Origin of the sequence: Mesorhizobium sp. M0954 (genome assembly GCF_040319155.1) — a bacterium.
Lineage (GTDB): Bacteria > Pseudomonadota > Alphaproteobacteria > Rhizobiales > Rhizobiaceae > Mesorhizobium.
In genome coordinates this window covers 1-54406 of record NZ_JAMYNR010000013.1, presented here as the reverse complement: position 1 = coordinate 54406, position 54406 = coordinate 1, and the positions used below count along the sequence as shown (strand labels likewise).

59 protein-coding genes (1 of these 59 cut by a window edge) are annotated in these 54406 nt (G+C 63.2%); 36 read left to right on the top strand and 23 right to left on the bottom strand.

What is annotated here, in order from left to right; translation table 11 throughout:
• The 4 genes from NKH93_RS18985 to NKH93_RS18970 all read right to left on the bottom strand — a co-directional run.
• Positions 1-361, bottom strand: the start of a protein-coding gene (locus NKH93_RS18985; RefSeq protein ID WP_352922766.1) for a hypothetical protein. The gene continues 674 nt to the left of window position 1, outside the view; 361 of the gene's 1035 nt are visible here — the first part of the coding sequence; its start codon is at positions 359-361; its stop codon lies off the left edge, out of view.
• On the bottom strand, positions 361-1341 hold the full coding sequence (locus NKH93_RS18980; protein ID WP_352971372.1) for a hypothetical protein: 981 nt from the start codon (positions 1339-1341) through the stop codon (positions 361-363). The genes NKH93_RS18985 and NKH93_RS18980 overlap by 1 nt, the downstream gene beginning before the upstream one ends.
• 142 nt (positions 1342-1483) lie before the next feature.
• Complete coding sequence (locus tag NKH93_RS18975; RefSeq protein WP_352474399.1) at positions 1484-1636, bottom strand: hypothetical protein; 153 nt, start codon at positions 1634-1636, stop codon at positions 1484-1486.
• 665 nt (positions 1637-2301) lie between these two features.
• Positions 2302-3684, bottom strand: a complete 1383-nt coding sequence (locus NKH93_RS18970; protein WP_352541563.1) for an FAD-binding oxidoreductase — start codon at positions 3682-3684, stop codon at positions 2302-2304.
• 226 nt (positions 3685-3910) lie between these two features.
• Here NKH93_RS18970 and NKH93_RS18965 point away from each other — a divergent pair, with 226 nt between their 5' ends.
• Positions 3911-4918 carry an AraC family transcriptional regulator gene (locus NKH93_RS18965; protein WP_352922771.1) on the top strand — a complete coding sequence of 336 codons (1008 nt, stop codon included), beginning with the start codon at positions 3911-3913 and terminating at the stop codon, positions 4916-4918.
• A 131-nt stretch (positions 4919-5049) separates the two neighbouring features.
• Here the strand turns inward: NKH93_RS18965 and efp are convergent, their stop codons facing one another.
• Positions 5050-5616, bottom strand: a complete 567-nt coding sequence (gene efp, locus NKH93_RS18960) for an elongation factor P (RefSeq protein ID WP_023674374.1) — start codon at positions 5614-5616, stop codon at positions 5050-5052.
• A 114-nt stretch (positions 5617-5730) separates the two neighbouring features.
• Here efp and epmA point away from each other — a divergent pair, with 114 nt between their 5' ends.
• Entirely contained in the window at positions 5731-6777 is a 1047-nt protein-coding gene (gene epmA / locus NKH93_RS18955) for an EF-P lysine aminoacylase EpmA (RefSeq protein ID WP_352971368.1), read from the top strand.
• A gap of 126 nt (positions 6778-6903) precedes the next feature.
• On the opposite strand, the gene NKH93_RS18950 is transcribed toward epmA, so the two are convergent.
• A complete protein-coding gene (locus NKH93_RS18950; protein ID WP_352474393.1) occupies positions 6904-7038 on the bottom strand; it encodes a hypothetical protein in 135 nt (44 codons plus the stop codon).
• Positions 7039-7127: 89 nt separating this feature from the next.
• On the opposite strand from NKH93_RS18950, the gene NKH93_RS18945 reads away from it, so the two are divergent.
• From NKH93_RS18945 to lpxK, 7 genes are all read left to right on the top strand, one after another.
• The gene (locus NKH93_RS18945) at positions 7128-7817 is read left to right on the top strand and encodes a DUF8692 domain-containing protein (protein ID WP_352685493.1); all 690 of its coding nucleotides are present in this window, start codon (positions 7128-7130) and stop codon (positions 7815-7817) included.
• Positions 7818-8070: 253 nt separating this feature from the next.
• Positions 8071-9414: a TldD/PmbA family protein gene (locus NKH93_RS18940; protein WP_352971365.1), complete on the top strand. Its 1344-nt coding sequence runs from the start codon at positions 8071-8073 to the stop codon at positions 9412-9414.
• On the top strand, positions 9401-10219 hold the full coding sequence (locus tag NKH93_RS18935; protein ID WP_352474389.1) for a 3'(2'),5'-bisphosphate nucleotidase CysQ: 819 nt from the start codon (positions 9401-9403) through the stop codon (positions 10217-10219). The genes NKH93_RS18940 and NKH93_RS18935 overlap by 14 nt, the downstream gene beginning before the upstream one ends.
• A 61-nt stretch (positions 10220-10280) precedes the next feature.
• Positions 10281-10526: a DUF4170 domain-containing protein gene (locus NKH93_RS18930; protein WP_023674378.1), complete on the top strand. Its 246-nt coding sequence runs from the start codon at positions 10281-10283 to the stop codon at positions 10524-10526.
• Between the two features lie 5 nt (positions 10527-10531).
• Positions 10532-11311: a lysophospholipid acyltransferase family protein gene (locus tag NKH93_RS18925; protein WP_352971362.1), complete on the top strand. Its 780-nt coding sequence runs from the start codon at positions 10532-10534 to the stop codon at positions 11309-11311.
• On the top strand, positions 11308-12624 hold the full coding sequence (waaA, locus tag NKH93_RS18920; RefSeq protein WP_352474386.1) for a lipid IV(A) 3-deoxy-D-manno-octulosonic acid transferase: 1317 nt from the start codon (positions 11308-11310) through the stop codon (positions 12622-12624). The genes NKH93_RS18925 and waaA overlap by 4 nt, the downstream gene beginning before the upstream one ends.
• Position 12625: 1 nt before the next feature.
• On the top strand, positions 12626-13654 hold the full coding sequence (gene lpxK, locus NKH93_RS18915) for a tetraacyldisaccharide 4'-kinase (RefSeq protein ID WP_352971359.1): 1029 nt from the start codon (positions 12626-12628) through the stop codon (positions 13652-13654).
• A gap of 249 nt (positions 13655-13903) precedes the next feature.
• Here the strand turns inward: lpxK and NKH93_RS18910 are convergent, their stop codons facing one another.
• A complete protein-coding gene (locus tag NKH93_RS18910) occupies positions 13904-14137 on the bottom strand; it encodes a DUF2093 domain-containing protein (protein ID WP_031211156.1) in 234 nt (77 codons plus the stop codon).
• Positions 14138-14360: 223 nt separating this feature from the next.
• Positions 14361-15287, bottom strand: a complete 927-nt coding sequence (locus NKH93_RS18905) for a LysR family transcriptional regulator (RefSeq protein WP_352771560.1) — start codon at positions 15285-15287, stop codon at positions 14361-14363.
• A gap of 90 nt (positions 15288-15377) precedes the next feature.
• On the opposite strand from NKH93_RS18905, the gene NKH93_RS18900 reads away from it, so the two are divergent.
• Positions 15378-16271 carry a DMT family transporter gene (locus tag NKH93_RS18900; RefSeq protein WP_352771558.1) on the top strand — a complete coding sequence of 298 codons (894 nt, stop codon included), beginning with the start codon at positions 15378-15380 and terminating at the stop codon, positions 16269-16271.
• 204 nt (positions 16272-16475) lie between these two features.
• On the opposite strand, the gene mutL is transcribed toward NKH93_RS18900, so the two are convergent.
• Positions 16476-18326, bottom strand: a complete 1851-nt coding sequence (gene mutL / locus NKH93_RS18895; protein ID WP_352541553.1) for a DNA mismatch repair endonuclease MutL — start codon at positions 18324-18326, stop codon at positions 16476-16478.
• An 88-nt stretch (positions 18327-18414) separates the two neighbouring features.
• A complete protein-coding gene (locus NKH93_RS18890; protein WP_352971355.1) occupies positions 18415-19317 on the bottom strand; it encodes a LysR family transcriptional regulator in 903 nt (300 codons plus the stop codon).
• A gap of 102 nt (positions 19318-19419) precedes the next feature.
• Here NKH93_RS18890 and NKH93_RS18885 point away from each other — a divergent pair, with 102 nt between their 5' ends.
• Entirely contained in the window at positions 19420-20409 is a 990-nt protein-coding gene (locus NKH93_RS18885) for a zinc-dependent alcohol dehydrogenase family protein (protein WP_352971353.1), read from the top strand.
• A gap of 17 nt (positions 20410-20426) precedes the next feature.
• Here the strand turns inward: NKH93_RS18885 and NKH93_RS18880 are convergent, their stop codons facing one another.
• The gene (locus tag NKH93_RS18880; protein WP_352820510.1) at positions 20427-21329 is read right to left on the bottom strand and encodes a LysR substrate-binding domain-containing protein; all 903 of its coding nucleotides are present in this window, start codon (positions 21327-21329) and stop codon (positions 20427-20429) included.
• 92 nt (positions 21330-21421) lie between these two features.
• On the opposite strand from NKH93_RS18880, the gene NKH93_RS18875 reads away from it, so the two are divergent.
• From NKH93_RS18875 to NKH93_RS18850, 6 genes are all read left to right on the top strand, one after another.
• A complete protein-coding gene (locus NKH93_RS18875) occupies positions 21422-22972 on the top strand; it encodes a trimethylamine methyltransferase family protein (protein WP_352971351.1) in 1551 nt (516 codons plus the stop codon).
• Between the two features lie 41 nt (positions 22973-23013).
• The gene (locus NKH93_RS18870) at positions 23014-24663 is read left to right on the top strand and encodes an ABC transporter substrate-binding protein (RefSeq protein ID WP_352971349.1); all 1650 of its coding nucleotides are present in this window, start codon (positions 23014-23016) and stop codon (positions 24661-24663) included.
• Between the two features lie 105 nt (positions 24664-24768).
• Positions 24769-25248, top strand: a complete 480-nt coding sequence (locus NKH93_RS18865) for a DUF3828 domain-containing protein (RefSeq protein ID WP_352820512.1) — start codon at positions 24769-24771, stop codon at positions 25246-25248.
• Positions 25249-25252: 4 nt separating this feature from the next.
• Positions 25253-25810, top strand: a complete 558-nt coding sequence (locus tag NKH93_RS18860) for a hypothetical protein (RefSeq protein WP_352820513.1) — start codon at positions 25253-25255, stop codon at positions 25808-25810.
• Between the two features lie 11 nt (positions 25811-25821).
• Positions 25822-27006 carry a mandelate racemase/muconate lactonizing enzyme family protein gene (locus NKH93_RS18855; protein WP_352820514.1) on the top strand — a complete coding sequence of 395 codons (1185 nt, stop codon included), beginning with the start codon at positions 25822-25824 and terminating at the stop codon, positions 27004-27006.
• A 209-nt stretch (positions 27007-27215) separates the two neighbouring features.
• On the top strand, positions 27216-27902 hold the full coding sequence (locus NKH93_RS18850) for an alpha/beta hydrolase (protein WP_352971347.1): 687 nt from the start codon (positions 27216-27218) through the stop codon (positions 27900-27902).
• Positions 27903-27916: 14 nt separating this feature from the next.
• Here the strand turns inward: NKH93_RS18850 and queF are convergent, their stop codons facing one another.
• Entirely contained in the window at positions 27917-28378 is a 462-nt protein-coding gene (queF, locus tag NKH93_RS18845; RefSeq protein WP_023674394.1) for a preQ(1) synthase, read from the bottom strand.
• A gap of 113 nt (positions 28379-28491) precedes the next feature.
• Here queF and NKH93_RS18840 point away from each other — a divergent pair, with 113 nt between their 5' ends.
• On the top strand, positions 28492-30537 hold the full coding sequence (locus tag NKH93_RS18840) for an oxidoreductase (protein WP_352473628.1): 2046 nt from the start codon (positions 28492-28494) through the stop codon (positions 30535-30537).
• 140 nt (positions 30538-30677) lie between these two features.
• Here the strand turns inward: NKH93_RS18840 and NKH93_RS18835 are convergent, their stop codons facing one another.
• Positions 30678-31085, bottom strand: coding sequence for a hypothetical protein (locus NKH93_RS18835; protein ID WP_023674396.1), 408 nt, complete (start codon positions 31083-31085; stop codon positions 30678-30680).
• 117 nt (positions 31086-31202) lie between these two features.
• Between NKH93_RS18835 and NKH93_RS18830 the strand changes: the two genes are divergently transcribed.
• The 3 genes from NKH93_RS18830 (at position 31203) to NKH93_RS18820 (ending at position 32405) form a co-directional block, all read left to right on the top strand.
• Positions 31203-31628 carry a MarR family winged helix-turn-helix transcriptional regulator gene (locus NKH93_RS18830; RefSeq protein ID WP_352542347.1) on the top strand — a complete coding sequence of 142 codons (426 nt, stop codon included), beginning with the start codon at positions 31203-31205 and terminating at the stop codon, positions 31626-31628.
• 79 nt (positions 31629-31707) lie between these two features.
• Positions 31708-31950, top strand: coding sequence for a type II toxin-antitoxin system Phd/YefM family antitoxin (locus NKH93_RS18825; protein WP_352473667.1), 243 nt, complete (start codon positions 31708-31710; stop codon positions 31948-31950).
• A gap of 17 nt (positions 31951-31967) precedes the next feature.
• Positions 31968-32405 (top strand): type II toxin-antitoxin system VapC family toxin, encoded by a 438-nt coding sequence (locus NKH93_RS18820; protein WP_352473630.1) that lies wholly within the window; start codon positions 31968-31970, stop codon positions 32403-32405.
• 11 nt (positions 32406-32416) lie between these two features.
• Here NKH93_RS18820 and NKH93_RS18815 read toward each other — a convergent pair whose 3' ends face one another.
• Positions 32417-34489: a putative bifunctional diguanylate cyclase/phosphodiesterase gene (locus NKH93_RS18815; protein WP_352971345.1), complete on the bottom strand. Its 2073-nt coding sequence runs from the start codon at positions 34487-34489 to the stop codon at positions 32417-32419.
• Between the two features lie 265 nt (positions 34490-34754).
• On the opposite strand from NKH93_RS18815, the gene NKH93_RS18810 reads away from it, so the two are divergent.
• Genes NKH93_RS18810 through NKH93_RS18800 form a run of 3 tightly spaced genes read left to right on the top strand, consistent with a single transcriptional unit; the run spans position 34755 to position 37667 of the window.
• Complete coding sequence (locus tag NKH93_RS18810) at positions 34755-35942, top strand: glycine C-acetyltransferase (protein WP_352774953.1); 1188 nt, start codon at positions 34755-34757, stop codon at positions 35940-35942.
• A 48-nt stretch (positions 35943-35990) separates the two neighbouring features.
• Positions 35991-37025 carry an L-threonine 3-dehydrogenase gene (tdh, locus tag NKH93_RS18805; protein WP_352452270.1) on the top strand — a complete coding sequence of 345 codons (1035 nt, stop codon included), beginning with the start codon at positions 35991-35993 and terminating at the stop codon, positions 37023-37025.
• Between the two features lie 18 nt (positions 37026-37043).
• Positions 37044-37667 (top strand): DUF4304 domain-containing protein, encoded by a 624-nt coding sequence (locus NKH93_RS18800; RefSeq protein WP_352922641.1) that lies wholly within the window; start codon positions 37044-37046, stop codon positions 37665-37667.
• A 30-nt stretch (positions 37668-37697) separates the two neighbouring features.
• Here NKH93_RS18800 and NKH93_RS18795 read toward each other — a convergent pair whose 3' ends face one another.
• Positions 37698-38135: a MarR family winged helix-turn-helix transcriptional regulator gene (locus tag NKH93_RS18795; protein WP_352971499.1), complete on the bottom strand. Its 438-nt coding sequence runs from the start codon at positions 38133-38135 to the stop codon at positions 37698-37700.
• Between the two features lie 154 nt (positions 38136-38289).
• On the opposite strand from NKH93_RS18795, the gene hmgA reads away from it, so the two are divergent.
• From hmgA to NKH93_RS18755, 8 genes are read left to right on the top strand one after another with little or no spacing between them, the layout of a single operon-like run.
• Positions 38290-39603 carry a homogentisate 1,2-dioxygenase gene (gene hmgA / locus NKH93_RS18790; protein WP_352971342.1) on the top strand — a complete coding sequence of 438 codons (1314 nt, stop codon included), beginning with the start codon at positions 38290-38292 and terminating at the stop codon, positions 39601-39603.
• Between the two features lie 10 nt (positions 39604-39613).
• Positions 39614-40477, top strand: a complete 864-nt coding sequence (locus tag NKH93_RS18785; RefSeq protein ID WP_352971340.1) for an MBL fold metallo-hydrolase — start codon at positions 39614-39616, stop codon at positions 40475-40477.
• Positions 40474-40827 carry a hypothetical protein gene (locus NKH93_RS18780; RefSeq protein WP_352971338.1) on the top strand — a complete coding sequence of 118 codons (354 nt, stop codon included), beginning with the start codon at positions 40474-40476 and terminating at the stop codon, positions 40825-40827. The genes NKH93_RS18785 and NKH93_RS18780 overlap by 4 nt, the downstream gene beginning before the upstream one ends.
• A 17-nt stretch (positions 40828-40844) precedes the next feature.
• Positions 40845-41867: a fumarylacetoacetate hydrolase family protein gene (locus NKH93_RS18775; protein ID WP_352682140.1), complete on the top strand. Its 1023-nt coding sequence runs from the start codon at positions 40845-40847 to the stop codon at positions 41865-41867.
• Complete coding sequence (locus tag NKH93_RS18770) at positions 41864-42157, top strand: hypothetical protein (protein WP_352971336.1); 294 nt, start codon at positions 41864-41866, stop codon at positions 42155-42157. The genes NKH93_RS18775 and NKH93_RS18770 overlap by 4 nt, the downstream gene beginning before the upstream one ends.
• Positions 42158-42161: 4 nt before the next feature.
• Positions 42162-42710, top strand: a complete 549-nt coding sequence (locus NKH93_RS18765) for a DinB family protein (RefSeq protein WP_352971334.1) — start codon at positions 42162-42164, stop codon at positions 42708-42710.
• Between the two features lie 50 nt (positions 42711-42760).
• Positions 42761-43015, top strand: coding sequence for a BrnT family toxin (locus tag NKH93_RS18760; RefSeq protein WP_352820521.1), 255 nt, complete (start codon positions 42761-42763; stop codon positions 43013-43015).
• Positions 43002-43313: a BrnA antitoxin family protein gene (locus NKH93_RS18755; protein ID WP_352457131.1), complete on the top strand. Its 312-nt coding sequence runs from the start codon at positions 43002-43004 to the stop codon at positions 43311-43313. Before NKH93_RS18760 ends, NKH93_RS18755 begins: the two co-directional genes overlap by 14 nt.
• Before the next feature lie 19 nt (positions 43314-43332).
• Here NKH93_RS18755 and NKH93_RS18750 read toward each other — a convergent pair whose 3' ends face one another.
• Complete coding sequence (locus NKH93_RS18750; protein ID WP_352636607.1) at positions 43333-43557, bottom strand: type II toxin-antitoxin system Phd/YefM family antitoxin; 225 nt, start codon at positions 43555-43557, stop codon at positions 43333-43335.
• 51 nt (positions 43558-43608) lie between these two features.
• Positions 43609-44721: a 4-hydroxyphenylpyruvate dioxygenase gene (gene hppD, locus NKH93_RS18745; RefSeq protein WP_352971331.1), complete on the bottom strand. Its 1113-nt coding sequence runs from the start codon at positions 44719-44721 to the stop codon at positions 43609-43611.
• A 141-nt stretch (positions 44722-44862) separates the two neighbouring features.
• Between hppD and NKH93_RS18740 the strand changes: the two genes are divergently transcribed.
• Complete coding sequence (locus NKH93_RS18740) at positions 44863-45330, top strand: Lrp/AsnC family transcriptional regulator (protein ID WP_352682128.1); 468 nt, start codon at positions 44863-44865, stop codon at positions 45328-45330.
• Between the two features lie 262 nt (positions 45331-45592).
• Here the strand turns inward: NKH93_RS18740 and NKH93_RS18735 are convergent, their stop codons facing one another.
• The 4 genes from NKH93_RS18735 to aztA form a co-directional block, all read right to left on the bottom strand.
• Positions 45593-45931, bottom strand: coding sequence for a protein tyrosine phosphatase family protein (locus tag NKH93_RS18735; RefSeq protein WP_352473646.1), 339 nt, complete (start codon positions 45929-45931; stop codon positions 45593-45595).
• Between the two features lie 122 nt (positions 45932-46053).
• Positions 46054-46995 (bottom strand): zinc ABC transporter substrate-binding protein AztC, encoded by a 942-nt coding sequence (gene aztC / locus NKH93_RS18730; RefSeq protein ID WP_352473647.1) that lies wholly within the window; start codon positions 46993-46995, stop codon positions 46054-46056.
• Between the two features lie 22 nt (positions 46996-47017).
• Positions 47018-47893, bottom strand: a complete 876-nt coding sequence (aztB, locus tag NKH93_RS18725; RefSeq protein WP_352457155.1) for a zinc ABC transporter permease AztB — start codon at positions 47891-47893, stop codon at positions 47018-47020.
• On the bottom strand, positions 47893-48705 hold the full coding sequence (gene aztA, locus NKH93_RS18720) for a zinc ABC transporter ATP-binding protein AztA (protein WP_352922669.1): 813 nt from the start codon (positions 48703-48705) through the stop codon (positions 47893-47895). The genes aztB and aztA overlap by 1 nt, the downstream gene beginning before the upstream one ends.
• A 211-nt stretch (positions 48706-48916) precedes the next feature.
• Here aztA and NKH93_RS18715 point away from each other — a divergent pair, with 211 nt between their 5' ends.
• The gene (locus NKH93_RS18715) at positions 48917-49261 is read left to right on the top strand and encodes a RidA family protein (RefSeq protein ID WP_023674415.1); all 345 of its coding nucleotides are present in this window, start codon (positions 48917-48919) and stop codon (positions 49259-49261) included.
• A 117-nt stretch (positions 49262-49378) separates the two neighbouring features.
• Here the strand turns inward: NKH93_RS18715 and hutC are convergent, their stop codons facing one another.
• Both hutC and NKH93_RS18705 read right to left on the bottom strand, forming a co-directional pair.
• Positions 49379-50140 carry a histidine utilization transcriptional repressor HutC gene (hutC, locus tag NKH93_RS18710; protein WP_352682124.1) on the bottom strand — a complete coding sequence of 254 codons (762 nt, stop codon included), beginning with the start codon at positions 50138-50140 and terminating at the stop codon, positions 49379-49381.
• Positions 50137-51489: a formimidoylglutamate deiminase gene (locus NKH93_RS18705; RefSeq protein ID WP_352922672.1), complete on the bottom strand. Its 1353-nt coding sequence runs from the start codon at positions 51487-51489 to the stop codon at positions 50137-50139. Before NKH93_RS18705 ends, hutC begins: the two co-directional genes overlap by 4 nt.
• 98 nt (positions 51490-51587) lie before the next feature.
• On the opposite strand from NKH93_RS18705, the gene hutI reads away from it, so the two are divergent.
• Together hutI and hutH are read left to right on the top strand one after the other, a co-directional pair.
• Positions 51588-52823: an imidazolonepropionase gene (gene hutI / locus NKH93_RS18700; protein WP_352971326.1), complete on the top strand. Its 1236-nt coding sequence runs from the start codon at positions 51588-51590 to the stop codon at positions 52821-52823.
• Complete coding sequence (gene hutH, locus NKH93_RS18695) at positions 52820-54355, top strand: histidine ammonia-lyase (RefSeq protein WP_352473653.1); 1536 nt, start codon at positions 52820-52822, stop codon at positions 54353-54355. Before hutI ends, hutH begins: the two co-directional genes overlap by 4 nt.
• Positions 54356-54406 lie beyond the last annotated feature (51 nt).

Below are 54406 nucleotides of genomic sequence, written 5' to 3'. Positions count from 1 at the left end.
GGGAGACGCCCACCGGGTTGTTCGGCAGCAGCAAATTGAGGCTGTAGTCGGAGTCCAGGCTTCCTGGCCAGGTCTTTTCCGACGGCGGCTCGATGCTGATGACCATGCCGACGATACTCACCGGCTCGCCCAGGCAAACCAGCCGTTTGTTGAGCCACCAGTCGCAATAAGCGAGAATCCACACAATCTCAGTCACCACCAGCGCGATCGGTATGCACCACGGCTCGCCCATCGCGACCACCACCACGACCATCACGGCTGCGAATATGCCGCTGGTAATCGCCGCGCTGATGTACTGGTTGACCGAAATCACCTCGTCGGCGGTCGTGCACTTGGTCCAGGATTTGTCGTCGGTGGCCATCACGGCTCCAAGCTGCTGAGGACGGTCAAGGTGACGCCGCCGCTGGCGCGGTCACCCTCGTCAAACGCATTCAGATTGAGGGCCTGCCGGCCGGTCCAGCCGTCCGGCGGCGTAGCGACCGCCGTGATCGTCACCTGTTCGCCCGGCGACAGCGACGGCAGGTCAGGCGAAATCTCGACCTTCCAGCCGGGCGGCAGGGGATGAGCTGACGGCAAGTGTGCCGCCAACCGGTGCTTTTGCTCCGCCTTGGCGGTCTCTTCCGTTGGCTGCCGGTCGTCGCGACAGGGGCCGAGCGGCGGAATTGTGTAGGCATCGACGGTGAACCGGTACCGATGCGGCCGACGGGTAGCGTTGCGCAACTCGAATTGAAATGTTGCTGGCGACTGGGCCAGTCCGACATCGGTATTTTCTTGCCCGAGATTGTTGGCGAAGTTGGCGTCATCGGCCGGGTCGAGCAAAGCTTGCAGGCAATAGTGACCTGCTTGCCGCGGCGTATGCCAGTCGAAGGAGACGAACCCAGGCTGGCTGGCGGATCCGATCACCCCGACCGAGACCGGCCTGGTGGCTATCGGATTCGACACGGTTCCGATGCCAAACGACAGATAGGACAGATGGACCGGCATCTTGACGACGACGGCATCCGGGGAGGCGTTCCAGACGCGAACCCGCACCTCGTAGTCGGTATCCGCCTGCAACCTGCCGGCGGGAACGGGCACACCACCCTGGCGTAGCTCGATATCGGGATTATCCCAGGTGACCGCGAGACCAAGGCCGATCAGGTAATACTGATCGTAGATCAGCGGGTCAGGCCGGCAGAAAGCAGGGTGATCGATCGGTACGCAATGCGCCCGGGACCCTTTCTGGTCGACCCGGCGGTCGCCCCCTAGCCGCCACCGGCGACAGAAACGGCGAGCCATCTCGATCAGTGCCGGAATCCAGGCGGAGAACAGTGCTCGCAGGATTGCCGCTATTCCTCGCATCGACTTCCCCTCTGAAGCTAACGCAGGGCAACGCTCTGATAACAGCGGGATTCGCGCGGCAACAGTGTATTGGCGTGTCAGACGACTAGTGCCGTTTGTACTCTGGTCAGACGAATAAAGCTGGGCTCGAACGGCACGCGGGCTATTTCCGCGCGAAGAAACCGCGCGCGAACTGCACGATGTGCTTGTGGAATGCGAGCGCCAATATTGCGACGACGGCAAGTATGTAGAGAGCTTCGGTCGATCCGTCGCCGCCGTCAGGGGAAATACCAAACCAACTCTCGATGAAATCCATGAACAGATTCCCTCCGCGCAAACTTGCGACCGATGTTCAGCATAGCTCTTCAGCTTGTCCCGGTGTCAAGTAGGGATGCATTGCCATCCACATAAATCCAGTAAAGACCGTTGTGCCGAATTGTCTGCTGCCGAATTGTCTGCTGTTTGTCGATAAACCTGAGAATTTGCCTAAAGATTGCTAAAAAATTGTCGCGGCTTATTGATGCACAACTGAAGGAAAGCTTTGTATCTCGGTCATTTCCGGGTCATTTTGTCGATCATGTGCGAACGATCCAGTCAATGATGGTGTCGCCAAACAGGTCCGGACTTGTGCATGGACAGTACGCGGCCCACCACGATCAGAAACGCGGGGTAGCCTGAAAAGCAGCCCGGCATGGCTCATTGGACGCCATTCGGCGGTCGTCTGGCCTGGTTTCAAATGTAGTCAGCTCTCGAACGTGCCCCGCGGCGTCGTCACGCTGTCGGCTGTTGACAGGAAAGAGGCGTTTGAAAAATCACCGGCGGTCGAGGCAGCAAAAGTCACCCGTGCCGTATTTCGCCCGGGACACCACGATTCCGGCGCGATGCTGGTCTGGATCAGAGCGTCCTGACCGGCAAGCTATCGTACCGGCCGAGCCTTAGCTGGGCCGGCCGGTACGCTTGCCGGCCTGACAAGAGCCGCCGTCAAGCAGCCGGTCGAATGTTTTGGTTCACCCGGAAGAGGTTGTTAGGGTCGTATTTCTTCTTCAGCGTAGCCAGGCGCTCATAGTTGTCGCCATAAGCCGCCTTGAGCCTTGCATCGCCCTCGTCATCCATCATGAAGTTCAGGTAGGCGCCACCCAGATCGAACGGATGTACGGCCTCCCAGTAGGCCTTGGTCCAGCGCGTCACCGGCCCCGCTTTCTGTGGGTCCGGATCGATCCCGGCGATGACCATCGACCAGGTCGCATCACGGTAATTCCAGGGTGTCTCGTCTTTGCCGACGCGATGGACCGCACCATCGATCGGGTAGAGATGCATGAGCGATAGCTCGCTCGGCGTCTTCGCCGCCTGCTCGAGATGGGCGTCGATCGCCTCGTCGGACAGCGTCTTGACGAAATCGCCCCGCCAGTACCACTGCATTCCCTTCGGGTAGAGCCCATCGAACATGCTCTGCACCGCGGGATAGGGCATCGTTCCCATCCAGTTGAACCAGGGCGCGGGCAGCGCATCGAGCAGCGGGGCCAGCGCCTCTCTGCCCTTTTCCTCCGGGCCGTTGTAGCAGCACATCAGCAGACACATCCGCTTTCCCCAAAACTCTTCCGGGAAGGGTGCGCTTGAGAGGACGGTCTTGAGCCCGAGAAAGATCCCGAGTTCTTCGGGCGCGTTCGGCAGGAACTCGCGATAATGCTGCATGATGGTGCGGGCGTGGCGCTGATCCCATGCGATCGGCCCCGCAAAGACCATGCTGACCCGGTGGAGCCTGAACACAAAGCTGGTAACGATGCCGAAATTGCCGCCGCCGCCGCGAAGCGCCCAGAACAGGTTGGGGTTCCGTTCCTTGCTGGCGGTGACGAAGCTTCCGTCGGCAAGCACGACATCGGCCTCGACCAGATTATCGATGGTCAGGCCATATTTGCGCGTCAGATAGCCATGGCCGCCGCTCAGCGTCAGTCCGGCGACCCCGGTGGTCGAGATGATGCCCGCCGGTACGGCCAGGCCAAAGGCATGGGTGGCATGGTCGAGGTCGCCCTGAGTGCAGCCCGGGCCTACCCGCGCCGTGCGGGCATCCGGATCGACGCGCACGCCGTTCATCGCCGACAGGTCGATCACCAGACCGTCGTCGCAGCTCCCCAATCCTGGTCCATTATGGCCGCCGCCACGTACCGCAACCAGCAAATTGTTGTCGCGGCCGAAATTCACCGCTGTGATTACGTCGGCGACGTCGACACAGCGGGCGATGATCAGCGGCCGCTTGTCGATCATGCCGTTGTAGAGCTTGCGGGCCTCGTCATAGCGGGCGTCGCCGGCGCGGATGACTTCGCCTCGCAGGCTTGCTGCGAATTTGGTGATGTCTTCATCGTTCATGACATTCCTCCCTGTTATTGGACCTGTCGGCCGGCCGATGAAACGCTAATCCCATCCGCTGTTCCCGCAAATGTCACATCGTCCATTTCTGTTGCCCGATCGTTCAGAGTAGGATTAGACCGGATGGATAGTTGCTCGGGCGGCCATATTGCCGGATAGTTCGAGATGCCTGGCGGAAAAACTCGTTGTCAAAGGGAGTAGCCGATCGTTTCCGGAGGTGTAGTGCATGGATGTCCTTTCCGATGTGCTCCGAGCCGTTCGCCTCACCGGGGCGATCTATTTCGACGTCGACGCCAGCTCTCCCTGGGTTGGCGAGTCGCCGGGCACGGCCGACATTGCCGCCGCCATCATGCCGGAGGCAGAGCACATCATTTCTTTTCATGCCGTGATGTCGGGCTCGTGCTGGGCCGCGCTGGGAGACGATTCGGTGCCCCCGGTGCTCGTGAACGCCGGTGATGTCGTTGTCTTCCCCGGTGGTGTTCCGAACGTCTTGAGCTCCTCGCCCGGGGCACGGGGCGAGCCCAATATGGCGATGTATTATCGGCCGATTGACGAGAGCCTGCCGTTCGCGGTGATCCATGGTGGCGGCGGAGTCGAGCGGACCCGGTTCATTTGCGGGTATCTTGGCTGCGATGCACGTCCCTTCAATCCTCTCCTGGCCGCATTGCCGGCCATCCTGTGCGCCCGCAAGCCCGCCGATGGAAGCAGCTGGGTTATCGACCTTTTTCGGCTGGCGCTGGCAGAAGGTGGCAGTGGGCGGGCGGGCTGTGAGACGATACTCGCCAAGCTGAGCGAGCTGATGTTTGTCGAGATCATCCGCCGCCATCTCGAGACCCTCCCCGACGATTCGCGCGGCTGGCTGTCAGGCCTACGGGATCCACATGTCGGCGAGGCGCTCCGGCTCATCCACGCTCGCCCCAGGGAGGAATGGACATTGGACCGGCTCGCCCGCGAAGTAGGGCTCTCGCGCACGGCGTTTGCGAGCCGCTTTACCCACTATGTCGAGGTCTCGCCCATGCACTATCTTGCTCGCTGGCGTCTACAACTGGCAGGACGCTTGCTCGAACGCCCTGAAATGAGCATCGCGCAAGCGGGTGCCGAGGTCGGCTACGAGTCGGAAGCCGCCTTCAATCGCGCCTTCAAAAAGTTCGTCGGCATTCCACCTGGCACCTGGCGAAAGGGACGGTCGGCGTTGCTCGAGGCTCAGAGATTGCCCGCTGGCGTCGTGCAATAGGAAAGAACTGGCAGGGCGTTGACGCTTCGGTCCGCGTGCAGCGTCCCAATGCTCGAAAGCCCCTGGCACAAAGCGGTAGACGATGACCGGCCGCCGCGACGCCTTCGGCGAGGCGTGTCAGACTTCGCGCCTTAATCTTTCGCGCGCTCGACATAGGCGCCATCGGCGGTCATCACCACCACGCGGGTGCCGGCGCTGATGTGTGGCGGCACCAGGGTACGCACGCCGTTGGACAGCGTTGCCGGCTTGTAGGACGAGGACGCCGTCTGGCCCTTGGTCACCGGCTCGGTCTCGACCACCTCGAAAGTGGCGCGCTGCGGCAGTACCAGCGAGATGGCGATGTTGTTGTATTGCGAGATCTGCACCGGCATGCCTTCCACCAGATAGGGCGCCATGTCGCCGACCACGCTTTCCGGCACCGCGACCTGGTCGTAAGTCTCCGGATTCATGAAGTGAAAGCCTTCGCCGTCACGGTAGAGGAACGTGTGCTCGCGCTCCTCGACATAGGCCCGCTCGACCTGCTCGGTGGTGCGGTAACGCTCGGAAACCTTTACCCCGTCGGAGATACGCCGCATGTCGAGCTGGGTGACCGGCGTACCCTTGCCAGGATGAATGTTTTCGGCAAAGAGGATCACATAAAGCTTGCCGTCCTTTTCGACGACGTTGCCTTTGCGTAAGGAGCTGGCGATGACCTTCACGGGTTTCCATCCTGATAAAATTTGTTGGCGCAAATCGGCTGGAGAGGCCGTTGCGTGCGGCCTAGCGCATCTTGGCCGCAATCGCCAGCCCTCTGTGCAATTCCCCTGAAGCCGATGACCGCCGCCTCGCCGTGGTGGACGCCGCATGTCCACGCCGACCGCCGGCCGCGGCTGATCCTGCGCAATGCCATTGCCACCGGGATGCGCGACTGGTTCGCCCGCCGCGACTTCGTCGAGGTGGATACATCGGCCCTGCAGGTCTCGCCCGGCAATGAAGCGCACCTGTCGGCCTTTGCCACCGAGGCGATCGGGCCGGACGGGCAGCGCCAGCCGCTCTACCTCCACACGTCGCCGGAATTCGCCTGCAAGAAGCTGCTTGCCGCCGGCGAGGAGCGCATCTTCAGCCTCGGGGCTGTCTGGCGCAACCGCGAGCGCGGCCCCTTGCACCATCCTGAGTTCACCATGCTCGAATGGTACCGCGTCGGCGAGACCTATGAGAGCCTGATGCGCGATTGCGCCGAGCTCGTAGCGCTGGCGGCCGAACGGGCCGCAGCGAAGCGTTTTAGCTTCCGCGGCCGTGAGGCCGATCCGTTCGCCGGGCCGGAACGGTTGAGCGTCGCCGAAGCCTTCATGCGCCATGCCGGCATCGATCTGCTGGCGACGGTTGCGGCCGATGGCAACACCGACCGCGCGGGGTTGCATGCCGCCCTGGTCCAGGCCGGATTGCGGACCGCGCCCGACGACAATTGGGCCGACCTGTTCAGCCGGGTGATGGTCGAAAAAATCGAGCCAGCGCTGGGGCAGGGGCGCGCTACCATTCTTTTCGGATATCCGATCTCGGAGGCGGCATTGGCCCGGCCGAGCGCCGACGATCCACGCACCGCCGAGCGTTTCGAGCTCTATTGCTGCGGCGTCGAGCTCGCCAACGCCTTTGGCGAATTGACCGATCCGGCCGAGCAGCGCCGGCGCTTTGCCGCCGAAATGGATGAGAAGCAGCGCGTCTATGGCGAACGCTACCCGATCGACGAGGATTTCCTCGCCGCGCTCGCCATCATGCCGCAGGCGAGCGGCGCGGCGCTAGGCTTCGACCGGCTGGTGATGCTCGCCACCGGCGCGCTCAGGATCGACGACGTGATCTGGACGCCGATGGCTGGTCCCTGAGGAAGGTTGGACAAGCCGATGTCGCCCGGCTTGAAAGCCAGGATTAGATGGTCGGTCCAGGCCGCCGCCGGCTCCGTCGAGCCAGAAGATTGGCGACGACCAGGAGGATTATCGACAGCTCCATCATCAGCGTGGCGGCGGCGCTATTGCCGGGGAGAGCTTTTCGCGCAAGCCGATGAACATTTCGAGCGGCATGGTGCGTTGGTTGGCGCTGGCCAGGAACTGCACCGCGACGACCTCGTCATGTGCGAGACGCTGCAACCGTTCCGTGTGTTGCCACGATCATGGTGGGCCGGCATAGTGCTGGCGGGGTTCTCGGCGCCGCGGAGCTATCGGCCGTCGTACTCAGAATGGCCTTCGGCACAATGCCAGACAAAAACGCGCTGAACGCAAAACATAGCAGCGAATGGACAATGTCCTGGCGCCTGGTCATACTTGCGGCCGTGGCGATTAATGTTGTGATGCTCTTGGCCGCGCTGTTCGTCGCGCAAACTCTTGGTCTGGACGCTACAATCTTCTATCGAGATCCATCTGCAGCCGCGGATGTCGGCTTCTATACGGGGTGGATTTCGTCCCTAGGTGCTTCACTGTGGATCGGCACCGGCGCGGCGACCCTGTTTGCCGGTCTGCTCACGCACCGATGGGATTGCACGTTTCTCGGCGGCCTTACCTTGGTCATGGGCCTCGATGACCTGTTGTTGATCCATGAGGACGTGCTGCCGTTTGTCGCGATACCAGAGATTGTTACGATGATTGCCTACGCCGTCGCCGGGTTGTTCTGGTTCTTTCGGCTGCGACGGAAGACATTCGACGGCTCGATCGTATTTGTGGCCGCAGGCTTCTTACTCGCGATGTCAGCAGCGATCGACCAGCTGGGAGAGCTGTTTCCTAGCCCGGGTTCGGCGGTCGACATCGCCGAAGACGCTGTCAAAGAGCTTGGCATCTTCCTTTGGGCGGCAGGTGCCGTCGGGTACGCGGCGATGGTGACACGGTTGGGCCGCCCGTGGGTGGATCCAGCCGATCCCAACTCTACAGGCTGACGGTCGCACACGCCGCATCTTCGACTCGTCGCCGGCAGCGGTGCCGCCGTCGCGGCTTTCGGTCACGGCCACCTCGGATCTAAGCCGTCCTTTGTGCGTCTGGAAGGACGCACCATCTCTGGATCGGTCGCGCTGACCTGGGGCTAGATGCCTCCTGATTGTCCGCTTCTCCCATTGCAGAAGCGGCATCGGGACAATAGATGGTGCAGCAGCGGCTGCCCTTCAGCCGGCCGGAAATAACAGGATCATGCGCATGACCGATACGCTCGACGCAGCGAAACTGACCGATCGCGTCGCGGCCCTGGTCGAGGCTGCCAAACGGGCCGGCGCCGATGCCGCCGATGCCGTTGCGGTACGCGGCCGCTCGACCGGCGTGTCGGTGCGGCTTGGCAAGGTCGAAGGCACAGAGGCGTCCGAGAGCGAGGACGTCTCGCTGCGCGTCTTCGTCGGCAAGCGGGTAGCCAGCGTTTCGGCAACAGCGGCATCCGACCCCAATATGCTGGCCGAGCGCGCGGTCGCCATGGCCAAGGTGTCCCCCGAGGATCCCTATCAGGGCCTCGCCGACTCGGCCTTGCTGGTCAAGAAACCGCGCGACCTCGATCTGTTCGACGCCACCGAGGTGTCGGCGGACCAGTTGAAGGAAGCAGCGCTTGCCGCCGAAGCGGCGGCGCTTGCCGTCAAGGGCGTCACCAATTCGGCCGGCAGTGGCGCCAGTGCCGGGCTTGGCGGCCTGGTGCTCGCCACCTCGCACGGCTTCGTCGGCCATTACGTCGCCTCGCGTTTTTCGCGCTCGACCAGCGTGATCGCCGGCGAGGGCACCGGCATGGAGCGCGACTACGAATTCTCCTCGCGCCAGCATTTTTCCGATCTCGACGCGCCGGAAGACATCGGCCGCAAGGCCGGTGAGCGCGCTGTACGCCGCATTGGCGCGCGCAAGGCGGCGACCGGGCCTGTCGACGTGGTGTTCGATCCGCGTGTGGCGCGCGGCATTGCCGGCCACCTTGCCGGTGCCATCAATGGCGCCGCGGTGGCGCGCAAGACCAGCTTTCTCCGCGAGATGATGGGCAAGAAGGTGGCTTCGGCCGCAATCACCGTCACCGACGAGCCGCTCCGGCGCCGTGGACAGGCCTCGCGCCCGTTCGACGGCGAAGGCGTCGAGGGCGAAAAACTGTTCATGGTCGACAAGGGCGTGCTCAACCACTGGTTCCTGTCGACTTCGGCGGCTCGGGAACTCGGCCTCGTCACCAATGGGCGCGGCTCGCGCAGCGGCTCGTCGGTCTCGCCGTCGTCGACCAATCTCGCCATCGAGCCCGGGGAAAATACGCCGGAAGAGCTGATCAAGTCGCTCAAGACCGGCTTCTACGTCACCGAAGTGTTCGGCCAGGGCGTCGACATGGTGACTGGCGAATATAGCCGCGGCGCTTCCGGCTTCTGGATCGAAAATGGCGAGCTGGCCTATCCCGTCGCCGAGGTGACCATCGCCTCCAATCTGAAGACGATGTTCCTCAACATGGTTCCGGCGAGCGATCTCGACCGCAATTTCGGCACCGCCGCGCCCACGCTTTTGATCGAAGGAATGACCCTTGCCGGAGCTTGACCCGGCCGTCTCAGCCGGCGCTACTGAAGACCTGCAGCTGTTGCGCGATGCCGCCTGCGAGGCGGGGCTCATCGCCATGCAATACTTCAACAACAATCCAAAAGTGTGGATGAAGGGCGGCACCTCGCCGGTCAGCGAAGCCGATCACGCCGCCGACAAATATCTGCGCGAGACCTTGCTGGCGGCCCGGCCGGATTATGGCTGGCTGTCGGAGGAAACCGTCGACGACCCGGTAAGGCTTGTCGCGCGCCGCACCTTCGTCGTCGATCCGATCGACGGCACGCGCGGCTTCCTCGAGGGCCTGCCCACATGGTGCGTCAGCGTCGCTGTGGTCGAGAACGGCCGAACGCTTGCCGGCGTACTCGACTGCCCGGCGAAGGGCGAAATCTATTGGGCGCTGCCGGGCGAGGGCGCATTCCTGAACGGCAGGCGCATCAGCGTGCGTCCGCCGGCGGAAACGGCCGAAATCGCCGGACCGAAGGCGATGATCGACCTGATGCCGGCGAAATGGCACAAACGGCTGAAGCGCGTGCCCTATATTCCTTCGCTCGCCTACCGGCTGGCGATGATCGCCGGCGGCCAGCTCGATGCCACCTTCGTCAAGGCCAACGCACATGACTGGGACATCGCCGCGGCCGATCTCATCCTGCGCGAGGCAGGCGGCGCCTTGCTCGATCGGCATGGCCGCGCGCCGCTCTATGCCGGCGAAGTGATCCGTCACGGACCGCTTGCCGCCGGCAGCGGCGAACTCCTCGCCGTGCTCGCCGGCGTCATCGCCGGGCTGACAATTGACCACTATCAATAGTTCCAAAGTCGGCGGCTTTGGTCTAGACCTGTCCCAAACTCACGATATGTGAAGGATCGACATGGCCGCTGAAGACGGAAAGAAGCAGCTTTTGCACCTGGTGTTCGGCGGCGAACTCAAGAAGCTGGGCGGCACCGAATTCCGCGATCTCGACGCGCTCGATATTGTCGGCATCTATCCGGACTACCAATCGGCGCACGCCGTCTGGAAGGCCAAGGCGCAAGCTAGCGTCGACAACGCCCATATGCGCTATTTCGTCGTTCACCTGCACCGCCTCCTCGACCCCGAAAACAAGGCTGTCGGTTGACATCGATGAACCGTGAAGCGGTCAAGCGATCAGCCCCGCGGTCGGCGGTCAGACGTCGCAAGCCGAAGACGTTCTGGCGCAAGATCCGCGAACCGCTGGCGCAGTCGCGATTCGTCAAGAATGCGCTTGCCGCGCTGTTTGCGTATTTCGTCCGCCTTGTCCGCTTGACCAACCGCATGGTTGACGGATCGGCCAAGTTTTCCGGCGGCGCCTATGCGCAGCTCGAGCCTGGCATCATCGCGCTCTGGCACGGCCAGCACCTGCTGACCCCGGCCTACTATCCCAAGGGACGGCCGCTGGTTGCCATGGTATCGCGCAGCGCCGATGCCGAGCTCAACGCGCTGATGGTCGAGAAATTCGGCATCGAGGCGGTGCGCGGCTCTGGCGGGCGCGAAAGCGCAAGGCATCTCGACAAGGGCGGGGCCAAGGCGCTCATCGCCCTCAAAAAGTCGCTCGCCACCGGCAAGAATGTCGCCATGATTGCTGATATTCCCCACGGCACGCCGCGCGATGCGGGGCTCGGCGTCGTCCTTCTGGCGCGGCTGTCCGGCCGGCCGATCCTGCCTGCCGCGATAGCCACCAGCCGCCGCAAGGTGATCGAGGGCAGCTGGGACAAGACGACGATCAACCTGCCCTTAGGCCGCTCCTCGATCGTCGTCGGCACGCCTGTCTTCGTGCCGGCCAACGCCGACGCCGCCGAAATGGAACGCAAGCGCCAGGAGGTCACGGCCTCGCTTAATGCCGCGACCGCCGAGGCCTATCGCCTTGTGGACGGTTCGAAATGAGTGTGCGCTGGGCGCGCGCCTTCCTGACCGCATATCGTTTCGCGGGGGCGGCCGCCTACCCGTTGGCCGGGCCTTATGTCGCCTGGCGTACTTCCAGAGGCAAGGAGGATCGCATTCGCCGGCGCGAACGCTACGGCGTCGCCGGACGCGAGCGCCCCGAAGGCCCGGTGATCTGGATCCATGCAGCCAGCGTCGGCGAGACCATCGCCGTCGTGCCGCTGGTCGAGAGCATTCTCGATTACGGCGTCAACATCGTGCTGACGACGGGCACGGTCACCTCGGCGCAGGTCGCCGAAGAACGGCTGGGCGACCGCATCATCCACCAATATGTGCCGCTCGACCTCAAGCCGGCGGTCAGCCGCTTCCTCGACCATTGGCAGCCGGACCTGGCGATCATCGCCGAATCGGAGATCTGGCCGATGACCATCCTGGAACTCGGCGCCCGCCGCGTGCCGCAGGTTCTGGTCAACGGCAGGCTGTCCGACCGCTCCTTCAAGTCCTGGAAGAAGCGCGCCAACATTGCCGAAGCATTGTTCGAAAATCTCGCCCATGTCGTCGCCCAGTCGGACCTCGATGGGGAGCGCTTCCTTTCGCTCGGCGCCCGGCCGGTCACTGTATCCGGCAATCTCAAGGTCGACACCGCGCCGCCGCCGGCCGACGAGCGGGCACTGGCGGCGCTGAAACGCCAGATCGGCGGCCGCCCGACCTGGGCGGCGATCTCGACCCATGACGGCGAAGAGGCGGTCGCCGCCGAAGTTCACGCCATGCTGCACAAGCGCCACCACGGGCTTTTAACGATCATCGTGCCGCGCCATCCCGATCGCGCCGGGCAGCTGGCCGCCCAGATTTCCGGCATGGGCCTGAAGCTGGCGCAGCGCAGCAAGGGCGACAGGATCACCGCCGACACCGATATTCTGCTCGGCGACACGATCGGCGAGATGGGGCTTTATCTGAGGCTGACGGAAATTGCCTTTGTCGGCCGTTCGCTGACTTCCGAGGGCGGCCAGAACCCGCTGGAACCAGCCATGCTGGAGACGGCAGTGCTTGCCGGCCGCAACGTCCAGAATTTTCGCGAGGCCTATCAGCGCCTGCTCGATAGCGGCGGCGCCAAGCTGGTGCGCGACCGCGATATGCTGGCCGGCGCCGTTAATTTCCTTTTGACCAACGAGGCGGCCCGCCATGAGATGATGGCGGCGGGTGCGGCGACGGTCGACGAGATGCGCGGTGCGCTGGCGCATACGCTCAGGTCGCTTGAGCCCTATATCCAGCCGCTGGTCGTCAAGTCGCGCCTGAAGGGCGCGAACGGGCGCTGACGTGACCTCGGAAGCGCCACCCTTCTGGTGGGAAGAGCCGGACTGGCGGGTCACGGCGCTGTCGCCGCTCTCCGCCGTCTATGCGCTTGTCGCCGGTCGCCGCATGCGGCACGCGCCGCGCGAAAAGGTCGAGGCGCCGGTGCTCTGCGTCGGCAACTTCACCGTCGGCGGCACCGGCAAGACGCCGGTGGCGATCGCGCTGGCCGAGCAGGCCAGGCGCATGCAGCTCAATCCGGGTTTCCTGTCGCGCGGCCATGGCGGCTCCTTCGCGCAGCCGCATATCGTCGATCCGCACCACGACGCCGCCAAGCATGTCGGCGACGAGCCGCTGCTTCTGGCCGAACACGCGCCGGTCGCGGTGACGCCGAACCGGGCCGCCGGCGCCAGGCTTCTGCTGGAGAAGCTCGGCTGCGATTTCCTGATCATGGATGACGGTTTTCAGAGCGCGCGCATCCACATCGACTATGCGCTCGTCGTCGTCGACGCGCGACATGGCATCGGCAATGGCCGCGTCATCCCCGGCGGGCCGCTGCGGGCAAAGATCGTCGACCAATTGGTCTTCACCAGCGCCTTGCTGAAGATGGGCGAGGGCACCGCGGCCGATACGGTCGTGCGCCAGGCAGCGCGCGCCGGCAGGCCGATCTTCGAGGCGCACACTGCCCCGAGCAGCAAGGTGACGCTGGCCGGCAGGCGGTTCCTGGCGTTCGCCGGCATTGGCCATCCCGACAGGTTTTTCGACACCGTAGCCGAGGCCGGCGGCGAGCTTGCGCTGACCCGACCGTTTCCTGACCATCATTTCTACAGTGCGGACGAGCTTGCCGAATTGGCGGCGACAGCACGTAAAGCCAGGCTTGGTCTCATTACCACCGCCAAGGACGCTGCCCGCCTGCGTCACGGCGCGGCACCGCCGGAATTCCTCGACGGGCTCGATGTGCTGGAGATCGACACCGTCTTCGAGCTCGACCATGTGCCGCAACGCATCATCGACGAGACGCTGGATGCCTGGCGGCAGCGCCGGCTTAAAGGCTGACCAGAAGCGTGAGCACCGAGGCAATGCGGGACTGGAATTTGCGGCTTTCCGCCGGTCGAACGTATTTTGTTCTTGCTTTGTGCCGGCAGCTATGCTAGTAATTTGGGTATGGTGATGATTCGCCGGTGGCCCGCCCTCGAACTTGAGGCGGGTTTTTTATTTCATGGCCTCTAAGGTTTCGGTGTTGCCGGCCTGACGCCGCGGCAGAGGGCGCAGGATCGCAACGGGGCTGCTTCCATTTGCGCTGGACTAGCGTCGGCGGCGCAGTTCCGGATGCGCTTCGATCTCGCGGCGCAGCGAGGCAGCGGCGTTCACATAGGGTTCCTGCCTGGCGACACTCCAATATTTGAGCTCGTCGAGCGGGATGCTCTCGCCGGTCACCGCGCAGCGCACGAAGGCGCCGGGGCTGGTCACCTGGAAGTCGCCGTCGAGATAGCGGATGCGGGCTTCCTTGCCGCCGGGTCCTTCGAAACGGTTCATCATGGGGTGGTGCCGAAATTCATGACGATGTCATCGCCACAAATTGCGGCGAGGTCAAGCTCGGTTGGCCTTGCCTGGTTCTGTTTCTGGTGGCACTTGCTCGAACAAGCCGGCAAAGCGGATGCCAATGCATGTCGCGCAAAAGTGTGCAGCGGTTTTGCGCGACATGCATAAACACAAGAACCTGAAGCGCGTCGCATGAGGCCGGTCGAACGCGACGCGCTTCTCATTCTTCGGCGATGATAAACTGTTCGATCTTCTCCGCTGGCAGCCCGGCCTGGACGGCGATGCGCCGGGCGAGTTCGGCGGCGGCGGCGCGCGGGCGCCCCAGCGGCCGGTCAAGCCAGTAAGATATCGGGCTCAGCGCACTGCGTTCGTCTACGGCGACGATGCGGCCCGATTTCAATTGGTCCACCGTCAACGGCGGACGTGCCAGCGCAATGCCGAGCCCGTGCGCGGCGGCGTCGAGCACCAGGTTGTAGTCCTCGAAACGGCGGTCGTGCGGCCGCGGCCGATAGTCCATCTCCTGCGCCGCAAACCAGGCGCGCCAGGCCGAAGCGTCGGAATCATTGATCACCGGAAATTCGAGCAGCCGGGCAGGATCTCCGCGGCCGATCTCCTTGGCCAATTCCGGCGAGGCGACCGGGAACACATATTCTTCGAAAAGCTGCACCGAGATCCGGCCCGGAATGCGACCGCGCCCGCAGCGGATCGACAGGTCGATGCCCTCGTCGGCAAGATCGCCCTGGCGGATGTCGACGTCGAGCACGATGCGCAGCTTGGACGGGTGGTTCTCCAGCGCCGCCATGCGCGGCATCAGCCACAGCCCGCTGACCGAAGGGATCGAGGTCAGCCGCACCACCGCCGTGCCGCGCGGCTCGACCCAACGGTCCGAATTGCTGGCGATCAGGGCGAAGGCTTCGGTGGTGCGCAGATGCAGGCGATTGCCTTCGACCGTCAGAGAGACGCCGCGCGCGCCGCGATCGAAGACTTTCAGCCCAAGCCAGCCCTCGAGCTTGGCGATCTGCCGGCTGACGGCGCCGTGGGTGATGTTGAGCTTCTCGGCCGCCGCCGAAAAGCTGCCGGTCCGAGCCGCGGCGTCGAAGGCGCGCAGCGTTTCGAGCGGCAGCATCGGGTCTAAGCTGTGATCCATAGTCACAGGTGATCCTCGATTTGTTCGTTTGTCAACCGACCCGCAATAGCGTTTCTCTACTTCATGGCATTGGATCGCGAGGACGACCAAATGAGCGCTTACACCGGCACGTTGAATACGACACAGCGCATGGATGCCACGGCTGCCATCGCGGTGGCGCTGACGGTGGTCGGCTGGGCCTCCGCCTTTCCGGCGATCCGCGCCGGCCTTGCCGCTTTCGGGCCGCTGGAACTTGGCGCGCTGCGCTTTGCCATCGCCGCGGTTCCGGCGGCGATCTTCCTCGCGGTCAAGCGGCCGGCACTGCCCAGGCTCGATGAACTCTGGCGCTTTGTCTTCGGTGGTGCCGTCTTCGTCGCACTCTACACGGTGATGCTCAATTTCGGCGAGCTGACCGTTTCGGCCGGTGCGGCCGGCTTCATCATCAATGTCAGCCCGATCTTCACCGCCATCATGGCCATGGCGCTGCTCGGCGAACGGTTCTCGGGCCTGGCCTGGGCCGGCACGTTCCTGTCCTTCGCCGGTATCGGGATCATCGCCATGGGCGAGGGGCAAGGCTTGCATTTCAACAATGGTGCGCTGCTTGTCCTCGGCTCGGCGCTGTGCTCGGCCGTCAACACCATCGTCCAGAAGCCGCTGTTTGCCCGCCATCACCCGCTGACGATCTCGGCTTCGAACATGGTGCTTGGCGCGCTCTGCCTGTCGCCGTTCCTGCCGAGCGGTCTGGCGCAGGCGGCGGTCGCCGACACCGCCGGGCTCGGCGCCGTCATCTTTCTCGGCATCGTACCCAGCCTGATCGCCTACGCTGCCTGGGCAACAGCGCTTTCCCGCCTGCCCGCGGCGCGTGCCTCGAACTTCCTCTATCTGGTATCGCCGGTGGCGACGCTGATCGGCTTCTTCTGGCTGGGCGAAGTACCGACGCTGCTCGGCATCATCGGCGGGGCGCTGGCGCTCGGCGGCGTCATCGTGGTGAATTTGAAGAGATGAGCAAAGGGTTTGGGGCTGTGCCTGACTCGAAAAGAGCCGCTGTACAGCGGCTCTTTCGTACCCCCACCCCGCTGCTTCGCAGCGACCCTCCCCACAAGGGGGAGGGTAAGCTCCTAGCGAGGCGTCGGCGGGTAGGCTCCCTACCTCCCCCTTGTGGGGAGGTCGGACCGAAGGTGCGGGTGGGGGCTGCGCCCTGCGAGTTTCTTATCGCCGCCCGAACAACCGCTCAATATCCGCCAGCTTGAGCTCGATGTAGGTCGGGCGGCCATGGTTGCAGGTGCCGGAGCCCGGCGTCGCCTCCATCTGCCGAAGCAGCGCGTTCATCTCTTCCGGTTTGAGCAGGCGGCCGGAACGTACCGAGCCGTGGCAGGCCATGGTCGCGGCTATTCTGTCCAGCCGCTCCTTCAGCGTGTCGACCGTGTCGTTGTCGGCGATCTCGTCGGCGAGATCGCGCACCAGCTGCTGGACGTTGGTCTCGCCGAGCATCGACGGCGTCTCGCGCACCGCGACGGCACCGGGGCCGAAGCGCTCGATGCCGAGGCCGAAGCGGGCCAGCGTCTCGGAATGCCTGGCAAGCCGCTCGGCATCCTCTTCCGACAGATCGACAATCTCGGGCAACAGCAGCATCTGCGACGGCACCGAGCGTGAGTGGAGGGCGTTCTTCAAGGCCTCGTAGACCAGCCGCTCATGTGCCGCGTGCTGGTCGACGATGACCAGCGAATCCCTGGTCTGGGCGACGATATAATTCTCGTGCACTTGCGCGCGCGCCGCGCCCAGCGCCGTGCCGAGCAGCGTTTCCGCCGCTTCGTTTTGCCCGGCGCGCGCATCGGCGCTGTGCAGCGGCCCGGCGTCGAAGGCCGCCTGCTCGTCCTCGCCGAACCCGTCGCCCATATTGAGCGGCCGCTGCGGCGAACGGGCAGGATCGAACCCGGCAAAGCCCGATGCCCGATAGGCGGCCTCGTAGCTGCGGTGACCGTTGGCCGGGCCACCATGCGCATAGGATGCGGCGCCTGGCCGGAACGCCGCCATCATGCCGGCGGCCCCTGTGGTGGCGGGGCGGATGCCGGCATTGGCCAGCGCTTCGCGAATGGCGCCGACGATCAGCCCGCGCACCAGCCCCGGGTCGCGGAAGCGCACGTCTGCCTTGGCCGGATGGACGTTGACGTCGACGATCGCCGGATCGAGCGCCAGGAACAGCACGGTGACGGCATGGCGGTCGCGCGGCAGCACGTCGGCGAAGGCGCCGCGAATGGCGCCGGCGATCAGTTTGTCACGCACCGGGCGGCCGTTGACATAAGCGTATTGCTGCAGCGCGTTGGCGCGGGTGAAGGAGGGGACCGAGACATGGCCGGCGAGATGCACGCCGTCCCGCGTCGCGTCGATGGCGATCGCATTGTCCGGAAAGTCGGCGCCCATCACCTGCGCCACCCGGCGCAGCCGGCCTTCCGGGCTGTCGTCGGTCGCCGGCAGTTCCAGCGTCGAGCGGTCCGGGCCGGCCAGGGTGAAGCGCACGGCGGGAAAGGCGATGGCGATGCGCTTGACCACGTCGCCGATGGCCGAGCTTTCGGCGCGCTCGCCCTTCATGAATTTGAGCCTTGCGGGCGTGGCGAAGAACAGGTCGCGCACCTCGACCGTGGTTCCGCGATTGGCCGCCGCCGGCCTGACCGCGGAGACGCGGCCGCCCTCGATGCCGATCTCGGCGGCGTTTTCACTGGACGCGGTGCGCGAGCGGATCGACAGCCGTGCCACCGAGCCGATCGAGGGCAAGGCCTCGCCGCGAAAGCCGAGCGAGCGGATGTCGTGAATGTTGTCGGCGAGCTTGGAGGTGCAATGGCGCGCAATCGCCAGCGCCAGTTCCTTTTCCGGAATGCCCGAGCCGTCGTCACTGACGCGGATCAGGTTCAGCCCGCCGCCGGCGGTGACGATCTCGACTCTGGTAGCGCCTGCATCCAGCGCGTTCTCGACCAGTTCCTTGACCACGCTTGCCGGACGCTCGATGACTTCGCCGGCGGCGATCTGGTTGATCATCGTTTCGGAAAGCTGGCGGATCGGCATGGGGCACTATAGGCGGATTCGTGGTCGATGCGGGAGGGCGGAATTGAGGAAATCCACGCAGCTGATCGCGACTGGCCGCTCGTGCACTTCAACTCATGAGCTTGGGCAGCGCTGCCGCCAGTGCATCGACGGCAAGGCGGACTTTCATCGGCAGATGAGGCGTCTGCAACCACAGGGCATGTACGTCGTAGAGAAACCGGGATTGTTCCGGCAATAGCAGGACAAGCGCGCCCGCCTGGATGCGCTGGCGAACCAGCCAGTATGGCAGCCAGGCGAGCCCCATGCCGGCGGCCGCGGCATCGGCGATGGCATCGAGATCGTCGAGCCGCAATCTGCTGATGGGCCTGACCTCAATCGCGGGGTGGCCGTTGCGCGGAAACAGCCACGGCTGAACGGCACGCCCGGAACGGCGGTAGATGATCGCGTGATGGCTGCCGAGGTCATCTATTTCCTGCGGCTGGCCGTGCCGGTCGAGATAGGACGGCGACGCGCAGACGACCATGTGCTGGCGCGCGATGCGACGCGCCATCACCCCGGCCTGGTCCTCCAGATCGCCCGTTCGGATGGCAAGATCGCAGCCGTCCTCGGCGAGGTCGGCGATGGCATCGCTGAACGACAGGTCAAGTTCCAGCGCCGGATATTGCTGCGCAAACCCGAACAGGATCGGGGCAACGCAGCGCCGGCCGAAATGCACCGGCATGAGGACACGCAGCTTTCCGCGCGGTTCGGCAAGCTGGTCGGCGGCCAGTGCATCCGCGGCCTCCGCTTCGGCAAGCACCAGCCGGCAGCGTTCATAGTAGGCGCGCCCGAAATCGGTCAGGCTTTGGCGGCGCGTGGTCCGGTTGATGAGGCGCACGCTCAGGCGCTCCTCGAGAAACCGGACATGCTTGCCGACCATCGGCCCGGACAGATCGAGAGCCGCCGCCGCGGCTGCGAACGAGCCCAGGTCGACGGCTTTGACGAACACGGCCATGCTGGTAAGGCGATCCATATTCAAAACCTGCAGTTTCTGCTGATCTACTCAAGCGGCTATTTATCCGCCTGATGAGCGCTGGCATAGCTGATTCAGTTCAAATATTTTGGAGTTTGACCGATGGCACGTGTCGTTCGCTTTCATGAGCTCGGTGGTCCCGAGGTCCTGCGCATCGAGAATGTTGACACGCCTGCGCCCGCGAGCGGTGAGATTCAGATCCGCGTCAAGGCGTTGGGTATAAACCGCGCCGAGGCGCTGCTGCGTTCGGGGACCTACATCCAGACCGCGCCGTTGCCTTCCGGTCTTGGGCTCGAGGCGGCGGGTATAGTCGAGATGGTCGGCGAAGGCGTGGACGGGTTTGCGCCTGGCGATGCCGTCAGCATCGTGCCGCCATTATCGATGGCCCGCTGGCCTGCCTATGGTGAGATTGCCACATATCCCGCCGAGCTCGTCGTCAAGCATCCACCATCGCTGAGCTGGGAAGAAGCCGCCGCAGCGTGGATGCAATATCTCACGGCCTACGGTGCGCTGATCGACATTGCCAAACTTGGCAGGCAGAACGTTGTCGTCATCACTGCGGCCTCGAGCAGCGTCGGACTTGCCGCGATCCAGATCGCCAACATGATTGGCGCGACCCCGATCGCGGTCACACGGACGTCCGCCAAGAAGCGGGCTTTGCTTGAGTTCGGCGCGGCCCACGTCATCGCCTCGGCAGAGGAGGACCTGGAAGCCAGGTTGAAGCGAATCGCCGGCCCGGACGGCGTGCGCGTGGTGTTCGATGCCGTCGGCGGCCCGATTTTCAAGCCTCTGACGGCAGCGATGGCACCGGGTGGCATTCTCATCGAATATGGCGGCTTGAGCCTCGACCCGACACCCTTTCCGCTACCTGCAGTGCTGGCAAAGACACTGACGCTGCGCGGTTATCTCGTCCATGAGATCGTGCGCGATCCGGTCCGGCTGCAGGCCGCCAAGGCGTTCATCCTCGACGGACTGAGCTCGGGTTCGCTGAAGCCGGCAATCGCCAGAACCTTTCCGTTCGACCAGATCGTCGAGGCGCACCGCTATCTCGAATCGAACGAGCAATTCGGCAAGATCGTCGTGACCGTTTGACCGGGCGTTTATCGGCCTCACGCCTGCGCCGCCAGCCAGTCCCGCACCTTGCGGGCGTTGTCGCTGAGTTCGCGGTTCTTCGACCAGATGACATGAAAGCCCTTGCCGGTCGTCATCGCGTGGCCGGTGACGCGCACCAGCAGCCCTGATGCCAGCAGCCGCTCGGCGAGGTGACCCCAGCCGAGCGCGATGCCTTGCCCTTCCATGACTGCCTGGATCACCAGCGCATAGTCGTTGATGCGCAAGCCGCGCCCGGCATCGGCGATGTCGACACCGGCCGAGGCGAACCATTCGTCCCAGCTCGCGGCCTCGCGAAACGGCTCTTCGAGATGGATGAGGCGGTGCGATTGAAGGTCCGCGACACCCTCCGGCAGCCCGAACCGTGCCACATAACTAACACCGGCAACGGGGAATATCACCTCATCGGCCAGCGGCAGCGAATGATAATCCGGCCATTCCCTGGGCTCGCCGCCGCGGACGCCGAGCGGGATGTCTTCGGCGATGATGTCGAGATCGCGGTCGGCGGTCTGGATGCGCAGGTCGATGCCCGGCAATTCGTCGCGAAACTGCTGCAGGCGCGGCATCATCCAGAACGAGGCAAAGGCGGTCGAGGCGGCGAGTGTCACATGCGCGCCGACCGCGATCTGGCGCAGATCCTCCGCCGACTTGCGAATGTGCGACAGCCCGAGCGAGACGTCGGCATGGAAGCGGTCGCCAGCCTCGGTCAGGCTGACTTGCCGGTGGCGGCGCTGGAAGAGTTTGGCGCCGAGCTGCTCTTCGAGCCCACGGATCGCATAGGAGACGGCAGCCTGCGTCATGCCGAGCTCGCGCCCGGCGGCGGTAAAGCTCGACAGCCTCCCGGCAGCCTCGAAAACGATCAGGCTGCCGGCCGACGGCAGCAGGTGGCGCAAGCTTCGCATAAGCTGAGCTTATACAAGAGATCAGGATTTTCCAGCGTCACAGCCGCATTTTGTCTGGCTAGATTGGTCACCAACAGGAATATGGAGCCTTCATGAACGCACCGGCCGTTGAAGTGAGCGAACACACCAACCGCCGCAGCGGCGGCCGCCTGGGGCGCAAGGCGCTGCGGGGCGCACCCATAGCGTCGTTTCCAACCCTGGTCCGTCAGATTCCCGTCTATCAGATGGTCCCGGACGAGGCGGTTGAGCTGATCCACCAGGAGTCACTCTCCATCCTCGAAGAAGTCGGGTGCGAGTTCCGCGACGACGAGGCGATCGCAATGTGGAAGGCGGCGGGCGCCGATGTCTCGGAGACAAGGGTCCGGATCGACCGCGCCCTGCTGATGGAGCTCATCTCGAAGGTCCCGTCGGAGTTCACGCTCAATGCGAGGAATCCCCAGCGTTCCGTACGTGTGGGTGGAAACAACTCCATCTTCGTGCCGATGTACGGAGCGCCTTACGTGCGCGACCTCGACAACAACCGGCGCTACGGCACACTCGCCGACCTCAACAATTTCCACAGGCTCGCCTACATGGCGCCGGCGCTGCACTCGTCGAGCTCGATCATCTGCGAGCCGATGGAAATCGCGGTGCCGAAACGTCATCTCCACATCATCCATTCGGCGCTGAAGCACTCCGACAAGCCGTTCATGGGCATCGTGACCTCCAGGGATCGAGCCGAAGACACGATGGCGATGGCAGGCATCGTGTTCGGCGAGGACTATGTCCGCGACAACCCGGTCCTGGTGTCGATCACCAACTGCAATTCGCCGCTGGTGTGGGACGCCACCATGCTGGACGCGATGAAAGTCTATGCGCGCCACAACCAGCCGCTGATCCTCGCCCCCTTCGCCCTTTGCGGCGCCTCGACTTCGGCCTCTGCCGTCGGTGCGGTCGCGCAGGTCAATGCCGAAGCGCTGGCGGGCGTCGCGTTCACACAGCTCCTGCGTCCGGGTTCGCCGCAGATCTACGGACAGTTCATGGTGACGGTCGACATGAAGACCGGCGCTCCCATGGGCGGCACGCCGGAGGCGGCCCAGATGATGTATCTCATGGGCGCGCTGGCGCGGAAGTATCGTCTGCCGTGGCGCACGTCAGGTTTCCACGTCGGCTCGAAGCTGAACGACGCCCAGGCGGGCTACGAGGCGAACATGCTGATGCATGCCGCCATCCTTGCCGGCGCCAACTACATCTGGCACTCCGCCGGTTGGCTCGAGGCCGGCCTGACCTGCGGCTATTCGAAATTTGCCACCGACTGCGAGCAGCTTGTCGGCTGGTACAAATATGCTGGCGGGCTGCCATTCGACGATTTCAAGGAGGCGATGGCGGCTATCCGCGAGGTCGGACCGCAGGGCCATTTCCTCGGCACCCAGCACACGCTTGAACATTTCGAGTCCGCCTTCTTCATACCGAGCATCATGGACTTCAATTCGTTCGAACAGTGGAAGGCGGAAGGAGCAAAGGACCACGACACCCGCGGCCGCGAGAAAGCGCGCAACATGCTCGCCGATTATGAGGAGCCGAAGCTCGATGAGGGCATCGCCGAGGGTCTCAAAGATTTGATTGCGCGGCGCGAGGAGAAACTGCCGGACAGCGTTAGTTGATCACGGGCGAAGACCCGATGCGAACCATAAGGGAGGAAAAAATGACACTCTTCAGAAGCAACGCCGATCGCGTACCGAGCGCCATCGAAGCAATGGCCAGCGAGGCGCGCGCCGGTCGCGTCGACCGGCGGGAGTTTCTGGCCCTGGCAAGCGCCTTCGGCGCATCGACGGCCCTTGCCTACGGCATGATTGGACTTGCCGTGCCGGAGCGGGCTTTGGCTGAAGAGCCGAAGAAAGGCGGAACGCTGCACGTTTCGATGTCGGTGAAGGCGCAAAAGGACACGCGCACCTACGACTGGGTGGAACTTGCGAACATTTCACGCTGCTGGCTCGAGCCGCTTGTCCGCTACACCCGCCAGTTCACATTCGAGCCGGTTCTGCTCGAAGGCTGGGAGGTCAACGACGACGCCACCGAATACGTGCTGCATGTGCGCAAGGGCATCGCCTGGAACAACGGCGATGCTTTCAACGCCGATGACGTGGCCTACAATCTGACGCGCTGGTGCGAGAAGGCTGCCGCCGGCAATTCGATGGCCGCGCGCGTCGGTGCGCTGATCGATGCAAAGACCGGCAAGGCCAGGGAAGGGGCGATCACCAAGGTCGACGACAACACGGTGAAGCTGAAGCTGAACGAACCGGACATCTCGCTGATCCCGAACTTCACCGACTATCCGGCGCTGGTGGTCCATCGCAACTTCGACGCCGACGGCGCCAATCCGATTGAGAAGCCGATTGGCACCGGGCCGTTCGAACTGGTGTCTTATGCGGTCGGCCAGAAAGCGGTCGTCAAGCGTCGTGAGAATGGCAAATGGTGGGGCGGTGAAGCGCTTCTCGACGGCGTCGAATTCATCGACTACGGAACCGATTTCAACGCCTCGATAAATGCATTCGACTCCGGCGAAATCGACCTCAACTTCGAGACGCCGGCCGACTTCATAGACATCCTCGACAAGATGGGGCTGGTCAAATCGGAGGTCGCGACAGCGACCACGCTCGTCGCCCGGACCAACATCACGAACAAGCCCTATGACGACAAGCGGGTTCGCAACGCCCTCCAGATGGCCGTCGACAACAAAGCGGTGCTCGAACTTGGCTACGCCGGGCGAGGCACTGTTGGTGAAAACCACCACGTCAGCCCGATTCATCCGGAATACTACGCGCTGCCCAAGAAGACACGCGACGCCGCGGGCGCCAGGAAGCTTATGGCCGATGCCGGGCAGGACGACTTCGAGCATGAACTGATCACCGTCGAGGACGATTGGCAAAAGAACACCGGCGACGCTATTGCCGGCCAGTTGCGCGATGCCGGGATCAAGGTGAAGCGCACCGTGCTGCCGGGGTCGACCTTCTGGAACGACTGGACGAAATACCCCTATTCGATGACCATCTGGTACATGCGCCCGCTTGGCGTACAGGTGTTGGCGCTCGGCTATCGCACCGGCGAGGCCTGGAACGAAACCGGCTACTCGAACCCTGATTTCGACGCCAAGCTCAAGCAGGCTCTTTCGCTCATCGACGTGGAAAAGCGCCGCGAGGTCATGAAGGACATCGAGCAGATCCTGCAGGATTCGGGCGTCATCATTCAGCCGTTTTGGCAGAAGCTGTTCAGCCACATGAATGAGAAGGTGAAGAACTACGGTGTCCACCAAACCTTCGAGATGGATCTCCAGGATGTCTGGCTGAACGCCTGAGTTGCCAGCAGACGAGACGTTGCAGGATTTCATGGACCGCAAGAAAGCCGACGGGCAAGATGCGTGGTACTGATAGCTTCCGTCAGTGAACAATCGGGGACACCCATGAAACTGCCACTTTTTGTTGCCGCGCTTTCGATGGCCGTGCCGGCGGCCGCGTTTGCCGGCCCTGCTGCCAACGCCGTGAAGTTCTTTTATGTCCCGTCGGTCAAGTTCGAGGCCGATGCGCAATATCGCGACCGCTTCACCGAACCGGTGACGAAACTGTTCGAACTGAACGACAATGCGGCAAAGAACCATCCGGATGAAGTTCCCTGCATCGACTTCGCCCCTGGTCTCGATGCGCAGGACTATGACGAGAAGACCGTGGCCAAGACGCTGACGCTGGCCGAAACGCTGGATGGCGACAGCGCCGAGGTGACGGCGACGTTCAACCTTTTTCCGGAAGGCGATGGTTCCAAACGCGAAATGGTCTGGTCGTTGAAGAAGATCGACGGCCAGTGGAAGGTCGCCGACATTACCTCGAAGACCAGCGGCTGGACCCTGAGTGCGCTCGAATGCCTGGCCGGGCAGTCGCCGGAGTGATGCCGTGCTTCGCTGCCGTCCCTGGATTTTGGCGACTGCGTGCCTGCTGGCCGGATTGAGCAGCGCCGCCGCTCAGGACCTGTTCGGCGCGCCGCCCGCAAACGCGCCGGCCGACAGTGCGGCACCTCCGCCGGCAGTTTCGCCGCCGGCAGAAAACGCGCCGGCCGCAGCCGTGCAGCCGGGCTCGCCGACCGCGGTGGTGAAGCCGTTCTACGAGCATGCCGGGCTCGAGGTCGATCCGGCTCAGCGGGGCCATTTCACCGACCCGGCAAAGTCGGTGCTGGACAAGAGCGACGCGCTGCGGAAGTCGGGGCAGGGCGAGTGCCTCGATCCCAACATGGCGCTCGACAATTCCGAATACGACAAGGCGGAGATCGACAAGAGCCTGAAGACCATCGAAGCGATCAAGGGCGACGAGGCCAAGGTCGTCGTCGCTTTTGTCGTCGCCGGCAATCCGCACCGGCTGGAATGGAAGTTCAAAAAGATCGATGGCGACTGGAAGATATCGGACCTGCTCTCGGTGACCGGCGAATGGGCGCTAAGCCAATACCAGTGTGAGTGAGAACGGAACCGATGAAGATCACCAACATCCGCGTCACCCACGTCAACGTCCCGCTCGATGCTCCGTTCTGGTGGACGGCTGGTCTCTACGGCGGCGCCTCGAAATCGATCATCGAGGTCGAGACGGACGAAGGCGTGGTCGGACTGGGCGAGGCGCCATGGTGGCATTTCGGCGAGGTGATCAAGGCCGAGATCGCGCCGGCGCTGATTGGCGCCGATCCCCTCGACATCGCCGACTGCGAGGCGCGCTGCGTGCCGCCCTGGCAGATTACCGCCAACACCGGCGAGAATGCAGCCACGGTGGCGTTCGGCGCCGTCGAACTGGCGCTGTGGGATATAAGAGGCAAGGTCTTCGGCATGCCGCTCTACAAGCTGCTCGGCGGCGCGGTGCGCAAGGACATTCCGTTTTCGGAATATTTCGCCTTTCGCCCCGCTCACGGCGGAGCCGGCGGCGAGATGACCGCCGAAGCGATCGTCGACTACTGTCTCGGCATGCGAGAACAGCACGGCTCGACGATTTTCGAGGGCAAGCTGATCATGGGCGATCCCGAGCACGAGATCAGGACAGTGCGCATGCTGCGCGAGGCGCTTGGCGATAAAGCGCAGATCAAACTCGATTCCAACATGCAGTGGTCGCTGACCACAGCGCGCTGGGTGCTGCGCGAGATCGAGCCGTTCAACATCCGCAACTACGAGGATCCGGTCGCGACCTTCGAGGAGATGGCTGCGCTGCGCCAGCATTCGCGCATTCCGTTCTCGACGCACATCCCGGATCTCAGACGGGCAGTCGCGCTCGGTGCGCCGGATTACTTCGTCTGCAATTTCGCAGCACTCGGCGGATTGTCGAAAACTCTGAAATTCATCGCCGCCTGTGAGGCGATGGGCAAGGGGTTCTGGTGCTATTCGAACGATCTCGGCATCATGACATCGGCTTATCTGCACGTCGTGGCGGCGACACCGTGGATCACCGAGGCGTCGCAGTCGTTGTTTCGCTGGCAGATCGGCGATGTCATCAAGGACGGTCCTTTCCGCCAGACGGGCAATACGGTGCGCGTGCCGGAGGGTGACGGGCTGGGCGTCGAACTCGATCCGGCGGCAATGAAACGCTGGTCAGCGCACTTTGCCGAACACGGGCCGATGCACCATTTCAGCGACCCGAACAGCCCCAGCCGCTACCGGCGGCTGCCGCTCAACTGATGCGAAGTGCACGTGACCGATCGATGAGAAGAGGTCCTGTCGTGGTTGCTTTATTCGCGGCGGTTTGCGTCCTGGCCTGCGCTGTCACCTGGGAGGCAGGTAGCCACGCGGTGGCCCGCGTCCCTCAGCAAAGCTTCACGCTGCCTGTGGGGTTACCGGTGGAGCGCATCGTTCTGAAGCGGGAGGGCGCGCCCGACCTTGCCGGTTGGGTGGCGGATCGGCAGGACAGTTGCGGAACAATCGTGCTGTTACACGGACGTGGTTCAAACAAGCTGGCCATGGTTCCACGAGCGAAGCTGCTTTTCGAAAGCGGCTACTCGATCGTGCTGTTCGATCTGTCGGGACATGGCGAAAGCGGCGGCGATATCAGAGGCTTTGGTTACATCGAACGGCAGGACGCCAGCCGCATCCTCGCCTTTGCCCGGCAACGCTTCGCCGGTCGCAAGGTGGCGGCCATCGGCTCGTCGCTCGGTGCGGCTGCTTTTGTATTTGGCGCTCAGCAGGAGCATGCCGACGCCTATGTCCTGGAGCAGCTCTACGCGACTTTGCTGGAAACCACGGCGTTGCGAGCGCCCTTGCCTATGTTGCGCGACGTACAGGCGACCATCCTCTTGGCGCAGATGCAGCTCCGCCTTGGCTTCGGGGTAGATGATGTCAGGCCGGTCGATCGCATCGGCGCGATTGATCGGCCGATTTTGCTGCTAGCAGGCAATTCGGATCCGTTTGTCGCTCGCAGCCAGACACTGGCGTTGAAAGATGCGGCAGGCGCTGACGCAAAGCTGGTCTGGTTCGACGGCGCGCGGCATGTTGATCTCTATCGCTATGACCAACAGCGGTACCGCGACGCGGTGATGCCTTTCCTGGAGACCAACCTGTGCCGGACCGGGATCAGGTGAGCCGCTCCGTCCGATCAGCCGCGCCCGCGATAGGGGGCGACGCCGGTGTCGGGCAGCCACACACCTTCCGGCGGCGCGCCGGTTTGCCAGAACACGTCGATCGGAATGCCGCCGCGCGGATACCAGTAGCCGCCGATGCGCAACCACAATGGCTTGGTCGCGGCGATGATGCGGCGGCCGATCATGACGGTGCATTCTTCGTGGAAGGCGCCATGGTTGCGAAACGAGGTCATGAACAGCTTGAGCGACTTCGATTCCACCAGCAGCGCATCGGGTGCGTAGTCGATGACGATATGGGCGAAGTCCGGCTGGCCGGTGACCGGGCAGAGCGAAGTGAATTCCGGGCAGGTGAAGCGAACGATGGCCGGCGGGCCGTCGCCGCGCGAAAACGGCACGGTTTCCAGGACTGCCGCTTCAGGGCTCTGTGGCGCCTCGACGTTGGTGCCGAGCTGGGTGAGGTTTTTCGTATCGGTCATGAGCAGGTTCCTTGCTGCATGTCGCCCAAAACTGCGCAGCGATTTTGGGACAGCGACATGCGTAAAAACAAAATTTGCCGCTCATTAGCACAATTTGAAACAGCAGGAAGACGATGACCAGCAACGACCCGCTTCTCCAGCCCTATCAGCTCAAGCATCTGATGCTGAAGAACCGGGTGATGTCGACCAGCCATGAGCCGGCCTATTCCGAGGACGGCATGCCGAAGGAACGCTACCGGCTCTACCATGCCGAAAAGGCCAAGGGCGGCATGGCGCTGACCATGACCGCCGGTTCGGCGATCGTCTCGCGCGACAGCCCGGCCGCTTTTGGCAATCTGCATGTCTATGACGACCGCATCGTGCCGTGGCTCGCCGAGCTTACCGATGCCTGCCACGAGCACGATTGCAAGGTGATGATACAGATCACCCATCTCGGCCGCCGCACCGGTTGGAACAAGGCCGACTGGCTGCCCGTGCTGTCGGCTTCGCCGGTGCGCGAACCGGCCCATCGCGCCTTTCCCAAGACTATCGAGGACTGGGATATCGAGCGCATCGTAGCCGACTATGCGGCGGCCGCGCAGCGCTGCCAGGCTGCCGGCCTCGACGGCATCGAGTTCGAAGCCTACGGCCATCTGATGGACGGTTTCTGGTCGCCGGCCACCAACCAGCGCGACGACGATTTCGGCGGCTCGCTCGACAACCGGCTGCGCTTCACCGGAATGGTGCTCGACGCGGTGCGTGCCGCGGTCGGCGAAAAGTTCGTCGTCGGCATCCGCATGGTCGCCGACGAGGATTTCGAGAAAGGCCTGTCGAAACAGGAGGGCGTCGAAATCGCCAGGCGGCTGGCCGGCTCCGGCAAGGTCGATTTCCTCAACATCATCCGTGGCTCGATCGAGACCGATGCGGCGCTGACCAAGGTCATCCCGGTGACCGGCATGCGGTCGTCGCCGCATCTCGACTTTGCCGGCGAGATCAGGGCAGCGACGAAATTCCCGACCTTCCATGCGGCGCGGATTTCCGACGTCGCCACCGCGCGTCACGCCATCGCCACCGGCAAGCTGGACATGGTCGGCATGACGCGCGCCCACATTGCCGACCCGCATATCGTCAAAAAAGTGATGGAGGGCCGCGAGCACGAGATCCGCCCTTGCGTCGGCGCCACCTATTGCCTCGACCGCATCTATGAGGGCGGCGAGGCGCTGTGCATCCACAATGCGGCGACGGGCCGCGAGGCTGATATCCCCCATATTATTCCGAAAACCGAGGGACCGAAGCGGAAGGTGGTCGTCGTCGGTGCCGGCGCCGGCGGGCTGGAGGCGGCGCGCGTCGCCGCCGAGCGCGGGCACCAGGTGACGGTGCTGGAAGCATCGAGCCAGGCCGGCGGCCAGGTGCGGCTGGCAACGCAAAACCCGCGCCGCAAGGAATTGATCGGCATCATCGACTGGCGCCTGGCCGAACTCGACCGGCTGGGCGTCGAGATCCGCTACGACAAATGGGCGGAGACGGACGACGTGCTGGCGCTGTCGCCGGACGTGGTGGTGGTCGCCACCGGCGGCCTGCCGCAGAACCCGCCTCTGACGGCGGGCGACGATCTCGTCACCTCGAGCTGGGACATCATGGCCGGCAGCGTCAAGCCGGCCGAGAACGTGCTGCTCTATGACGACAATGGCGGCCATCAGGGCATGGGTGCCGCCGAACTGATCGCCAATAGCGGCGCCAGGCTGGAGCTGGTTTCACCAGAGCGCTTCTTCGCCCCGGAAATGGGCGGCATGAATCATGTGCCCTACATGCGCGCCTTCCAGGAAAAGGGTGTCACGGTGACCATCAACACACGGCTACGTTCTGTGCGGCGTGAAGGCAACCAGCTGATCGCCGAGCTCGCCTCCGACTTCGCCGATGGCTGGCGCGGCGAGCGGCGGGTCGACCAGGTGGTGGTCGAGCACGGCACGCTGCCGCTCGACGATCTCTACCTGGCGCTGAAGCCGCTGTCGAAGAACGCCGGCGCGATCGATTACGAAAAACTGATCAATGGCGGCGACATCTTTCCTGCGCGCAATCCGCAAGGCGGTTTCGTCGTCTTTCGCATCGGCGACGCGGTAGCTTCACGCAATATCCACGCTGCGATCTATGACGGCATCAGGTTCGGCTTGCGAATCTGAGGAATATTTTGGATTGATTGGTGGCGCGCAGCCGAACCTCCGTACGGAGAGCCACCACGGTACGTCGGTCCGGTCTGCGCGCCGCGCACGCCGCCGGCCATCGCCGGGCACCGTACGATCTTGCGATTGCGGCAGGACGTTCAAAACATCCTGGCGGTGGCCATGCAGAACACGGTGATGACCAGCAGGCCGCCGGCGATGCGTTCGCCCTTTGTCATCTTGGCGCGCAACTGGGTTTGCTTCGCCGCATCAGCGCCGGCCAACTGCCTGCTGGCGGAACCCACCAGCGCGCCCTGAACCCCGGCGGCGATTAACGCCGTCAAGATGCCGAGCGCCAAGACCTTCTCCATCGAGCCGAAAGAGCCGTTGTGGAAGAAATACCACAGCAGCAAGCCGGTGAGGAAAACCACGCCGGCTGCGCCCATTTGCGGCCGGAAGAAACGTTCCGCCCTGATCTCCGGTTCGCGCGCAACCGCGATAGTGGTGCCGGCCCAGAACACACCCGCCATGACGTGAAGGCCGAGGACGATGATGTAGACATATTGCATGACCGCATTTCCTCTCTTGCCCACCGTCAGGCATATTGATAGATATCAAATGATTAGATGTCAACGCATAAGCTCGAGCCGGTTCCATAGGCTTTGCCCTTGTTCTAGTGTCGGATCATGACGCCCTTTGACCGCCCGCCGATCGGGATGAATCTCGCGCGCACCGCCAAGCTGGTTGCGCAGGCTTTCGACGCTGCCTTGGTCGAGGCAGGCGGCACGCTGCCGGTCTGGGTCACGTTGCTGTCGGTCAAGTCGCGGGAGCTGGCCAATCAACGCGAGCTCGCCGGCATGATCGGCATCCGGGGCGCAACGCTGACCCACCACCTCAACGCTATGGAGACGCAAGGCCTGCTGATGCGCCGCCGCGATCCCGAGAACCGCCGGGTTCACCAGGTGGAGCTGACCCAAGCCGGAGAAGCGCTGTTCCTGAAATTGCGCACCGCCGCGTTAGCCTTCGACAAGCGGCTGCGGAAAGGACTGTCCGACGACAGGCTGGCAGAGTTTGCACAGGTGCTGGCCGCGTTGCGGGCCAATGTCAGTTGATACCGATTGGACCGCAACCCTTGTTCCAAGCCGTCTGCAATGTTATATGACCATGGTAGTCATATGCGAGGGTGGCAACATGCGCGAAATTCAGTTGAAAGACGCCAAGGCGACGCTTTCGGCAGTCGTCGATCAGGCAGTTGCAGGAGAGCCTGCCATTATCACACGCCACGGTCGGAAGCAGGCCGTCATCCTGTCGTTCGAAGATTATCAGCGGCTGTCTCGGGTGCCGAGCTTCGGGCGGCTGCTGGCGGCTTTTCCCGGGGACAAGGACGACATTCCGCCTCGTTCCCGTAAGCCGGCTCGCAAGGTTGCGTTGTAGCGCGGCGACCAGCCCTGATGTTTCTGCTGGACACCAACATCATCTCGGCAATGGCTCCAGCCAGGAAGGTTGATCGGGCGGCGCTGATGGCATGGCTCGATATGGCGAGCGAATACCTGTTCCTATCCGTTGTGACTGCGTCCGAAATCGCGGCGGGGATAGCGAAGGCGGAGCGCGACGGCGCGACCACAAAGGCCGCGCTGCTACGCGACTGGTGGCAGGCAGTCGAGCACCTTTACGGGGCAAGGATTCTGCCCTTCGATTTGCGAGCCGCGCATGCCGCGGGTTCTATTCTTGATCGCGCAAGGGCTCATCGGCCGGGATTTGAAGATATAGCGATTGCTGCTACGGCCGAGGTTCACGGCCTGGTGATACTGACGGATAACGAGCGTCATTTCGCACCACTTGGGGTGCCGATGCTCAATCCGCTGAGAAACCTGCCGCCATTGCAGTAGTTCCGACTTTCCTACGCCCGGCAGCCCTGCAGCACTGTCAGCCTGGCCTTCTTGGGCGTTCGCGCCACCAGCCATTCGCGCACGCTGTCCGGCGGCATCGGGAAAGCGATGGAATAGCCTTGCACCTGGTCGCAGCCGATCGCCATCAGCGAGTCGAGCTCGGCTTCGGTTTCGGCGCCCTCGGCGACGATCGAGATGCCGAGACCGCGGGCGAGCTCGGTGAGGGCACGCACGATCTTGGTGTTGCCGCTGTTCTCGTTGATGTTCTGGACGAAACGGCGGTCGATCTTCAGCCGATCGATCTCGTTTGGATTGACATGGCTGAGCGATGCGTAGCCGGTGCCAAAATCATCGAGCTCGAGATGGATACCGGCGGCGCGAATGTGCCGCAGCTTTGCCGCGATACCGGTCTTCTCATCGTCGAGGATGACGGATTCGACGATCTCCAGCGACAGTTTGTGCGCTGGCAGGCCAGCCCTCTCCAGCATGTCGAACAGGAAGACTTCGAAATCTGTCTCGCGCAGCTCCGAGCCGGATACATTGACGGCGATCCGTCCGAAGGCGATGCCTGCGCGGTTCCATTCGGCTGCTTCGTCGATCGCCTTGGCGATGACGATGCGGCCGATCTCGGGCATGAGACCGCATTTTTCCGCGATCGGAATGAACTCGCCCGGCGCGATCATGCCGCGCTCGGCATGTCTCCAGCGAACCAGAGCCTCGATGCCGCTGATGGCGCCGTCCGACAGCGAGACTTGCGGCTGGAAATAGACTTCGAACGCCTTCTCCGAGATAGCGGTCCTGATATCGAGCTCGAGCTGCTTGCGATAATCGAGTTCGTGCCTCAGCTCCTCGGAGAAGAACGACAAGCTGCCGCCGCCCTGCTTCTTGGCGGAATACAGCGCCAGATCGGCATGGACGAGCAGATCCTGCGCATTGTCGGCGTCGACAGGGTAGACCGCAATCCCGGCACTTACGCCCGGATGGATTGTCGTTCCCCGGAAAATGATCGGCTCATTGAGTTTGGCCAGCATGCGCCTGGCGACGATATCGATGTCCTCGGTGCTGCCGGCGTCGTTGAGGACCACAACGAATTCGTCGCCGCCGAGACGCACGTTGAGATCCGACGTACGGCACGAATCACGCATGCGCTGCGCAGCCGCCACCAGCACATAATCGCCGGCGGCGTGGCCGAACGTGTCGTTGATCTGCTTGAACCGGTCGAGATCGAACTGCACCACGGCAACCCGTTCACGCCGTCGCTGCGCAGCATTGATCAGCGTATCGAAATGCTCGGTCAAGAAGGTGCGGTTGTGCAGGCCGGTCAGCCCGTCATGCACGGCGATAAAGGCCATGGAATTGCGCGCATCGACCAGCTCGCGCGTCCGGCGCAGGATGGCATTCGACATTGGCCTGAAAATGAAAAGCGCCACCAGCACGATAACGCCGATGGTCGAGTAGAACAATGTGCGGTTAAGATCGAGAAGTGTTTCGGATCGCTGGTCTGCAAAGGCACTGATGCGCTGGCCAAGTGCGGCATAGCCCGACAATGTTGCGTTGGCAACGGAAGCGTTCAGGTTGACGCGCTCCTCTCCGCCTTTGTAGCCACCATTGCCGGCCATGTTGAGCCGCGATTCGAATGACGAGATCAGGCGTTCGCCGTTGGCGATAAGCCCGACCGAGAAATAGTCGAGATGGTACGGCTTGGCGAAAAGTACGCTCTCGATCGATCTCGGATCGAACCTTGCCGGCGACGCCGGATCGGCGGCGGTCCGTTCGAGCAGCAGATCGTAGTTCTCCTCGAACTCCACCGTCGCTTGCTTGAGCGCGCTAACCAGGGCCGGCTGCTGGTCGCGTGAGGCGGTACCGGTGGCGCCGGCAAGGAAGACGATGCGCTGCGATAGGGCTTTTTGTGTGCTGACCACATCGAGCAGTGCCTGGTTGTGCTGCTGGGCCGCCATCATCTGCTGCAGCAGGATGAAGGAGGCCACGACCATGGCGGCGATGATCAGCAGAGCCAGCCAGTAGCCGGATTTGATCAGGAGTATGAGCCTGCCCGAAACGGCGTGCACCGGCTGCTGTGACATTTTCTGAGGCGGCCCTCTCGCCAACGAATTCTTGTGCGACAACCTTTGGCTTCAAAGTGTTAACAGGTTTGGGACGGCAGCATGCCGGCGGCGGCGACCGTGGCGAGAAACCCGCAAAGTGGTTATTGCAATCTTTCGCGGCGCCTCCGCATTTGAACATCGTGGCCTCTGCCGTGCCATTGCCGCCACCGAAGCGGTCGCTTTTGCGATGGATTTTTCGTCCGCGCGGCGCGACAGTCCTCATCGATCTCAACAGGGCCTGATCATGACCGAAGCATTCCTTTCCCACATCGACAGCGAGCTTGAAGGACTGAAATCGGCCGGCCTTTACAAATCCGAACGGGTGATAACCTCGACCCAATCGGCCGAGATCGAGGTCGGCGGCGAGAAGGTGCTGAATTTCTGCGCCAACAATTATCTCGGCCTCGCCGACAGCGCCGAACTGCGCGAGGCGGCCAAGCAGGCGCTCGACCGGTACGGCTACGGCATGGCATCGGTGCGCTTCATCTGCGGCACGCAGGAAGAACACAAGCAGCTCGAGGCGACCATTTCTGACTTCCTCGGCATGGAGGACACCATCCTCTACGGCTCCTGCTTCGACGCCAATGGCGGCCTGTTCGAGACGCTGCTCGGCGAGGAGGATGCGGTCATCTCCGATGCGCTGAACCACGCCTCGATCATCGACGGGGTACGGCTGTCGAAGGCAAAGCGCTTCCGCTACGCCAACAACGACATGGCCGATCTGGAAGCGCGGTTGAAAGAGGCGCGCGACTGTCGGTTCCGGCTGATCGCCACCGACGGCGTGTTCTCGATGGATGGCATCATCGCCAATCTGAAAGGCGTCTGCGACCTCGCCGACAAATACGATGCGATGGTCATGGTCGACGACAGCCATGCTGTTGGCTTCGTCGGCAGGAACGGCCGTGGCTCGGCCGAACATTGCGGCGTCGAGGGCAGGGTGGACATCATCACCGGTACGCTGGGCAAGGCATTGGGTGGCGCGTCCGGCGGCTACACGTCGGGCAGGAAGCAGGTGGTCGACTGGCTGCGCCAGCGCTCGCGCCCCTATCTGTTTTCCAACACGCTGATGCCGGCGATCGCTGGCGCTTCGATCCGGGTTTTCGAGATGATCCGCAATGGCGATGCGTTGCGCCAGCGCCTATATGCCAATGCGGCGCGGTTTCGCTCCGAGATGGGCAAGCTCGGTTTTACTCTGGCCGGCGCCGACCATCCGATCATCCCGGTGATGCTGGGCGACGCGACGCTGGCGCAGGAAGTGGCGGCGCGGATGCTGAAGCGCGGCATCTATGTCATCGGCTTCTCGTTCCCGGTGGTGCCGAAGGGCCAGGCGCGCATCCGCACGCAGATGTCGGCCGCCCATTCCGGCGCCGACATCGAACGCGCGGTTGGGGCGTTCGCCGCAGTCGGTCGCGAACTCGGCGTGATTTCCTGAGCGGCCGGATCAAGAGATTCAAGCGACTAAGGTTCTGGGGACAAAAGAATGTCGAACATGATGAAGGCGCTGGTCAAGGCCAAGGCCGAGCCGGGCATCTGGATGGAAGAAGTGCCGGTGCCGGAAATCGGTCCGAACGACGTGCTGATCAAGATCAGGAAGACGGCGATCTGCGGCACCGACGTACACATCTACAATTGGGACCAGTGGGCGCAAAAGACCGTGCCGGTGCCGATGGTAACCGGCCATGAATTTGTCGGAACCGTCGCCGATTTCGGCACGGCGGTGACCGAGTACAAACTCGGCCAGCGGGTTTCCGGAGAAGGCCATATCGTCTGCGGCCATTGCCGCAACTGCCGGGCGGGCAGGGGGCATCTGTGCCGCAACACGCTCGGCGTCGGCGTCAACCGGCCGGGCGCCTTTGGCGAATACCTTGCGATCCCGCAGCACAATGTCGTGCCCATCCCCGACGATGTGCCGGACGAGATCGCCGCCATCTTCGATCCCCTGGGCAATGCCGTCCACACGGCCTTGTCTTTCGATCTGGTCGGCGAGGACGTGCTGGTCACCGGCGCCGGGCCGATCGGCATCATGGGTGCGCTGGTGGCGCAGTGCGTCGGCGCGCGAAAAGTGGTCATCACCGACATCAACCCGGTGCGCCTGGCACTGGCGAAAAAGCTCGGCGTCCAGCATGTCGTCGATGCGTCGAAGGAAAAGCTGCGCGACGTCATGCCGGCGCTCGGCATGACCGAGGGTTTTGACGTCGGCCTCGAAATGTCGGGCGCCGCACCTGCCTTCCGCGACATGATCGACACCATGAACAATGGCGGCAAGATCGCCATTCTCGGCATCGCGCCGACCGGCTTCGAGATCGACTGGAACAAGGTCATCTTCAAGATGCTGCATCTGAAAGGCATCTACGGCCGCGAGATGTTCGAGACCTGGTACAAGATGATCGCGCTGGTGCAGGGTCCTCTCGATGTCAGCGGCCTGATCACCCACCGCATCGGCATAGACGACTATATTTCGGGATTTGAGGCGATGAAGAGTGGCAATTCCGGCAAGGTGGTGATGGATTGGTGAGGCATATAGGGGTGCAAGATGGCGGATAGTGAGCACGGTCGCATCATTGCCTCGCAGGCAAAGATCGTACTGAAGCCCGCCGGATTTCAACGCAAAGGGAAGTCTCGAATCTGGATCGCCGATCGCGGCTTCTGGCTAAGTGTAGTCGAGTTCCAGCCCAGCTCTTGGTCCAAAGGCACTTACCTTAACGTAGCAGTCCACTGGCTCTGGGGTTCGCTCCCTGAAACAGTTACCTTCGATCGTCCTCAGCGCATTGGACAGTTCGTTCCGTTCGAGAGCCCGGCACAGTTTCTGCTCGCGGTTGATCAAATGGCCAAGAAGGCCGTCGAAATCGATCGGGTTCACCGATCAATGTTCCCTTCCGTGCAGGCGACAGCGACAATCCTCGTGAATGAATTGCAGCCGGGCGCCTACGGCGAGTGGGCGGCCTTCCACGCCGGGGTGGCGGCCGGTTTGGCTGGTGATTTTGAAACGGCAAGGCGGCTGTTTGAAAGCGCTCAGAGACATGCGGCTTCGCAGGCGCAGCTTCTCTTGGGCTACATCGATGATCCGATAGCATTTCGAAGCCGTGTCAGAGGCTTCATTGTAGCCGAACGCGCCTACTACGGTCTAGGAGCGTTACCTGCCGCAATAGCGATCTGATTTCTACGACGGTCAAACCCATGGAGGATTTCAACCCACTGTGAGTTTTGCCTCCAGCGCCGCTACCCCACTGACAATCGCCGCCCGCTCTTCCGCACCAAGCCTCTCCAGCAGCTCCCGCTCGAACTCCTTCGCCAGCGGCACCATTTCGCGATAAGCGGCAAGCCCCGCTTTGGTCAGCGTCAGATGCTCGACGCGACGGTCTTTCTCGTCTGGCGTGCGGGTCAGCCAGCCGCGCCGCTCGAGTTCGGCGACCGCGCGCGAAACCTTGGTCTTGTGCATGGCCGATTGCTCGCCGAGCGCCGTCGCCGTCATCGTGCCGTGCTGTCCAAGTCCCGCAAGCGTGCGCCATTCGGGCCGGGTCAGGCCGTGGCGGTCCTTGTATATCCTTGAGAATTCGCGGCTGACGGCATCGGCAAGCCGATAGAGCCGGTAAGGCAGGAAGGATTCCAGCTCGAGGATTTCCATGGTTGGCCCTGACTGGGCATGCTGGCGGCTCATGCCGAAATCACCGTTGATGGTTACATTTTCAATGGTTACAAATGAAACCGGTATGGTCAACTCGGAGCATCTTTGCGGATGCGCAAACGATGCTCCGAGACCATGAATTCGGGAGGATTCCATGGCCTATTCCTACATGCCGGGTTTCGGCAACGACTTCGAGACCGAGACTCTGCCGGGCTCGCTGCCGCAAGGGCGAAACTCGCCGCAGCGGCCGGCCTACGGCCTCTATGCCGAGCAGCTTTCGGGCTCTCCTTTCACCGCGCCGCGCGGCACCAATGAGCGCTCCTGGCTTTATCGGATAAGGCCGAGCGTCAGGCACACCGGTCGCTTCAAAGCGGCGAATTATCCGCTTTGGAAAAGCGCGCCGAACGTCGGCGACCATCAGCTCGCACTCGGCCAGTATCGCTGGAGCCCCGTGCCGATGCCGAAGGAACCGACCGATTTCATCGCCGGCATGCGCTCGATCACCACCGCCGGCGACGTGCTCGGCCAGACCGGCATGGCGGCACACGTCTATGTCGCCAATCGCTCGATGGCCTACGATCATTTCTTCAACGCCGACGGCGAGTTGCTGGTCGTGCCCCAGGCTGGAGCCTTGCGCTTCGTCACCGAGATGGGTGTTATCGAACTCAGGCCGGGCGAGATTGCCGTGCTGCCGCGCGGCCTGGTGTTCAAGGTCGAACTGGTCGATCCGCAAGTGCGCGGCTATGTCTGCGAAAATTACGGCGCCAAGCTGACGCTGCCGGATCGCGGCCCGATCGGCGCCAATTGCCTGGCCAATCCGCGCGATTTCAAGACGCCCTGCGCCTGGTTCGAGGACAAGGACACGCCCTGTCGGCTGATCGCGAAATGGTGTGGCCAGTTCCACGTCACCGAGATTGATCATTCACCGCTGGATGTGGTGGCGTGGCACGGCAATTATTCGCCCTACAAATATGATCTTGCGACCTTTTCGCCGGTCGGTGCGATCCTGTTCGACCACCCCGATCCGTCGATCTTCACCGTGCTGACCGCGCCGAGCGGCGAGGAAGGCACCGCCAATATCGATTTCGTCATCTTCCCGCCGCGCTGGCTTGTGGCGGAAAACACTTTCCGCCCGCCCTGGTATCACCGCAACATCATGAGCGAGTTCATGGGCCTGATTCATGGTCAGTACGATGCCAAGGAAGAGGGCTTCGTGCCGGGCGGCATCAGCCTGCACAACATGATGCTGGCTCACGGACCCGATGCGTCTGGTTTCGAAAAAGCCTCGCGCGCGGAGCTGAAACCGGTCAAGCTCGACAACACCATGGCCTTCATGTTCGAGACGCGCTTTCCGCAAATGGTGACCCGCTATGGCGCCGAGCTCGAAACCCGGCAGGACAATTACATCGACTGCTGGGCCGGCCTGAAGAAGCGCTTCAACGGCACGCCAGAGGGCGACTGGTCTTGAGCGCCGTCGCGTGACGGATCGTCTGGTGCTTCTGGGTTCGAAGGGTGGCCCGGCGCTGCGGCCGGGCGGCCCGTGGCCGAGTTCGTCGCTGCTGGAGATTGGCGGCCGCACCATCGTCGTCGATTGCGGGCTGGGCGTAACGCGCGGGCTGACCGATGCCGGCATCAGCCTGAAGGCGCTCGACCTGATCTTCATCACGCATTTGCACTCCGACCATGTTCTGGAACTCGGACCTTTCATCCACACCGCCTGGACCGCCGGCCTGGCGGCGCCCGTCACTTTGTTCGGCCCGCCCGGCATCGGCCATTATTGGCAGCGCTTTTGCCAGGCGATGGAGTTCGACATCGAGATCCGCATCGCCGATGAAGGCAGGCCGGATCTCCGCGACCTGGTCTCGATCGTCGAATTTGGTGAAGGCCAGGTGGCCGAAGAGCGCGGTCTCAAAATATCGGCGCTGCGTGTCGACCACCCGCCGGTGACGGACTGCTTTGCGCTGCGCTTCGATCATGCGGGGCAAGGCATCGTCTTTTCGTCGGATACGGCGTTCTTTCCGCCATTGGCGGATTTCGCCGAGGGCGCCGACATTCTGGTCCACGAGGCCATGCTGGAAGTGGGTATCGAGCGGCTGGTCGCGAAGACCGGCAACGGCGCAAGGCTGAGGGAACACCTGCTTGCCAGCCACAGCTTTGCCGAGGAGGCGGGCCGCATCGCCAGCGACGCAGGCGTCAAAAGACTGGTCGTCAACCACCTCATTCCGGCCGACGATCCCGAGATCGGCGAAGCCGACTGGATTGCCGCCGTCAGGAAAACATGGGCCGGCGACTTGACGATCGCCCGCGACGGCCTTGTTGTGGGGCTTGGGAGTGAGACGTGACCAAAGACAAGCTTTGGGAAGAGGTGGGCAAATCCGAGGAGACATCCTGGGCGCAGCTCTCCTTGTTTCTCGACAGAGTGGAAGACTTGCCGTCTTTTGTCCGGTTCCTCGATGCGTTGAGGAGGGATCGGGAAGACGCCGACCGCAAGGAGACTGCGATGCCGGGACCATCCGATCCCGGCTGGAACGGTTGGTACAACGGCTCGATCAGCACCTTTCTCGAATCGGCAGTCGCCTGGGCCGTCACCTGGACCGAAGACAGTCGGCGCGGCGACCCGGCGTTTCTAGCGGATGAAAATCCTTGGAAAGCCGCGGCCAGAATTATCTATGCCGGCAAATATTACGAATAAACGCCTTGGGAGGAAGCATGAAGCTTGCCACATTGAAGGACGGGACGCGCGATGGAAAGCTCGTCGTCGTCTCGCGCGACCTGACGCGGTTTACCGATGCTTCGTTCCTGGTGCGCACGCTGCAGGCCGCGCTCGACGACTGGCATCGCATCGCCCCGCATCTCGCTGCCATGGCGGAATCGTTGGAAAACAATGCGGTACCGTCCGCCCGCTTTCACGAGCACGACGCCCATTCGCCGCTGCCGCGCGCCTACCAATGGGCCGACGGCTCGGCCTATGTGAACCATGTCGAGCTGGTGCGAAAGGCGCGCGGTGCCGAGATGCCGGCAAGCTTCTGGACCGATCCGCTGATCTACCAGGGCGGCTCGGACGCTTTCCTCGCACCGCGCGACCCGATCCGCATGGTCGACGACACCCTTGGCATCGACATGGAAGGAGAGGTCGCCGTCATCGTCGACGATGTGCCGATGGGCGCAAGCCTCGATGAGGCGCGGGCGGCGATCCGGCTGGTCATGCTGGTCAACGATGTAACGCTGCGCGGCCTGACCGGACCCGAGCTCGCCAAGGGGTTCGGCTTCTACCAGTCGAAACCGTCATCTGCCTTTTCGCCGGTTGCGGTGACGCCGGACGAGCTGGGCGATGCCTGGGACGGCGGCAAGGTCAGCCTGCCGCTGCTGGTCGATCTCAACGGCAAGCCGTTCGGCCGGGCGAACGCCGGCATCGACATGACCTTCGACTTTCCGGCGCTGATTGTTCACGCCGCAAAAACGCGGCCGCTGGCCACCGGCACCATCGTCGGTTCGGGCACCGTCTCCAACAAGCTCGACGGCGGGCCGGGCAAGCCTGTCTCGGCGGGCGGCGCCGGCTATTCCTGCGTCGCCGAGCTGCGTATGATCGAGACCATCGAAACCGGCGAACCGAAAACGCCGTTCCTGCGCTTTGGCGATAGCGTGCGCATCGAGATGAAGGACAGGGGTGGGCATTCGATCTTCGGCGCCATCGAGCAGAGGGTCGAGAAGTACGAGGGGGCAAGAGAATGACGGGCGAGACATTCTATCTGCTGTGCGGTGTCTGGGCCCTTGTGATGCTGGCGATCTTCATCCTGGCGATCCGCCTGAGCTATCGCATCGAGGCGCGCTCGCCAGGCCTGACCAACCGCAGCGGCTTTCCGCGCAAGGCGGTGATGTTTCACACCGTCACCAACACGAATGTCGCGCTGGACCAGGAAACGCAAGCCATGCGGCGGCACATGATCGGGCTGCTGCTGATTGTTTTGGCTGGGTTTGCGCTTCTATGGGCGGGTGTGTCGCTATTCCGGGTCGCGCCGTGAAGTCATGGACCTGCTGAACCATTTCCGCCGCATGGCAGCCAACAATCTGTGGTCCAACGACCGGCTCTACCGCGCCGTGCTGCAGCTTGAGCCCGGCGAATTCGAAGCCGAACGGACGAGCTTCTTTCCGTCGATCAAGGCAACGCTGAACCACATCCTGGCGGTCGATCACCTCTATCTCGATTTTCTCGAAGAGGGCGGCGTCGGCGCCGCCGCCCATGACGATTTTGTGCCGTTCAATGATGCCAAGGCGCTTTTTGTTGCACAGGCGGAGGCCGATCGGCGGCTGATCGCCTTTTGCGGCCGCCTGTCGGCGGACGATCTCGAGCGCCGCGTTCTCACCGACCGGCGCGAGGACGGCATGATACCGGAACGGATCGGTGACCTGCTCGCCCATCTCTTCATCCACGACATCCATCATCGCGGCCAGGTGCACGCGATGCAGTCCGGCACCTCGGTGAAACCGCCGCAACTCGACGAGTTTTTCCTCGATTATGATCTGACACTCAGGAAAGCCGAGGTCGAGAGGTTGGTGCTCGAAAGTCGCAATTAGTTGTAGTTACGAAAATTATTGACTTAATTATTGTAGGTACATAAATTCTGATGAAGATCGTTTGGAACGAACCAAAACGGTTGGCCAACATTGACAGGCACGGCTTGGATTTTGCGGCGCTTGGTGACGAGTTTTTTCTTGCCTCGACAATCCGCACTGCCAAGGCCGGACGTCTCATGGCAATTGGCGGGATCATCGATGGCATCGTTGCGGTGGTTGCCCGGCTCGGTTCCGAGGGCATCTCGATAATTTCGGTGCGCCCGGCAAGTCCCGCGGAAAGGAGATTGTTCAATGGCAAAGCGTAAGGTGCGCACCGAGTTCGAAGCTGGTCGCGGCTACAGCAAAGAAGATTGGGAAGCCGTTTCGGAGAATCCGGAATGGACAGAGGAGGATTTTCGAAACGCTCGTCCTTTCGCCGAAGCGTTCCCTGAGCTTGCCGAAAGCATTCGCCGTTCGCGCGGCCGGCCGGCTCTCGATAATCCGAAGAAGCAGGTAACACTCCGTCTCGACAGTGACGTAGTCGCCCGCTTTCGTGCCGGCGGCCCCGGCTGGCAGAGCCGCATCAACGAGATTCTGCGCAAAGCCGCCGGCCTCGCCAAATAGACGTTTGCCTGTGACAGCGTCATTTGGCATACCCGTCCCATTCGGGACCGAGTTCGTCAAAATCGTCGGCAATCCTGATTTTGCCCTTCATGGCGCCGACACGAGGCAGGGACTCGGGCACGGCTAACGGCACGAGGCGCGCCGCAACCTTGCCGCGACGGGTAATCACAATCTCTTCGCCAGCTTCCGCGCGGCTGACGAGTTCCGACAGTCTAGCCTTGGCCTCTGCGATAGCAATGTTCATGGCCAGAGTCTGAGCTACTACTGACCGAATCGCAAGAAGTCCGGTGCAGCCTTACTCCGCCGCCTGCACCTTCAGCACGCCGCGCTTGATCTGGTCCTGCTCGATCGATTCGAACAAGGCGCGGAAATTGCCCTCGCCAAAGCCTTCGTCGCCCTTCCTCTGGATGAACTCGAAGAAGATCGGGCCGATCACTGTCCTGGAAAAGATCTGCAGCAGGATCTTGGTCGTGCCGCCGTCGACGACGCCTTCGCCGTCGATCAGGATACCGTGCTTCTTCATGCGCTCGATCGGCTCTTCATGGCCGTTCACGCGGGCATAAGACATGTCGTAATAGGTCTCCGGCGGGCCCGGCATGAACTTCAGGCCGTTGGCGGCGAGCCTGTCGGTGCCGCCGTAGATGTCGTCGGTGCCGACGGCGATGTGCTGGATGCCCTCGCCATTATACTTCTTCAGATATTCGGCGATCTGGCTGGTCTCGTCCTTGGACTCGTTGAGCGGGATGCGGATCTTGCCGCAGGGCGAGGTGATGGCGCGGCTGACCAGGCCGGTGATCTTGCCGTCGATGTCGAAGAAATGGATCTGCTTGAAACCGAACAGGTCGCGATAGAAATCCCACCATTTGTCCATCTGGCCGCGATAGACATTGTGGGTGAGGTGGTCGAGGTAATAGAAGCCGACGCCTTCCGGCTTCGGGTCACGCTCGCCCAGCCAGTCGAACTCGGCATCATAGGCCGAGCCCTTCTCGCCGTAGGTTTCGATGAAATAGAGCAGAGACCCGCCGATACCGACGATCGCCGGCACATCGAGCGTCTTGTCGTTGCCTTCATAGGGCGTCGCGCCCTTGGCCACCGCGTGATCGAAGGCATGCCTTGCATCGACCACCCGCCACGCCATCGAGGCGGCGCAAGGGCCGTGCTTGTCGACGAATTTCATGGCATGCGAGCCGGGTTCGGCATTGACGACATAGTTGATGTCGCCCTGCCGCCAGACGGTGATGTCCTTGCTGCGGTGCTTGGCCACCGGCACATAGCCCATGCGGGTGAACAACTCGGCGAGCTTTTCCGGCTTGGCATGCGCGAATTCGACGAACTCGAAGCCGTCGGTACCGGCGGGATTGGTTTTGCTGATCGTGGCGGGCGGTGCGTCGTGCGGGAAGGGACCCATGGCAGTATCCTCCAAAGCTGTTGTTGGCCGGGAAAAGCCATCTCAACACAATGATAACGCGGACGCGGTGCATGGTGCTTGCATTCAAACGCTTGAAATGATCAGATAATGCGTGAATTGTGCATATGTTTGGAAAAATCCATGGATGACGCGCGCATCGACCGGTTTGACCGCAAGATAATGGCTCTGCTGCAGGGCGATGCACGGCTGACCAACAACGATCTGTCGGAACGGGTGAACCTGTCGGCGTCGCAATGCTCGCGCCGTCGCCAGCGGCTGGAGGAGGACGGTTATATCAAGGGCTACCGGGCGGTGCTCGACCGCGACAAGCTCGGCTTTTCCCTGGTCAACGTCATTTCGGTGACGCTCGCCACCCACAACCGCGACAATGCGCGGCGTTTCGGCGAATTGGTGGCGCGGCTGCCGCAAGTGCAGGAAGCGCACGCGCTGACCGGCGAGATGGATTATATATTGAAAGTGGTGACGCCCGATCTCAAATCATTGTCGGAGTTCGTCAACGGCGTGCTGCTGCCGCACGAATCGGTGCAGCATGTGAAGACGGCGATCGTGCTTGAGACATTGAAGGAAACCGGCGCGCTGCCGATTTAGCCCAGACGGCTTTTCGTTAGATATGGCGGAGGGACAGCACCCAGGACAGCACCCCCCTCTGGCCTGCCGGCCATCTCCCCCTCAAGTGGGGAGATTGGCAGCTCTGACCTCGCTGCCCACTCCGCAACGCTGAAAATTGGCGAAAGCCAACGCGACATCCAATCTCCCCACTTGAGGGGGAGATGTCCGGCAGGACAGAGGGGGGTGTGAAGGATCGCCACAGTGCGGAACTTGACTTCCTCCGCTCGGAACGTGAGGCCTCTCACCCCTTCGACTGCTTGATCAGCCCATAGAGATTGGTGCAGCGGGCGCCGGAGCGGCAATAGGCGAAGACCGGGCTTTCGAGTTCGTCAAGCGCCTCGGCCTGGTCTTCGACATTCTCGGCCGTGATCTGGCCGCTGATGACAGGGATGTAGCGGAAGGCGAGCCCGGCGCCCTCGACCGCCGCTTTGACGGTGTCGGCCGATGGCTGGCCGGGCTGCTCGTCGTCCGGCCGGTTGCAGATCACGCTCTTGAAGCCGGCGGCCTTGATGGTCGCGACATCTTCGGGCTGGATCTGGCCGGAGACCGAATAGTCCTCGCTGATCTGACGGTATTCCATGGCGGTGTCCTCGCAATCTGGCTAGCGGCAGTCTTGCCACTCCCGGACCCGGTCGGCAACCGCCGTTAGATAGAAATCCGGCCGGGCAATTTCAGCCCGACCGGATGGAGTGACTAGACAGCTCAGCTGCCGAGGATCGCGCCTTTGATCTGGGCGATGTTATTGTGCATCAGGTCGATATAGGTCGCGGCCGGGCCGTCGGGCTGCGACAGCGCATCGGAATAGAGCGTGCCGCCCACCTTGATGCCGGTCTCGCTGGCGATCTGCTCGATCAGCCGCGGGTTGGTGATGTTCTCGACGAAGATCGCCGCCGCCTTGTCCTGCTTCACCTGGCTGACCAGCTTGGCGACGTCGGCGGCGGAGGGCTCCGACTCGGTCGACACGCCTTCCGGGGCCAGGAACGTCAAGCCGTAGGCCTGCTCGAAATAGCCGAAGGCGTCATGCGAGGTGATGACGACGCGCTTCTCCTGCGGGATCGACTGGATCGCCGCCTGCACTTCGCCCTCAAGCGCCTCGAGCTTTTGCGTATAGGCGGCTGCATTGGCCTTGTAGCTGTCGCAACCCGCAGCGTCGGCCGTGCAAAAGGCGTCGGCGATGTTCTTCACATAGATCTTGGCATTGGCGATCGACTGGAAGGCATGCGGATCGGTGACCGTCTTGCCGCCATCGGTTTCTGCGCCTTCGGCGGCATCGGCCTCGGCGAATTCGGGTTTGAAATTGATCGGCGTGACCCCCTTGGTCAGCACGGCAATCGAAGCCTTGGTGGCGCTGGCGTCGACCAGGCGCTGCAGAAAACCTTCGAAATGCAGGCCGTTGACCAGCACGATGTCGGCCTTGGCCATCGTCACAGCATCGGCGGGGCTCGGCTCGTAGACGTGGGCGTCGCCGTCAGGCCCGACGATGGTGGTCAGATCGATGCGGTCGCCGCCGACATTCTTGGCGAAATCGGCGATGATCGTGAAGCTGGCGACCACCTTCAAAGGCTCTGCGAAGGCCGAAGATGCGCCAAAGGCGGTTAATGTTATAACGCTCACGGCCAAAGCGGCGCGGATCGATTTCAGCATGGACAGTTTCTCCTTGTTGGGATCAGGCAGTTCTGTGGCGGTGATGGACGATGCGGGCGCGCAGGATGCCGCGCGTGCCGAACAGGATCGAGGCGAAATAGACGACGCCGGCGGACAGGATGATGGCCGGGCCGGACGGCAATGACGCATGGTAGGACAACAGCAGCCCGGCAATACAGGAGGCAAAGCCGATTACTGTGGCCAGCACGCACATCGGCTCGACGCGCGAGGTCCAGAAGCGGGCCGCCGCTGCCGGCAGCATCATCAGCCCGACCGACAGCAAGGTGCCGAGCGCCTGGAAGCCGCCGACGAGGTTGAGCACGACGAGGCCGAGAAAGATGAAATGCACCGGGCTGCCCATCCGGCTGACCGAGCGCAGGAACAAAGGGTCGAGGCATTCGGCGACCAGCGCCCGCCAGAAGATGGCGAGGCTGACCAGCGTCACCACGACGATGCCGCCGATCAGCGTCAGCGCCTCGTTGTTGAGCGCCAGCACGGTGCCGAAGAGCACATGCATGAGATCGACGCTGGAGCCGCGGATCGACACCATGAGCACGCCGATGGCCAGCGAAATCAGATAGAAGGCCGCCATGGAGGCGTCCTCGCGCTGGATGGTGAAGCGCGAGACGGCGCCGGCGCCGAGCGCCACGATGATGCCGGCGATCAGTCCGCCGATCGTCATCGGCAGGATCTCCAGGCCATAGAACAGGAAGCCGGCGGCAGCACCCGGCAGGATGGCATGCGCCATGGCGTCGCCGGACAGGCTCATGCGCCGCAGCATCAGGAACACGCCGACCGGGCAGGCGCCGAGCGACAGCATCATCGAACCGGCAAGCGCCCGCTGCATGAAGGCGTAGTCGGCGAAAGGAGCGACGAACAGACCGTAAAGCACCTCCATCATGCCGCCCTCGGCCCGGAGCCGTGATAATGGTCGTGGTCATGGCCGTGCTCGTGGCCACTGTGCTCGTGATCATGCTCGCCGGGCTCACACCATGGCGCGTTGTCCTCCCAGGCTTCGTGGAAGCGGCGCGCGCGCAACAGATTCTCCGGCTGCAGCGTCTCCCTGGTCTCGCCCCAGGCGATCGGCTGGCGCGCCAGGAGCAGTGTTTCGGGGAAATTCTGCCGCACCAGATCGAGATCGTGGACCACAACCATGATCGTGCGTTCCTCGCCGTGCCAGCGCTTGATCAGCGCGATCAGGTCGCCGACCGTCTTGGCATCGACAGCGTTGAACGGCTCGTCGAGCAGGATGAGCTCGGCATCCTGCAACAGCACGCGGGCAAACAGCGTGCGCTGCAGCTGGCCGCCCGACAGTGTGTCGATCGGCCGCTTCTCGAAACCGCCTAGGCCGACGGCCATCAGCGCCTTGCTGACCGAGTCGCGGTCTTCCCTTGTATAGCGGCCGAGCATGCCGCGCCGCGGCCACAGGCCAAGCGAAACCAGGTCGACGACCCGGGCCGGAAAGGAGCGGTCGAGCTCCGATTGCTGCGGCAGATAGGCGGCGCGTACGCCGGGCGCCCGGATCACCGTGCCGGCCATCGGCTTCAGGACGCCGACAATGCCCTTCATCAGCGTCGACTTGCCGGAGCCGTTGGCGCCGACGACCGCCGTCAGCGATCCCTTGCGGATTGTTCCATTGAGGTGGTGGACCGCAGGATGGCTATTGTAGCCCAGCGTCAGGTCGCGGAAGGTCAGGCAGGTTTGGCTCATGTGACGATCCATGGGGCGATGATCGGTGCTGCAGGGGCGGATTCGATATGTGATGTTATTACATTAGTCAACAAGCCAATCGGGCGGAATTGCGGCCGGGCCGTCTTGTTGTGTGCTTTGGCTTGGCTCAAGAAGTTCCGCTCGAGCGGCCTTGCCCCCGGCGAACCCGGCCCCTAAACAGGCGCAGCGACAAGAGGAGAAGGAATATCCAATGAGCATTCGTCGTATCGATGTAGGCCCGCGCATGAGCCAGATCGTCATCCACGGCAACACCGTCTATCTGGCCGGTCAGGTCGGCAAGCCGGGCGGAAACGTCGGTGCCCAGACCAGGGACATTCTGGCGGCGATCGACGAATTGCTGGCCAAGGCCGGCACCGACAAAACCAAGATCCTGCAGGCGATCATCTGGCTGGCCGACATGAGCACCTTTGCCGAGATGAACGCGGAGTGGGACAAATGGGTGCCGCAAGGCAACACGCCGGCCCGCGCCACCGGCGAAGCCAAGCTTGCCGGACCGGAATATCTGGTCGAGATTATTGTTACCGCGGCGATTTGAGGGTCTTTACCCTCCCCCTCGAGGGTAGGGTCGGCGAGGTTGCACCGACCCCACCCCGCGTCACAAAATGCCGCCATGCGGCAATTTGCTCCGCGACCCTCCCCTCGAGGGGGAGGGTTACCCCCTTGACGGCGTGAACCGCGCCACCAGCGTGTGGTTCTCTGCCGCATAGGTGAACCGGACATGGGTGACGGGGTGCTCGGCGCTCCATGTCCGCCGCTCGATCACCAGGCACGGCGCACCGGTCTGGATGTCGAGCGCCGCCGCGATGTGCTTTTCGGCGGCAACGGCGCGAATCCGATGCTCGGCGGCACTCCACGGCACGCGCCCGATCAGCCACGGACCGGGCGCCGTGTCGAAAAACGCCTCTTCGACAGCCTCCGGCACGGCGGCCAGATTGATCAGCCGCTGCTCGTGGGCGAACGGCCGCTTGCCGGCGAAATGCCGGCATTCCAGCACCAGCACCGGCCCGGCGACGTCGAGTTCCAGCAGGGCGCGGTCGTCGGCGCTGCTGCGCCTTCTGTTTCGCGCCATGCGCTCATAGCGGTAGGGCAGGCCAAGTGCCTCGACCTCGATCCGGATGTCGTGGATTTCGAGAACGGCTGCCTGCGACTGCGGCTGGCGGACAAAACTGCCGGAGCGACGCCGGCGCTCGATCAGCCCGGCCTTGGCCAGTTGCGACAGTGCCTTGTTCACTGTCATGCGCGAACATCTGTATTCGGCCGTCAGTTCATGCTCGAACGGGATGCGGTGGCCGGGCGCCCAGGCACCCGACAGGATCCGTTCGCTGATGTCCGACAGGATGCGCTGGTGCAGCGAAAGAACCTCGCCGCCGTCCGCGCTTCCGGAATCCGCGCTTATTGTCCCGATCATGCTCATGCCGAAAGCGCCGTCATCACCTTGCGGAAGCGCTCGGCGATGGCATCGCGCCTGGCATGCATGCCGCCGCTGACCAGTTTCTTGCCATGCACCCAGACGCAATCGACCTTGGTGCCGTTGGCAAAAATCCAGGCATCAAGGATTGCATCGCCCGTCTTGCCGGCCAGCGATGGATGCTTGCCGTCGAGCGAGACGAAATCGGCCGAGGCACCTGCTGCGATCTGCGAGAGGCCGGCGCCCAGCGCGGCACTGCCACCATCGAGCGCGGCATCGAACAAAGCACGGCCGGTCGAGCCGCCGGCCACCGCCAGCACGTTGCGGGCGCGGTGGGCGAGGCGCTGCGAATATTCGAGCTGCCGCAACTCGTCCGGCAGGCCGATCAGTACGTTTGAATCCGAGCCGATGCCGAAGCGGCCGCCATGCTGCATGAACAAGGACGCGGCAAAGGTGCCGTCGCCGAGATTGGCCTCGGTGATCGGGCAGAGGCCGGCAACGGCGCCGCTTTTCGTCATTTGCACCGTCTCGGTCTCGGTCATGTGGGTGGCGTGGATGAGACACCAGCGCCGGTCGACCTTGGCGTTGGCAAGCAGCCATTCGACCGGCCGCGCCCCGGACCAGGCAAGGCAGTCCTCGACCTCCTTCATCTGCTCGGCGATGTGGATGTGGATAGGCCCCTCCGGCGCCATCACCGTGATGTCTTCCAGTTCCTCCGGTGTCACGGCACGCAGGCTGTGCGGGGCGACGCCGACGACGCCTTGATTCAGCGCGCGAATGGATTCTCGGCATTTCTCAACAAGCCGCGAGAACTGGTTCACATCGTTGATGAACCGGCGCTGGCCTTCATTTGGCGCAGCGCCGCCGAAAGAGGAATGCGCGTAGAACACGGGCAGCAAAGTCAGCCCGATGCCTGTCTCGGACGCTGCGGCAACGATGCGCTGCGCCATCTCGGCGATGTCAGCATAGTGCCGGCCGTCACGGTCGTGGTGGAGATAGTGAAACTCGCCGACGCGCGAGAACCCGGCCTCCAGCATCTCGACATAGAGCTGGGCCGCGACCGCCTCGACCTGGTCCGGCGTCATCGACAGCGCGAAACGGTACATCACCTCGCGCCAGCTCCAGAAACTGTCGGCGGAAGGGCCGCGCAATTCAGCAAGGCCGGCCATGCCGCGCTGGAAGGCATGGCTGTGCAGGTTCGGCATGCCGGACAAAAGGATGGCACGGCGCTCGTCGCCGGGCAGGAGCGAGGTATTCGCCTCGACCGTGGCGATCCTGCCGTCGGAGATGACGATCCGCACATTGCTGTGCCAGCCGTCGGGCAGAAGCGCCTGTTCTGCAAAGATTGCTGTCACGTTTTTCTCCAAATCCCGGTCTGCCGTGCCATGATAGCGCTTGCAGTGCCTTTTCATATGTATATACATAATCGTCACCTATTGAAACGGAAAAGATGATGGCTGCAGAGAGCAAAAGCCGGGCAGGGGAGGTTCGCCTCTGGCGCAATGCGCGCCTCGCGACCATGGCCGAAAGCAGCCCCGGGTCAGGCGTTGTCGAGCACGGTGCAATCGCCGTGCGCAACGGCCGGATCGTCTATGCCGGGCCGGAAGCCGACATGCCGGCGGCTCTCCGCGAGGGCGCCGAGGCGACCGACTGCGAAGGCCGCTGGATTACGCCCGGCCTGATCGACTGCCACACCCATCTGGTTCACGCCGGCAACCGTGCCAATGAATTCGAGATGCGGCTGGCCGGCGCCAGCTATGAGGAGGTTGCCAAGGCCGGCGGCGGCATCGTTTCCTCGGTCAAGGCATTGCGCGCGGCGAGTGAGGACGAACTGGTCGCCCAGTCGCAGCCGCGCCTCGACGCGCTGATCGCCGAAGGCGTCACCACCGTGGAGATCAAATCCGGCTACGGTCTCGACCTCCAAAACGAGAAGAAGTCGCTGCGCGCCGCACGACGGCTCGGCGGTGAGCGGCCGGTGACGGTCAGGACCACTTTCCTCGGCGCTCATGCACTGCCGCCCGAAGCAAAAGGCGACAAGGACGCCTTTATCGATCTTGTCGCCAACGAGATTTTGCCGGCCGTCGTTGCTGAGGGCCTGGCCGATGCCGTCGACGGTTTTTGCGAAGGCATTGCCTTTTGGCCGGAGCAGATCGCCCGCGTGTTCGATGCCGCAAAGGCGGCGGGCCTGCCGGTCAAGCTCCATGCGGACCAGCTGTCCAATCTGCACGGCGCCGAACTTGCGGCGCGCTATGGTGCGCTATCGGCCGACCACCTCGAATACACCGACGAGGCCGGTGCGGCGGCGATGGCGAAGGCCGGAACCGTGGCGACCATCCTGCCCGGCGCCTACTACTTCATCCGCGAGACCAAGAAGCCGCCGATCGCCTTGTTTCGCCAGCATGGCGTCAGGATGGCCGTTGCCACCGACAACAATCCCGGCACGTCGCCGCTGACCTCGCTGCTGCTGACCATGAACATGGCCGCGACGTTGTTCGGCCTGACCGTCGATGAGTGCCTTGCCGGCGTTACCCGCGAGGCTGCCCGCGCACTCGGGCTGCTTGGACAGACCGGTACGCTGGAGGCCGGAAAATCCGCCGATCTGGCGATCTGGAACGTCGAGCGCCCGGCCGAACTCGTCTACCGCATGGGCTTCAACCCGCTGCATGCCCGCATCTGGAGGGGACAATGACCGAACTCAAGCTAAGGCCGGGCAATGCCACGCTGGCCGATTGGCGCGCCATCTATCGCGGCGCCGCACTGAGGCTCGACGATGCCTGCCGGCCGAAGATCAAGGCCAGCGCCGAGGCCGTCGCCAGGATCGTTGCCAAGGGCGAGCCGGTCTATGGCATCAATACCGGCTTCGGCAAGCTGGCCAGCGTCCGCATCCCCGCCGCCGACCTGGAAACGTTGCAGCGAAACATCGTGCTGTCCCATGCCGCCGGCGTCGGCGAGCCGATGCCCGTCGCAATCTGCCGGCTGATGATGGCGCTGAAGCTGGCCAGCCTGGCACAGGGCGCCTCCGGCGTGCGGCCGCGGACGATCGAACTGCTCGAGGCGATGCTGGCCAACGACGTTATCCCCGTGGTGCCGGCGCAAGGCTCGGTCGGCGCTTCCGGCGACCTTGCGCCGCTGTCGCACATGACCGCCGTGATGATCGGCGTCGGCGAGTGCTTTACCCCGCACGGCCGCTTTCCCGCCAAGGTCGCCTTCGTTTCGCACGGCCTGGAGCCGGTGACACTGGGCGCCAAGGAAGGCCTGGCACTGCTCAACGGCACCCAGTTTTCGACCGCCTATGCGCTTGCCGCTTTGTTCGAGGCGGAAGTGCTCTACCAGTCGGCACTGGTCGCCGGCGCGCTGTCGACCGATGCCGCCAAGGGCTCCGACGCTCCGTTCGATCCACGCATCCATCTGCTCAGGAAACATCGCGGCCAGATCGAGACGGCCGAGGCGTTGCGCAATTTGATGGCCGGCAGCGCCATCCGTGAATCGCACCGCGTCGGCGACGAGCGTGTGCAGGATCCGTATTGCCTGCGCTGCCAGCCGCAGGTGATGGGCGCAGCACTCGACGTGCTCCGCAAGGCCGCCGAGACGCTCGGCACCGAGGCCAACGGCGTCACCGACAATCCGTTGATCTTTGCCGAGGACGACTCCGCACTTTCGGGCGGCAATTTCCATGCCGAGCCGGTCGCCTTCGCCGCCGACATGATCGCACTCGCCGTCTGCGAGATCGGCTCGCTGTCGGAGCGGCGCATCGCCATGCTGGTCGATCCGGCGCTGTCGGGCATGCCGGCCTTTCTCACGCCCAAGCCGGGTCTGAATTCCGGTTTCATGATCCCTCAGGTCACGGCGGCAGCACTGGTTTCTGAAAACAAGCAAAAGGCCTATCCGGCCAGCGTCGATTCGATCCCGACCTCGGCCAACCAGGAAGACCACGTCTCGATGGCGGCGCATGGCGCGCGCCGCCTCATCGGCATGGTCGAGAATGCGACGGCCGTCATCGGCATCGAATTGCTGGCCGCCGCGCAAGGCTGCGATTTCCACGCACCGCTGGCCTCGAGCGCGGCACTGGAGGCGGTGCGCCGGCTGGTCAGGGCAGAGGTGCCGCATCTCGACAACGACCGGCACTTCCACCCCGACATGGAGAAGGCCATCGCCATGATACGCAGCGGCGCGGCGGTGAAGGCCGCGGGTGCGGTGAAACTGCCGGGCGTTGCGTCATGAGGCGGTGTACCGTCACAGGCCGCGTTCTGTCGCGCCCCCCTCTGTCCTGCC

Excerpts from the sequence above, each read along its gene's own strand:
- NKH93_RS18980 (WP_352971372.1), bottom strand. The coding sequence starts at position 1,341 with ATGCGAGGAATAGCGGCAATCCTGCGAGCACTGTTCTCCGCCTGGATT.
- NKH93_RS18975 (WP_352474399.1), bottom strand. The coding sequence starts at position 1,636 with ATGGATTTCATCGAGAGTTGGTTTGGTATTTCCCCTGACGGCGGCGAC.
- NKH93_RS18970 (WP_352541563.1), bottom strand. The coding sequence starts at position 3,684 with ATGAACGATGAAGACATCACCAAATTCGCAGCAAGCCTGCGAGGCGAA.
- NKH93_RS18965 (WP_352922771.1), top strand. The coding sequence starts at position 3,911 with ATGGATGTCCTTTCCGATGTGCTCCGAGCCGTTCGCCTCACCGGGGCG.
- epmA (WP_352971368.1), top strand. The coding sequence starts at position 5,731 with ATGACCGCCGCCTCGCCGTGGTGGACGCCGCATGTCCACGCCGACCGC.
- NKH93_RS18945 (WP_352685493.1), top strand. The coding sequence starts at position 7,128 with ATGGCCTTCGGCACAATGCCAGACAAAAACGCGCTGAACGCAAAACAT.
- NKH93_RS18940 (WP_352971365.1), top strand. The coding sequence starts at position 8,071 with ATGACCGATACGCTCGACGCAGCGAAACTGACCGATCGCGTCGCGGCC.
- NKH93_RS18930 (WP_023674378.1), top strand. The coding sequence starts at position 10,281 with ATGGCCGCTGAAGACGGAAAGAAGCAGCTTTTGCACCTGGTGTTCGGC.
- NKH93_RS18925 (WP_352971362.1), top strand. The coding sequence starts at position 10,532 with ATGAACCGTGAAGCGGTCAAGCGATCAGCCCCGCGGTCGGCGGTCAGA.
- waaA (WP_352474386.1), top strand. The coding sequence starts at position 11,308 with ATGAGTGTGCGCTGGGCGCGCGCCTTCCTGACCGCATATCGTTTCGCG.
- NKH93_RS18910 (WP_031211156.1), bottom strand. The coding sequence starts at position 14,137 with ATGATGAACCGTTTCGAAGGACCCGGCGGCAAGGAAGCCCGCATCCGC.
- NKH93_RS18905 (WP_352771560.1), bottom strand. The coding sequence starts at position 15,287 with ATGGATCACAGCTTAGACCCGATGCTGCCGCTCGAAACGCTGCGCGCC.
- NKH93_RS18900 (WP_352771558.1), top strand. The coding sequence starts at position 15,378 with ATGAGCGCTTACACCGGCACGTTGAATACGACACAGCGCATGGATGCC.
- mutL (WP_352541553.1), bottom strand. The coding sequence starts at position 18,326 with ATGCCGATCCGCCAGCTTTCCGAAACGATGATCAACCAGATCGCCGCC.
- NKH93_RS18890 (WP_352971355.1), bottom strand. The coding sequence starts at position 19,317 with ATGGATCGCCTTACCAGCATGGCCGTGTTCGTCAAAGCCGTCGACCTG.
- NKH93_RS18885 (WP_352971353.1), top strand. The coding sequence starts at position 19,420 with ATGGCACGTGTCGTTCGCTTTCATGAGCTCGGTGGTCCCGAGGTCCTG.
- NKH93_RS18880 (WP_352820510.1), bottom strand. The coding sequence starts at position 21,329 with ATGCGAAGCTTGCGCCACCTGCTGCCGTCGGCCGGCAGCCTGATCGTT.
- NKH93_RS18875 (WP_352971351.1), top strand. The coding sequence starts at position 21,422 with ATGAACGCACCGGCCGTTGAAGTGAGCGAACACACCAACCGCCGCAGC.
- NKH93_RS18870 (WP_352971349.1), top strand. The coding sequence starts at position 23,014 with ATGACACTCTTCAGAAGCAACGCCGATCGCGTACCGAGCGCCATCGAA.
- NKH93_RS18865 (WP_352820512.1), top strand. The coding sequence starts at position 24,769 with ATGAAACTGCCACTTTTTGTTGCCGCGCTTTCGATGGCCGTGCCGGCG.
- NKH93_RS18855 (WP_352820514.1), top strand. The coding sequence starts at position 25,822 with ATGAAGATCACCAACATCCGCGTCACCCACGTCAACGTCCCGCTCGAT.
- queF (WP_023674394.1), bottom strand. The coding sequence starts at position 28,378 with ATGACCGATACGAAAAACCTCACCCAGCTCGGCACCAACGTCGAGGCG.
- NKH93_RS18840 (WP_352473628.1), top strand. The coding sequence starts at position 28,492 with ATGACCAGCAACGACCCGCTTCTCCAGCCCTATCAGCTCAAGCATCTG.
- NKH93_RS18835 (WP_023674396.1), bottom strand. The coding sequence starts at position 31,085 with ATGCAATATGTCTACATCATCGTCCTCGGCCTTCACGTCATGGCGGGT.
- NKH93_RS18830 (WP_352542347.1), top strand. The coding sequence starts at position 31,203 with ATGACGCCCTTTGACCGCCCGCCGATCGGGATGAATCTCGCGCGCACC.
- NKH93_RS18825 (WP_352473667.1), top strand. The coding sequence starts at position 31,708 with ATGCGCGAAATTCAGTTGAAAGACGCCAAGGCGACGCTTTCGGCAGTC.
- NKH93_RS18820 (WP_352473630.1), top strand. The coding sequence starts at position 31,968 with ATGTTTCTGCTGGACACCAACATCATCTCGGCAATGGCTCCAGCCAGG.
- NKH93_RS18815 (WP_352971345.1), bottom strand. The coding sequence starts at position 34,489 with ATGTCACAGCAGCCGGTGCACGCCGTTTCGGGCAGGCTCATACTCCTG.
- NKH93_RS18810 (WP_352774953.1), top strand. The coding sequence starts at position 34,755 with ATGACCGAAGCATTCCTTTCCCACATCGACAGCGAGCTTGAAGGACTG.
- tdh (WP_352452270.1), top strand. The coding sequence starts at position 35,991 with ATGTCGAACATGATGAAGGCGCTGGTCAAGGCCAAGGCCGAGCCGGGC.
- NKH93_RS18800 (WP_352922641.1), top strand. The coding sequence starts at position 37,044 with ATGGCGGATAGTGAGCACGGTCGCATCATTGCCTCGCAGGCAAAGATC.
- NKH93_RS18795 (WP_352971499.1), bottom strand. The coding sequence starts at position 38,135 with ATGGAAATCCTCGAGCTGGAATCCTTCCTGCCTTACCGGCTCTATCGG.
- hmgA (WP_352971342.1), top strand. The coding sequence starts at position 38,290 with ATGGCCTATTCCTACATGCCGGGTTTCGGCAACGACTTCGAGACCGAG.
- NKH93_RS18775 (WP_352682140.1), top strand. The coding sequence starts at position 40,845 with ATGAAGCTTGCCACATTGAAGGACGGGACGCGCGATGGAAAGCTCGTC.
- NKH93_RS18770 (WP_352971336.1), top strand. The coding sequence starts at position 41,864 with ATGACGGGCGAGACATTCTATCTGCTGTGCGGTGTCTGGGCCCTTGTG.
- NKH93_RS18765 (WP_352971334.1), top strand. The coding sequence starts at position 42,162 with ATGGACCTGCTGAACCATTTCCGCCGCATGGCAGCCAACAATCTGTGG.
- NKH93_RS18760 (WP_352820521.1), top strand. The coding sequence starts at position 42,761 with ATGAAGATCGTTTGGAACGAACCAAAACGGTTGGCCAACATTGACAGG.
- NKH93_RS18755 (WP_352457131.1), top strand. The coding sequence starts at position 43,002 with ATGGCAAAGCGTAAGGTGCGCACCGAGTTCGAAGCTGGTCGCGGCTAC.
- NKH93_RS18750 (WP_352636607.1), bottom strand. The coding sequence starts at position 43,557 with ATGAACATTGCTATCGCAGAGGCCAAGGCTAGACTGTCGGAACTCGTC.
- hppD (WP_352971331.1), bottom strand. The coding sequence starts at position 44,721 with ATGGGTCCCTTCCCGCACGACGCACCGCCCGCCACGATCAGCAAAACC.
- NKH93_RS18740 (WP_352682128.1), top strand. The coding sequence starts at position 44,863 with ATGGATGACGCGCGCATCGACCGGTTTGACCGCAAGATAATGGCTCTG.
- NKH93_RS18735 (WP_352473646.1), bottom strand. The coding sequence starts at position 45,931 with ATGGAATACCGTCAGATCAGCGAGGACTATTCGGTCTCCGGCCAGATC.
- aztC (WP_352473647.1), bottom strand. The coding sequence starts at position 46,995 with ATGCTGAAATCGATCCGCGCCGCTTTGGCCGTGAGCGTTATAACATTA.
- aztB (WP_352457155.1), bottom strand. The coding sequence starts at position 47,893 with ATGGAGGTGCTTTACGGTCTGTTCGTCGCTCCTTTCGCCGACTACGCC.
- aztA (WP_352922669.1), bottom strand. The coding sequence starts at position 48,705 with ATGAGCCAAACCTGCCTGACCTTCCGCGACCTGACGCTGGGCTACAAT.
- NKH93_RS18715 (WP_023674415.1), top strand. The coding sequence starts at position 48,917 with ATGAGCATTCGTCGTATCGATGTAGGCCCGCGCATGAGCCAGATCGTC.
- hutC (WP_352682124.1), bottom strand. The coding sequence starts at position 50,140 with ATGAGCATGATCGGGACAATAAGCGCGGATTCCGGAAGCGCGGACGGC.
- hutI (WP_352971326.1), top strand. The coding sequence starts at position 51,588 with ATGGCTGCAGAGAGCAAAAGCCGGGCAGGGGAGGTTCGCCTCTGGCGC.
- hutH (WP_352473653.1), top strand. The coding sequence starts at position 52,820 with ATGACCGAACTCAAGCTAAGGCCGGGCAATGCCACGCTGGCCGATTGG.